This is a genomic window from Alistipes sp. UBA6068, from assembly GCF_949428155.1.
GTDB classification, from domain to species: domain Bacteria; phylum Bacteroidota; class Bacteroidia; order Bacteroidales; family Rikenellaceae; genus Alistipes; species Alistipes muris.
This window is the reverse complement of record NZ_CASQFS010000012.1, coordinates 1-56,642: the sequence shown is the minus strand read 5'-3', so window position 1 is coordinate 56,642 and position 56,642 is coordinate 1. Positions and strand designations below refer to the sequence as shown.

Here is a 56,642-nt window from a genome sequence, read left to right as displayed (position 1 = left end):
AACGTTGATAGTGCAAAGGTGAGGAATACGAATCCAAAACGTAAATAGCGGATAACCAAGTACTAAATGCCAATAAATGTAAACGGCATGCCCAGCAAAGCGAGATAAATACTGGGCAACACAATAGTTAAATGTAACCTAATGTAAATGGGCTGACCAGTAAAAACCTATTTTTACCGGTCAAAAAAATCATAATTTTTTACAAATTTCTTCAATTGTTGCTTCTATATCGATTTTTCTGGGCCCGATACCCGAATCAAACCGCACGATTAATCCTTTGCGCATCCAGTCTTCGACCGTTTTCCGATTACGTCCTGTAATCTTTGAAAACTGCCCAACGGTTACAGCACGTTCTTCATCCGGAAAAGACGACAAAGGAAAAGCTCTCTCATTACCATTCATATCGCACAATAGAACATCCGAAGTCATATAATTTTGAAGTTTTTCGAGAGTCTCCTTGAATCTATGCCGTTGTGCATGATCAGCCTTTTTTACTCGAATATCAATATTGCACCAATCATAATCGTCTCTATTGACTCCATGACATTCAACCAACTCTTTTGCAATTGCCTCACGAGTTTCTAATGAGAATTGCATTAAAAATTTATCGTATTTATACCGTCCCATAATGCTAAAATTGCGTGAGTAATTCCGCATTTTTCTGCCGCTCCTCGCGCTCGAAGCTGGCGAGATAGTTTTCGGTCGTTTTAAGGTCTTGATGCCCCAGCGATTCGGAGATATAGGCGATGTTGGCACCGGCCCGTTTCAAGACCGTAGCGAACGAATGCCGGGCCGTATAGGTCGAGATATTGCCTATTCCGAGGACACGGCCGATTTCCGCCATCCGTTTGTTGATGGCTTTAGTCAGATACATCGTTTTCATCTTTTGTTTCATCGCATCTTCCGACCCGTCGAGAATCGGGAAAATGAATCGCTCCGGCGCTGGCGCATTGCCTCGTCGGTCGATAATGGCCCGCATCTGTTCGGTGACAATAACTCGAATCTCTTTGCGGGTTTTGGTAGTGTGTTCTGTTTTTTGCCGGACGAAGCAGATTTCGCCGTTCACGATGTCCCGATATCTCAACTTCACGAAATCGGCTACATTGATGCCATTGCAGAGGTAGAGAAACAACCAATAATCGCGGTATTTAGCCGAGGTGTCGGTTCCGTCGTCGTAACGGGCGATTTGTCCGATCTGCTCTAATGTAAGCGCCAGCTTGCGTCCTTCACCAGCTTGTATTTCATAGCGACCGCGGCCGAACGGATATTGCGCCTCCTTGACTACGCCAAGACGTCGAGCTTCATTGAGGATGGCTCGCAGATGACGCAAGTGTATCGAAACAGTCGTCTGTGTTTTTCCCTCCTTGTGCAGAAATGCAGCATACTTGTCCAACCACGCGACCGTGATTACCTCGAACCGGATATGCTCACCAGAGAAACGCTCCAATCCTTTCAACACGTTATCGTAGACAAGCATACTGCCGATACGCTCAGCCTTTCGCAAACACTCTATCTTCGCCCGGAACATCGTATTTACCGTATCCGACGCTGCCCCTTTCAACCGACCGTTGAGAGCATCGAGTGAGAAGCTGCCCGCCGAAGCCAACTCTTCGACGGCAGACCGTACAATCTGATAGCTGTTTTCGATGTCCTTGCGGACTGCGACAGCCTGCCGGGCTTTCGAGGTAGGCAACACATTCCACTCCTCCGGTGTCATATCCTTACCGGTCGGATAATATCGGCGATCCCGCGCATAAGTTACCCGAATACGAACCGGATACAGTCCGTTTTTCTTCGGGTGACCGGTGTCGAGCATCGCGGCCACCGTAATGCCGTCTTTTGCGTAATTCATTTTGTGTATAAATTTCGAAATCGGGTACACAATTTATACACAAAACTACAAAATAAATAGAAATCGACAAAAACAAAATGAAAGAAAATAATTATATTTGCATCTGAAAAACAGCCAATTACAAACAGTCATAGAAATCGGACGAAATTTGCAAAAACAGCCGAATTATGCCTACGGATCAGAAGGTTACAGGTTTGAGTCCTGTCGGTGTCACTCTCAAAATCAACCTCTTACAGCAATGTAAGAGGTTTTTTCGTGTCGTATCCGAAAACTCCGGCCCTAAGAAGAGGTGTAGCACGCAATTTGCGAAAAGGGCGAACATGAACAAGAAAACAATTCTGATACTGCTGCTGGCGACGGCGGCATGGAGTGAACCGAGAGCGGAAATGTGCACGAGAGTAGTATACACGGGCCCGGAAGAAACAACGCTGACGGGCCGGACGATGGACTGGAAAGAAGACCCGCAGAGCAAACTCTGGGTATTCCCGCGGGGCATGCGCCGCGACGGAGCGGCGGGCGCGAACTCGCTGGAATGGACGTCGAAATACGGCAGTGTGGTGACCTCGGCCTACGACATCTGCACGACGGACGGGATGAACGAAAAAGGACTGGCCGCGAATCTGCTGTGGCTGGCGGAATCGGAATACCCCGCGAACGACGGCCGCAAACCGGCCCTCTCGGTCTCGGCATGGACGCAATACGTACTGGACAACTTCGCGACAGTGGACGAAGCCGTGGCCGCCTTTTCGGGCGGCGAATTCGACGTGGTTTCGGACATGATGCCCGACGGCACGAGGATGGCAGCGCTCCATCTGTCGGTGTCGGACGCCACGGGCGACAGCGCCATATTTGAATACATCGACGGCAAACTTGCCATCCACCACGACCGCGCCTACAAAGTCATGACCAACTCGCCCGCATTCGAGAAACAGCTGGCGCTCGACGACTATTGGAACAGCATCGGAGGGCTCGTTTTCCTGCCGGGCACCAACCGGGCGGCCGACCGTTTCGTACGGGCTTCGTTCTACATAGATGCGGTTCCCAAAACCGCCGAGCAGCGGCTGGCCGTGGCGTCAGTCTTCAGCGTCATCCGCAACGTCTCGGTGCCGCTGGGCATCAGCACGCCCGACGAACCGAACATCTCGTCGACGCGCTGGCGCACGGTCGCCGACCAGAAAAACCGCGTCTACTACTACGAATCGGTGCTCTATCCGTTCCTTATCTGGGTGGATTTCGACGAACTGGATTTCACGGCAGGCGCTCCCGTCGGGATGATCGACCCGGCCTCGGGCAAACGGTATGCCGGGAACACGAGCGCAGAGTTCAGCCCGGCCGAGCCGTTCGTCTTTCAAGCGGCGAAATAGCACAAGTCCCGGAAAACGAATGTTTCCGGGACTTTCTCATTCGAGGAAATGATTCTCCTGGTTGTTGGTGCGGGAGAACTCGCGGATGGACTTAAGGTGGCGTTGCAACATGGCGACGCACCCTTGCTCGTCGTGCTCGCGAACGCACCGCAGCAGCTCGCGATGCTCGAAACAAACCTCGTCCAACGACACGGAACAAACCCGGTAACGCTGATAGTAGCGCAGAACGTCGGGCGTAATAACCAACAGCAACGACACGATAACAGGATTGTGCGCCCCGCGCCGAAACTACGATTCTGCCGAAAATCGGCGCAATCGCTAACTTTTTGTTGCCGAAAGCGGTTTTTCTGCTAAAAGTTTTTAACTTTGTACGAAACAGCTAACCGACCGCAAACATGGCAAAACGGGAACTTTTACTCGGAGACGAAGCTCTCGCGCTGGGAGCCCTCCACGCAGGTCTGTCGGGCGTGTACGCCTACCCCGGCACCCCCTCGACCGAAATCACCGAATACATCCAGCTCCATCCGCTCACCGCGCAGCGCGGCATCCACTGCGCGTGGTCGGCCAACGAAAAAACCGCCATGGAGGAAGCCCTGGGGATGTCGTTCGCCGGAAAGCGGGCGCTGGTCTGCATGAAGCACGTAGGGATGAACGTCGCGGCCGACGCGTTCGTCAACGCGGCCATGACGGGAGCCAACGGCGGTCTGGTCGTCGTGGCGGCCGACGATCCCTCGATGCACTCGTCGCAGAACGAGCAGGATTCGCGCTTCTACGGCAAATTCGCCGGAGTGCCGGTCTTCGAGCCCTCGACCCAGCAGGAAGCCTACGACATGGTACAGGAGGCGTTCGGGCTGTCGGAACGCCACCGCATCCCGGTGCTGATGCGCCTGACGACCCGCATGGCCCATTCGCGCGCCGTGGTCGAAGTGGCCGACGTACGCGAACAGAACGCCCTGCACTGCCCCGAAGCGGAGCACAAGCGCCAATGGGTGCTGATGCCGGCCAATTCGCGCGTGCGCTACAAAGCACTGCTCGAAGAGAACGCCCGGCTGGAGCAGGAAGCCGAAACGAGCCGATTCAACACCTATACCGACGGGGCCGACAAGTCGCTGGGCATCATTGCCTGCGGCATCGCCCACAACTATGTCATGGAGAACTTCGCGCAGGGGGCGCCGTATCCCGTGCTGAAGATTTCGCAATATCCCCTGCCCGCGGCGCTGATTCGCCGCATGGCCGCCGAGTGCCGGGCGCTGCTCGTCGCCGAAGAGGGGCAGCCCGTGGTCGAAGAAGCCCTGCGGGGCATTCTGCCGACCCCCATAGCAATCCGCGGGCGGCTCACGGGCGAACTTCCCCGCACGGGCGAACTGACGCCCGACAGCGTGCGCGCCGCCTTGGGACTGGCGCCGCTGGAAGCCCACGCCCCGAGCGAAATCGTCGTACCGCGTCCGCCCGCCCTGTGCCAAGGCTGCGGCCACCGTGACATGTACGCGGCGCTGACCGAAGTGGTCCGCGAAGAATACCCCGCCGCCAAGGTCTTCAGCGACATCGGCTGCTACACGCTCGGGTGGCTGGCGCCGTTCCATGCCATCGACACGGTGGTGGACATGGGCGCGTCGATCACCATGGCCAAGGGAGCCGCCGACGCAGGACTGCGCCCGGCCATCGCCGTCATCGGCGACTCGACCTTCACCCACTCGGGCATGACGGGGCTGCTGGACGCCGTGAACGAACGGAGCCCCATCACGGTCATCATTTCGGACAACCTCACCACGGGCATGACGGGCGGCCAGGATTCGGCGGGCACCGGACGCCTGGAACAGATATGCGCCGGGCTGGGCGTCGACCCGGCCCACATCCGCGTGACGGTGCCGCTGCCCAAGAACCGCGAAGAGATGAAACGGCTTATCCGCGAAGAAATCGCCTACGACGGCGTGTCGGTCATCGTTCCCCGCCGCGAGTGCATCCAGACGGCCAAGCGCCACGCCGCCAAGAAATAGCCCCACCCAACCACCAGCGACAATGAAAAAGGACATCATACTTTCGGGCGTCGGAGGACAAGGCATCCTCTCGATAGCCACGGTCATCGGCCGCGCCGTGCTCGACGCAGGGCTCCGAATCAAGCAGGCCGAAGTGCACGGCATGAGCCAGCGCGGCGGCGACGTGCAGTCGAACCTGCGCATTTCGTCGGACGAGGTGCGCTCCGACCTGATTCCGCAGGGGGCCGCCGACATCGTTATTTCGCTCGAACCCATGGAGGCTCTGCGCTACCTGAAGTGGCTCGCGGCCGACGGATGGATCGTGACCAACACCGTCCCGTTCAAGAACATCGACAACTACCCGGCGGACGACGCCATCGCCCGCGAACTCGCGGCCCGGCCCCATGTCGTCCGAATCGACGCCGAAGCCATCGCCCGGGAAGCCGCCTCGCCCCGCTCGGCCAACATGGCGCTCTTAGGCGCCGCGGCACCCTTCCTGGAACTCCCGGTCGAGAAGCTGGAACAAGGCATCCGCGACATCTTCGCCCGCAAGGGAGAGCAGGTCGTCGAACAGAACCTCGCGGCGTTCCGCGCCGGATACGCCCACGCCCAAAAACAGATAGGATGACAAAGACCCTGCCGCTGCCCGCTTCGGCCCTCGGCGAGGTGCTGGAGCGGATGGAGATCGCCGACATCGCGCAGGCGACCATCCGTCAGTCGGGCGACATCGCCCGCACGCTGGAACAGGAATCGGGAACCGAATTCCTGCATCTGGAAATGGGGATTCCGGGACTGCCGCCCCACGAAGCCGGGGTCGAAGCCGAATGCGCGGCCCTGCGGCAGGGCGTCGCGTCGCTCTACCCCAACATGTTCGGCATCCCGGCGCTCAAGAACGCCGCGTCGCGGTTCGTCCGGGCGTTCCTCGACGTCGATATAGCCCCCAAAGGCTGCATCCCGACGGTGGGTTCGATGCAGGGCAGTTTCTGCGCGTTCCTGCTCTCGTCGCAGCTCGACCCGCAGAAAGACACCATTCTGTTCATCGACCCGGGGTTCCCGGTCCAGCGCAGTCAGGTCAGTCTGCTGAACATCCGCAGCGAATCGTTCGACATCTACGAACACCGGGCCGAAAAACTGGGCCCCAAAATCGAGAGCTACCTCTCGACGGGCCGCATCGCCGCCATCGTCTACTCCAACCCCAACAACCCGGCGTGGATATGCCTGACCGAAGACGAACTGCGCACCCTCGGCGAACTGGCCACGCGCTACGACACGGTGGTCATCGAAGACCTCGCCTACCTCTGCATGGACTTCCGCAAGCCGCTGGGGCGTCCGTTCGAGCCGCCCTACCAAGCCACCGTGGCGCGCTATACGGACAACTATATCCTGCTGATTTCGGGCTCGAAGATTTTCAGCTATGCCGGGCAGCGCATCGCCATTGCGGCCATCTCCGACGCCCTCTACCGCCGCGAATACCCCGCCCTGCGCCAGCGCTACGGCATCGGACGGCTGGGCGAAGCCTACGTGCTGGCGATTCTCTACGCCGCATCGTCGGGCACGAGCCACTCGGCGCAGTATGCGCTGGCCGCCATGTTCGACGCGGCGGCCGACGGTCGGCTGGACTTCGTGGGAGACACTTCCGAATATGCCCGCCGAGCCCGCCGGACCAAGGAAATCTTCCTGCGCCACGGTTTCCGCATCGTCTACGACAAGGACCGGGACGAGGAGGTCAGCGACGGATTTTTCTACACGGTCGGCTACCCCGGGCTGAGCGGCTCGGACCTGCTGCGCGACCTGCTGCTGCACGGCATCTGCGCCATTGCCCTTTCGCTCACGGGCAGCCGCCAGGAGGGCATCCGCGTCTGTGTCTCGCAGATGAACCGCCCCGAACAATTCGACATGCTCGAAGAACGTCTTGCACTCTTCGCACAAACCCACCCGCTTGAATAACCGCCCATGAAATACACTTCCGCCGCCGAAGCCGCAGGGCTCATCCGCTCCCACGACAGCGTCTACATCCAGGGCAGCACCTCGATTCCGGAGACGCTCGTGGCCGCCATGGCCGCCCGGGGCCCCGAACTCACCGGAGTGAAACTCTACTCGGGATTCGCCGTAGGCCGTGCCGACGCCCCCTACTGCCGCCCCGAATACAAGGACGCCTTTTTGGTCAACAGCCTGTTCGTGGCCAACAACATCCGCCGCTGGCTGGCCGAGGGCTACGGGCAGACGATACCTGCTTTCTTAGGCGAAATCCCGCGGCTGTTCCGCGACGGCACGCTGCCTGTGGACGTGGCGCTGCTCAACGTATCGCCGCCCAACGAGGAGGGCTACTGCTCCTACGGCGTTTCGGCCGACCTGGCCGTCTCGGCCGTGGAGTGCGCCAAGACGGTCATCGCGCAGGTCAACCCGCACATGCCTTTCTCCTACGGCGACGCACTGATTCACGTATCGCGCATAGCGGCGGCGGTCGAAGCCGACGAACCGCTGGTGGAGGTTCCCACGGCCACCCCGACCGAGACGGAAACCCGCATCGGCAGTTACATCGCCGAACTCATCCCCGACGGTGCGACGCTCCAGATCGGCGTGGGCGGCATACCCAACGCCGTACTGGCGGCGCTCAAAGGCCACAAACACCTCGGGCTGCACACCGAAGCGATGACCGACGGGGTGCTTCCGCTGCTGGAAAGCGGCGTGATCGACAACTCGCAGAAAAAGGTGCTGCCCGGTACGACGGTGGCGTCGCTGGCGCTGGGCTCGCGCAGGCTCTACGACTACATGGACTACCGCAAAGACCTGCTGATGAAAGACGTGGCGTGGACCAACGACCCGTTCCGCATCCGCGAAAATCCGCGCGTGATGGCCATCAACTCGGCCGTGGAGGTCGACCTGACGGGGCAGGTATGCGCCGATTCGGTCGGCGAACGCATCATCTCGGGCGTGGGCGGCCAGCACGACTTCATGTACGGCGGTGCGCTGTCGGAAGGCGGCAAGACCTTCATCGCCATCCCCTCGGCGACGCCCAAGGGCGAATCGAAAATCCGTGCGCGTCTGAGCCCCGGAGCGGGCGTCGTGACGACCCGCCACATGGTGCAGCACATCGTCACCGAATACGGCGTGGCGCATCTGCGGGGCAAGAACCTGGCCCAGCGGGCCCGGGCGCTGATTGCAATCGCCCACCCCTCGGTCCGCGAAGAACTCGAACGCGCCGCCTGCGAACGCTTCGGCTATTCGTTCGTCCACCTGCGCGGATAGGCCGCAAGCGCCCAGGATAGCCGAATTTCATTCCTGTCACTCCGAGGAAAGGCAAAGCCTTGACGAAGAATCCATCTCGCAAAACAGATTCTTCGCTGCGCTCAGAATGACATTTCACTTATCATTTACCGAAAAGAACGGCTCGGAGCCGTTCTTTTTTTGCTGCCTGCGAAGATGCGCCAACAAGGCATTGCCGGACGGATTATGGCGCTGTCGAGGACCGAAATCCGATAAAAGAGTAAAAATTTATTGATTTTCGATAAAAATAAATTGTTTTTCGAGCAATAAATCGTACATTTGTCCGTTGACATACGAGGAAACCGGCCACCGGTCCCGACCGCAAACAGGAAAAAACATGATAAGACTGCACCAAATCCACAAAACCTACAACAACGGTTCGCCGCTGCATGTGCTCAAGGGCATCGACCTCGAAGTGGCCCGCGGCGAACTGGTGTCGATCATGGGCGCTTCGGGCTCGGGCAAGTCGACGCTGCTGAACATCCTGGGCATTCTGGACAACTACGACAGCGGCGAATACTACCTGGCCGGGCGGCTGATCCGCCATCTGAGCGAGACACAGGCGGCCGAAGCGCGCAACAACATGATCGGCTACATCTTCCAGTCGTTCAACCTCATCGGCTACAAGAACGCGATGGAGAATGTCGCCCTGCCGCTCTATTACCAAGGCGTGCCGCGCCGCAGACGCAACGCCCTGGCGCTCGAATACCTCGACATGCTGGGGCTCCGGGAGTGGGCGGCCCACCTGCCCAACGAAATGTCGGGCGGGCAGAAACAGCGCGTAGCCATCGCGCGGGCCCTGATAAACGAACCGCAAATCATCCTGGCCGACGAACCGACGGGCGCCCTCGACAGCGCTACGTCGCAGGAGGTGATGAACCTGCTGCGGCGCGTCAACACCGACCTGGGCATGACGATCATCTGCGTGACCCACGAACAGTCCATCGCCGACCAGACCGACCGCATCATCCGCCTGCGCGACGGCGTGATAGACACCATCACCACAACGGACCCGGGACGATGAACGAACTGCTGCTCGAAATCTGGACCTCGGTCCGCCGCAACAAACTGCGCACGTTCCTGACGGGCTTTTCCGTAGCGTGGGGCATCTTCATGCTGGTCATCCTGCTGGGCTCGGGCAACGGACTGAAGAACGGCGTGCTCTCCAACCTGGGCAACTACGCCATCAACTCCATCGACCTCTACGGCGGGCGCACCTCCAAACCGTGGAAAGGCTACGAGAAAGGCCGCCGTATCCGGCTCAACATCAACGACCTGGAGATTCTGCAACGTGAATTCCCCGAAATAGACAAGATAGCCGCCAAAGGCTGGTACAGCGCCCAAGCAATCACCCGCAACGACAAGTTCGCCAACGCCTCCCTCTGCGGTGCGCTGCCCCAAACCGCCGAAATAGAAGGCATCGAACTCGCGGCAGGCCGCTACATCAACGAAGAGGACATCCGCCGTTTCCGCAAATCGATCATCATCGACGAACCCCTGCAACGCCTCCTTTTCAAGGACGAAGAGCCGTTAGGCAAGCAAATCAAACTCGACGGCCTGACATTCACGGTCGTGGGTGTCTACAAGGGTGATGCGCAGCGCACCAACTCCACGTGCTACATCCCGCTGACGACCGGACAACTTATCTACAAGGCCAACGACTTGGAGATAAACACCATAGCTATTACCGTACAGGGCATCGACACCGACAAGGCGATGGACGATTTCGAGCAGCGGCTGCTCCGGCGGCTGGCGGCCGAACACGACTTCGCCCCCGACGACAAAAGCGCCCTCTGGATCGACAACACCCTGGAACACTACAAAAGCATGATGATCGTCTTCGGCGGCATCAACCTGTTCGTGTGGATTATCGGCATGGGGACCCTGCTGACGGGCATCGTCGGGGTGAGCAACATCATGCTGGTGACCATCTCGGAGCGGACCGCCGAATTCGGCATCCGCAAGGCGCTGGGAGCCCGTCCGTCGTCGATCGTGCGGCTGATTCTGACCGAATCGGTCATGCTGACCGCCGCGTTCGGCTACATGGGCATGGTACTGGGCGTCGCCGTCATGGAAGCGGTGAATCGCTGTCTGGTCGCCTCGCAGCAGGTGTCGGACGGTCCCACGGTCTTTCTAAACCCGACGCTCGACATCGGGGTAGCCGCCAGCGCCACGCTGGTGCTGGTGCTCTCCGGACTGATCGCCGGCTACATCCCGGCCCGACGGGCCGCACAGCTCAAAACCATCGACGCACTCCACTACAACAAATAGGACAGCCATGCAATTCTTCGACCCCGACCGCTGGAACGAAATCTGGCAGACCATCAGCCGTAACCGCCGGCGCAGCGTCATGACGGCGCTGAGCGTCTTCTGGGGCATCTTCATGCTGACCGTGCTGCTGGGCGCCGGGGCCGGGCTGGAGCGGCTGCTCGCCCGCCAAATCGGAGCGATGAGCACCAACCTCGTATTGATGCAGAGCAACCGCACGTCGGTTCCCTACAAAGGGATGCCCTCGGACCGGCAATGGAACCTCGAAACCGAAGACGTGGCCGCCGTGAAGCAGCTTCCCGAAGTGCTTTATGCCACGGGGCTCAACTGGGGCGGGTCGCACCCGTGCAGCCGCCAGGGGCGCAAGGGCGACTACGGCGTCATGGGCCACACCCCCGACTACCAGCTCATCAACCCCGAAAAAATCATCTACGGCCGCTACATCAACGAAATCGACATCCAGCGCAAGCGCAAAGTCTGCGTCATCGGCACGCAGGTGTGGAAAGACCTCTTCCCGGGCGGCGAGGACCCCACGGGCCAGATGATCCGCATGGGCGGCGCCTATTTCACGGTCGTCGGGGTCCAGCAGCGGCAGAGCTCAATGGTTTCGTTCAGCAACGTCGAACGCACGGTCGTACTGCCCGCCACCCTCGTGCAGCAGCTTTTCGGCTTCGGCAACACGGTCCACATGCTTGCCGTCGCCGGACGCGACGACGTGGACAGCCGGACCTTGCAGGAAGTCTGCAAGAAGACGGTCTTCGCCCGGCACATCATCGCGCCCGACGACGAAAAAGCGGCCTGGATAATGGCCGTGGCCGAGTTCATCGAGAAGTTCCGCGGCGTCACGCGCGGCATCAGGCTGCTGACCTGGATCGTCGGACTGGGAACCCTGCTGGCGGGCATCGTCGGGGTGAGCAACATCATGCTGGTGACCATCAAGGAGCGGACGCAGGAAATCGGCATCCGCCGCGCCATCGGAGCCCCTCCGGGCGCCATCCTCTCGCAGATACTGAGCGAAAGTTTCGTGCTGACGTTCATTGCGGGCGTGCTGGGGCTGACCGCCGCCGTCGGACTGCTCTCGGTGGCCGATTCGGCCTACCACCAGGCGGTGGTCGTGGCGCAGGAGGGGGCCGACGTCTCGTGGCAGGTGTCGTTCGGCACCGCCCTGCTGGCGTTGGCCATCATCGGCGCCGGCAGTCTGCTGGCCGGCGTCATTCCGGCCTTTCGGGCACTGAAAATCAAGGCGGTGGACGCCATACGCGAAGAATAGAGACAACAACAAAACGGATACGGCTATGAAAAAATTCCTCAAAATCCTTTCGGGCGTGCTTTTCGCGGCGCTGCTGCTCGGCACGTTCTGGTTTCTGTGGCAGAAGACCCGCCCCGAGAAGACGGTCTACGCCATCGTGCAGCCCAAGCTCGACACCCTCCGGCAGTACGTCATCGCCACGGGCAAGGTACAGCCCCGCGACGAAGTGCTTATCAAGCCCCAGATTTCGGGCATCGTCTCCGCCGTCTGCAAGGAAGCGGGACAGAGCGTGCGCAAGGGAGACATCATCGCCACGGTCAAGGTTGTGCCCGAAATGGGACAGCTGTCGAGTGCCGAATCGCGCGTCTCGGTGGCCGAAATCGCCCTTGCCCAGACCCGCCGCGAGCACAACCGCACAGAGGTGCTCCACGAAAGAGGGGTCGTCTCCGACGAGGAGTACGAGCAGAGCCGCGCCACGCTGGCCAAGGCCGAGGAGGAACTGCGCAATGCCCGCGAAAACATGGAAATCGTCAAGAACGGCATCACCCAGCGCTATAAGGATTTGAGCAACACGCAAATACGTTCTACCATCGACGGCATGATCCTCGACGTGCCCATCAAGGTCGGCAACTCGGTCATCCAGGCCAACACCTTCAACGACGGCACCACCATCGCCACCGTGGCCGACATGACCAACATGCAGTTCCAGGGCAAAGTCGACGAGACCGACGTGGGCAAACTCCGCAGCGGCATGCCCGTGCGGCTGACCATCGGCGCCTTGCAGGATGTCGAACTCGATGCCGAACTGGAGTACGTGGCCCCCAAGGCGACCGAGGACAACGGCGTCATCATGTTCGAGGTCAAAGCCGCCGTGAGCATCCCCGAGGGGATTTTCGTGCGGGCCGGATACAGCGCCAACGCCAGCGTGATGATCGAGAACCGCGAAGGGGTACTCACCCTGCCCGAAAGCACCGTCGAATTCGACGGCGGCAAATCCTACGTACAGGTCCTCACCAGCCCCGAGGGGAGCGAGGAGCAGACTTTCGAGCGCCGCGAAGTGGGCGTCGGTCTCTCCGACGGCATCGACATGGAGATTACGGAGGGTGTCGGCGAGAACGACCGGGTCCGCGGCGCCAAACAGGCAGTCAAAGAGAAGTAGGCCATGAAAAAGTTCATTCTGACCGTCGCGCTGTGGGCCGCAGCCGCCGCACAAGCCCAGCAGCCCGGGCCCGGCGCCCCGTGGACGCTCGAAGAGTGCATCCGCCACGCCCAGCAGAACAACATCGAAGTGCAGCAGCAGGCTCTGACCGTCGAACGGCGCAGCGTGGAACTCTCCACGGCGCGCTTCAGCCGGCTGCCCGACCTGAACGCCGCCGTCGGCTACAATGCGTCGTTCGGACGCGGCACCTCGGCCGACAACGTCCGCCGGAACGAGACGCTGCAAACCGGTTCGTTCGACCTCTCGGCTTCGATGCCGCTGTTCGAGGGGCTGCGCATCAACCGCCGGATCAAGGGCGGCAAACTCGACCTGGCCGCCGCCACCGAAGACCTCGAACGCATCCGCGAAGACGTGGCGGTGCGGGTCATGACCCGTTATCTGGAAGTGCTCTACAACAAGGAACTTGTCGGCGTGGCCGAACGGCAGCTGGCGCTGAGCAGCCGGCAGGCGGCCCGCAGCCGCGAACTGGTGGACGCAGGCAGGCAGCCCGAATCGGCCCTCTACGAAAGCCAGGCGCTCGAAGCCAACGACTTCCTTGCGCTCACGCAGGCCCGCAACAACCTCAGTCTTGCCCTGCTCGACCTGAGCCAGACGCTCAACCGCGAGAGCGCCGCAGGCTTCGACATCGCGGTGCCCCGGCTCGACAGCATCGCGCTTGCGTCGCTGCGCCGCTTGGGCTCGGCCGATGCGGTCTACGACTACGCGGCGCAGAACCGCCCTCACATCCGCTCCGAAAGGCTGCGGCTCGAAAGCACCGAAAACGCCGTCCGCATCGCCCGCTCGGCCCTCTACCCCACGCTTTCGCTGCGCGGCGGCTTCGGCACAGGCATATACAGCACCATGGACATGGATTTCTCGCCCCAGTTCGCCAAAAACCGCAACGAATTCGTGGGGCTCTCCTTAGGCATACCGATTTTCAACCGCCGCGCCACGCGCAACAACGTCCGCACGGCCAAGATTTCGGTGCGCAGCCAGCAACTTGCGCTGCTGAATGCCGAACAGACCCTGCGCAGGGAAATCGAACAGGCGTGGGTCAACGCCGATGCGGCCTACGCCAAATATGGTGCGGCCGAGAAAGCCCTGGCAGCAGCGCGCGTGGCTTTCGCCTACGAAGAGCGCAAGGCCGAAGCGGGCCGCTCGACCCTCTTCGACTTCAACGACGCCAAGACCCGGATGCAGAAAGCCGAAGCCGAACTGGCGCAGGCCCGCTACGAATTCGTGTTCCGTCAGAAAATCCTCGACTACTACCGCGGCGAACCCCTGACGCTGGGAAAATAAAAAAATTGGGTTACTTTTGCAGCCATAAAACGCACCCGCGATGGACTGGCTCCGAACCATACTCGTCGAACACTCGGCCCTGCAAGCCGTGATGGTCATCTCGCTCATCTCGCTCGTCGGCATCGGGCTGGGCAAAATCCGCTTTTTCGGCATTTCGCTCGGAGCGGCGTTCATCTTCTTCGTGGGGATTCTGGCCGGACACTGCGGACTGACGATCGACCCGGCGATGCTGGCCTACGTCGAGAGTTTCGGCCTCGTGCTGTTCGTTTATGCCCTCGGGTTGCAGGTGGGACCCGGGTTCTTCAGCTCGATGCGCGCCGACGGCGTGCGCCTGCTGCTCCCCTCCATCGCGGTCATCGCGCTCGGCACCGGAGCCGCCGTAGGGCTGAGCTACGCTTTCGGCATCCCCATGCCCAGCATGTCGGGCATTCTGTGCGGCGCCACGACCAACACCCCTGCCTTAGGTGCCGCCCAGCAGACGCTCCAACTGCTCGGAGAGGAGACCAACGGCGCCGCCTTGGGCTGCGCCCTCACCTACCCGATGGGTGTGGTGGGAGTAATCCTGGCCCTACTTTTCGTCCGCAGGGCATTCGTCCGCCCCTCCGACCTGACGGGCCCCGACGCCGAACACCGCCGCAGCGTCTTCATCGCCAGCTACCGGCTGACCAATCCGGCCCTTTTCGGCAAGAGCCTGCACGACGTGGCGGCCGAGAGCCAGCGCCATTTCGTCGTCTCGCGGCTGTGGCGCGACGGGCGCGTTTCGATTCCCACCTCCGACAAGACCCTCGAAAAGGACGACATCGTGCTGGCCATCACCCGGCCCGACGAAGCCGACGCCCTGCGGCTCCTGTTCGGCGAGCAGGAACACAAGGACTGGAACAGCGAAAACATCGACTGGAACTCGGTCGACAACCAGCTCATCTCGCAGCGCATCCTCGTGACGCGGCCCGAAATCAACGGCAAACGGCTGGCGTCGCTGCGCCTGCGCAACAACTACGGCATCAACATCAGCCGTGTCTACCGCTCGGGCGTGCAGCTGCTCGCCACCCCCGACCTGCGGCTTCAGCTGGGCGACCGGCTGACGGTCGTGGGCGAAGCCGAAGCCATCCGCAGCGTCGAAAAGATACTGGGCAATGCGGTGAAAAGCCTCAACGAACCCAACCTCGCGGCGGTTTTCATCGGGCTGTTTCTCGGCCTTGCGCTCGGGAGCATCCCCGTGGCGATACCGGGCATTTCGGTACCCGTCAAGCTGGGGCTCGCGGGCGGTCCGATCATCGTCGGCATTCTGGTCGGCACGTTCGGCCCCCGGCTCCACATGATAACCTACACCACGCAGAGCGCTAACCTGATGCTGCGGGCGCTGGGACTTTCGATGTATTTGGCCTGCCTGGGGCTGGATGCCGGGGCGCACTTCTTCGAGACGGTCATGCGGCCCGAAGGGATGCTGTGGCTCGGCACGGGCGTACTGCTCACCTTCGTACCCGTAGTGCTGGTGGCGCCCCTCGCCCTGCGGCTGTTCCGGCTCGACTACGGTTCGGTGGCCGGACTGCTCTGCGGCAGTATGGCCAACCCGATGGCCCTGGACTACGCCAACGACACCATCGAGGGCGACAACCCGTCGGTCTCCTACGCCACGGTCTACCCCGTCTGCATGTTCCTGCGCGTAATCATCATTCAGATTGTGCTGATGCTGACGCTCTAAGGGCTTCCGCCGCCCGGGTCCATGCGCGGAGGTCGTCGCCCGAGGGCGACTGGAACGCCCGCAGCCCGAACTCGGGCAAAGCGCACAGCATGTGCTCGAAAACGGCCAGCTCCACCTGCACGTAATCGGCGAAATAAATCGACGTGGTATAGAAATAGAGTTCGAGCGGCACGCCCGTATCGGTCGGCGGAAGCATCCGCACGGTCAGCTTCATGTCGCGGCGCGCCGAAGTCTTCTCTTCCAGATAACGCATCATGTAGGCGCGGAAAACCGCCAGATTGGTCTGCCGCAGTCCGTTGACGGAAGGTTCCCCGGCCCCGACACCCTCCGATTCGTTGGCCTTGGCATACTCCTTTTCGGTCCGGTCGATGTAGTCGCCGAGCAGCCGGATCCGGCGGAAACGGTCGAGCATTTCGGGTGTGCAGAACCGGATGGTGGTCATGTCGACGAGCAGCGACAGCTCGATGCGCCGCCCGCCCGAAAGCTGCATCGCATGCCAGTTGACGAACGAATCGCTCACCAGCTGGTAAGGCGGCAGGGTCACTATCGTGTTGTCCCAGTTACGGATTTTGACCGTCGTGAGCGACACCTCCTCCACCGTGCCGTCGGCGCCGAACTTGGGCACCGAAATCCAGTCGCCGACCTTGAGCATGTCGTTGGCCGAGAGCTGGATGCCCGACACGAAGCCCAGGATACTGTCGCGGAATATCAGCATCAGCACCGCCGCCGAGGCGCCCAGGCTGGTCAGCAGCAGCGTCGGCGACTTGTCCATCAGAATCGAAATGACCAGAATGGCGCAGATAAGCAGCGCGATGCCCTGCGCCGTCTGCCGCAGCCCCTTGATGGGCTTGTTCTGCCACGCCGGACGCGTCGCGACGATATGGAACGAAGCATAGATCAGCGCGCTGGCAAACCGGAAGACCGAAACGAGGAGATAGACGTTGAGCAGGCGCATCATGACCGTCTGCGCGTGGGATTTCTCGTCGAAGACCACCGGCAGCACCACGTCCAGCAGCACGGCGCTGACGACATGGCAGCCGCATTTGAGCACCCGCGTGCTGAAAAGCGTATCGTCCCACTTGGTCCGCGTACGCTCCACCACCTTGCGCACACCCGGCACGACGGTCCACTGCAACAGGTAATCGACGAGCGTGACGATGAGAAGGACCAGCCCGCAGGCCACCCAGACGTCCCAGCTGTCATGGGCCGCCGATTCGACCCCCAGCCCGTCGAGCAGGGCGTCGGTCCATTTTTTCAGAAGATGGCGCATAAAGCGCCGTCGAGCAATTTCCGCGCCGCAAAGACCGCACGAAAAGAGCCGGAAAAGCCTGTGTTTCGGGAGAAGCGCTCAGCCCCCGGCAGGGCTCAGCGCGCCGGGAGTTCGGCCGGGCGGAATTCCGGCCGTTCGGGAATCCGTCTCAGAATTTCGGGCCGCCCGAGCGGGGCTGTCCCACCTCGAAGCCCAGCTCGTGCATCCATTCGACCGTAGCCGGATCGACCTGGTCCACGCGGTCGGCCCAACGCCGCTGTGCGACGAGCATCCTGCGGTGCTCCTCGATGCGCCGCTGCAACGGGAACTGCGGATGCCGCAGCGCCTGCCGCGCCTGCCGCTCGGAAGGACGGATGCGGCGGTCGAAGACGTCGGTCTGCGACGGACGCCGCGCCCCCTCCCACCTGAAACCTTTCAGATAGAGCTCCTGCCCGGGCGGCAGCTTGCCGATGGGCGTGATGGAATAATGGGGCTCGGTGTACCAGGCCATGCGGACCACCTGATTTTGGTCGATATAGAAATTGATGCTGCCGCTCTCGACGAAAAAGAGCTCGGTCACCTGCGGCGGCTGACCGTCCTGGTTGAAATAGAGGGTCTGGGCATTGCCGTTGACGCTGTTGAGCCAGATGGCGTTGTCGCGGAAATAGGCCGTCATCTCCTTGCCGGCGATCTGGTTGTAATAGACGCTGTCGAGCCGGCTGACCATCATCGGACTGCCGACGAACTCGGCCCGTTCGAGCTGCTGACTGCGGGTGAACACATCCATCACCTCGGAGGTAATCTGGTTGGTCTCGTTCCACAGCACGGGGTCGATGTAGAAATGCAGCGTCGAATCGGTGCTGACGGCGGTCATCGAATCGCAGACGCTCTGGAAATCGGAACGGTAGATGCGGACGTTGCGGTAGCCCTTGAGCAGGCGGTAGATGCTGTCGTGCGCCGGGGGCAGCGAATCGAGCGTGTCGGCCGGGGCAAACATGGCCGCGCTGTCGATCACCCATTCGTCGTAGAGCAGTCTGAAAAGCGAATCGCGCTCGGCCTGGCTGCGGGCCAGCTGCCGTTCGAGTTCGCGCAGGGCCGCCGAATCCACCGGAATGGGCTTTCCCCTGCGGGCGGCCCGGGCCTGCCGGGCGCGCAGCTTGGATTCGGCCTTGAGCCTGCGGGCCGCCAGCCGCGCCTCCTCGCGCTCTTTCTGCGCCAGCAGTTTGGCCGTAGCCTTGGCCTGCCGTTTGGCCGCGATTTCCTGCAACAACTTTTTCTTGCGGGCCGCGGCCTCTTTCTTACGCATCTCTTTGGCCTTGCGGGCTTCCTCCTTGAGCCGGGCTTTCCGCTCGGCAGACGTCAGCACCACGCTGTCGGCCACCAGCGAATCGACCGCAGGGGCCGCCGCCAGCGAATCGGCCAGAACCTCATGCCGCAGGGAATCGGTCGTCGGAACCGGCTGCGCCGGCTCCACGCTCGGGCGGCCGTTCCTTTCGTCCGCACCCGGACGGGCGGACAGCGAATCGCGCACTTCGGCTTTCGTGCCGGCTTCCTCCTTGGGCGCGTCGTCCACCCAAGGCAACGTATACAGGCAAATCGAATCGGCCCGCATGAAGAGCGAATCGCCCTGCGAAAGGTCGTAGCTGACGACCGCCGGACGCCGGGTCAGCAGGGCGTTGCCGGGCTGCTTCCAATATTCGCCGTAATCGCCGAACGCCAGCACCTTGTGCGTGGTGTCGTCGATTTGGATGTCGCGGCGCAGAATCGCGTGGTTCTGCGCCCGGTAGAAGTCGATGCTGTCGCTCCACAGCTCCTGCTCGGCGGTGAGCAGATAACCGTTGCGCGTCACGAGGTAGAGGGTGTCGGCCTTGCGGTATTCGCCGCGGTCGGCATAGAGGTAGTCGCCCCCGCTGCTCCAGATGTGGGTCCGGTCGAAGAAATAGGCGTTGTCGGTGGCCATGTTGTAAACCACCGAATCGCCCGTGAGCTCGTACTCGTCGCTGCGCATTTCGACCTCGTCGACCGCCACCAGCTCCTTGGTGTCGGCATAGTAATAGCCGCGCACCGATTCGAGGATGTTCTCGCGGTTGGTCAGCACTCCGCCGCCTGCGAAAAACCCGACATTGTCCTTGGTATTGAACCGGAACTCGTAGGTATAGAGCGTGGCGTCGCCGTCGACCACCTTGATGATGGGCGAATAGACACGGGCCTCGTTGACCTCGCCATTGTAGTCGGCCCGGTCGCCGTAGATGTAGGTGGTGTTCTTGTTGATTAGGACGTTGCCGAAGAACTCGATGCGCTTGTCCGAATAGCGCACGGCGCTGTCGCACGTAATGACCGCCCCGTTATGCTGCGCGGCGAAGTTGCCGACCAGGAAGATGACCGAATCGCCCGGAGCCACCGGACCCGAAAGGTCGGACTTGAGGTCGATGATTTTCGGAGCCGACCCCGCGGCCGGCCCCTGCGGCTGCGGCGCAGTCTGCATCCCGCCACCGGCAAAAACGGCCCCGCAGAACGCCGCCCCCCCAAGTATGGCAAACCAACGGCGCACCTACTTGACCCAGTGTTTGTTCTCGAACTCGCCGTCGCGGAATTCGGGAGCTATGAAGACATACATGGCGTCGATCTTCTTGGTGAGCCACTCGCGGAACACCCGGTCCTGCTTGGCCGCGATAGCCATCTCTTCGAGCCGCAGGTAATCCTCCTCGAGCGACGCCTGGTGCGTGGGGATGATTTCGACCAGCTTGACGATTTTGGCCATCTTGTTGCCGAGCATGTCCTCGGTGAGGAACGCGGGCGAGACGCCGCCGGGTTCGAGTTTCATCAGGGCGTTGTAGTCGTCCAGGCTTCTGAAATGGCCGAAATCCTCACGCAGGAACTTCGTGACCGTGAGCTTGGGATTCGACGCGTTGTAATAGCTCATGATGTCGCTGTTCGACACCACGCCGCCGTTCATCTTCGAGCCCTTGTCGTCGGAGTGGAGCAGCGCGGCCCGCTCGAAGGTAACCGAATCCGAACGTATCTGCCGGGCCAGGCTGTCGAGCTGGTCGAGCGACGCAGCCTGCTCCTCGACCGTGTAGATGGGTTTGAGCAGGATATGGCGGAAATGGTAGTAGTCGCCCTGCCTGTCGATCATCTGGATGATGTGGAACCCGAACTGCGATTCGACCACCTCGGAAATCTGCCCGGGGCGCATCTTCTCCAGCGCGGCGGCGAACGACGAATCCAGCTCGGCCAGCCGCGAGGGGGGCATCTCGCCGCCCCGCATCATGGTGCCGGGGTCGACCGAGTACATGCGGGCCAGGTTCTCGAACTTGGCGTTGCCCGTGATGACGCGGCCGCGCATGTCCAGAAGCCGTTCGCGCGTGCGCTGCTTGGCCTCGGTCATCGACTTGGGAAACTTGGTTATCTGTGCGTAGACGTACTGCTCGGCGATGGTCGGCAGGCTGTCGCGCGACAGCGACTTGTAGTAGCGCTCCACCTCGCCCGGCACGATGGTCACCTTGCTCACGACGGTGCGCTGCATTTCGTTGGCGTACTCCTGCTCCTCGTAGCGCTGCCGCATGATCTCGCGGATGGTGAAGACGGGCATGTGGTGCTTGGCTTCGAGCTGTGCAATCGACCCTTCCTCGTCGACCATGCGCTGCACCTGCTCCTCGACGGCCGACACGATGGCGGCGTCGTTGATTTTGACCGAGTCGATCAGCGCCTGGTTGTAGAGCAGCTTGCGGGTCATGAGCGCTTCGAGCGCCTCGCTGCGCGGGTCGCGGTCGGAGGTGTAGCCCTCCTGCCGCCGCTGGCGGACCAGCTGCGCGGCATAATCGTCGACCTCCGAAGCCAGCACCGACGAACCGCCCACCACGGCCACCACCTTGTCGAGCATCACCTGCCGTTTCTGCGCCGCGACGCTCCCTGCGACGAGCAACGCCAGCGCCGCAACCAAGATACCTTTTCTCAACATATTTTTCCGTTCCTAATTCATGCAGCTTTTCCCGCCTCGGCAAAACCCAAGCAAACTCGGCTCCGCACCCGGCTTATCGAAAAGGCCATATTCTCTATTCGTTCTCTGCCGCTTCGTCCTCGGGTTTCTGACGCCCGTAAATCTCCACCTCGCCGCTTTCAAGCGAACGGTTGTAGAGGTCCTCCTCCTGGCGGCGGATGGTCTCGCCCTGCCGCTGGTTGAACAGAATGCGGCGAATCGTGGGCCGCAGCCGCTCCAGCGGAATGGGGTCGCCCGGGCGCCGGACGTCGACGATGCGGAAATAATAGTGCGAATTGTTGTCGCGCATCTCCTGCACCGACGACGAGGAGAGCATCGAATTGTAGTTCTGCGACTTGAGCGTGGGCAGGTAGCTCAGAAACTCCGAAAAGTCGGTCCAGCGGTCGCGGAAGTCGTTGACCATAAGCCCGTTCTTACGGCAGAAAGCCGTGAAGTCGCGCTGGTCGGCATCGGACGGCGAAGCCATCGCCTCGCGCAGGCGGCGGGCCTGCCGGAAGTTCTCGGGGAAGCGGACGATGCGTCCCTTGACCACCGGGTGTTCCAGCTTGAAATCGCCCTTGTGCGAATTGTAATAGGCCGCGATTTCGTCGTCGGTGAAAGTCGTATCGACCCCGTTGTCGACGTAGTGCTGTTCCAGCTTGCGGATCAGCAGTGCCTGCCGGTATTCCTCGACCATCCGGTCGATGTCCTCGACCGAGGAGGAAAAGAGCACTTCGGCCTCCTTGATTTTGAGCTGCTTGCGCACCCACCGATCCACATAGACCTCCAGAAACGCCACGCTGTCGTCGCCCGTGACCCCCGCGGGAACCACCGACTGCACGTTGCTCTGCCGCAGTTCCTTGCCTCCGGCACGCGCGAGCAAGGTATCCTTGTTCAGGTAGGCAGGCAGTTCCTGACACGCCGCCAGCGCCAGCAGCCCGGCGGCAATCCCTATCTTCTTACGCCAATTCATCATAGTTTCAAGTTGCAAAAATAGGCTTTTTCCCAAACATTAACGCCGGAAAGTCCCGTTTATTACTCCAACACCGGATTTTCCGCCCGGTCCTTGAGCCGCCGCAGCGTCCGCCACACCATCCAGCCCGAAACGAGGGTGACGGCCGCCGCACCTATATAGATACTCCAGTAGAGGGTCCGGTTGCCGATCATGTCGGTCAGCAGCAGGTCGCCGCGCCCGCTCGTCATCATCAGATAGGCGATGCCGTTGTTGAGCGCATGGAGAATCATCGACGCCCACAGCGAATCGGTGACCATATAAATATAGCCGAGAATCAGCCCGATGATGAAGGCGTTGACCACCAGCATGGGCTGGAGGTGCAGCACCCCGAAAAAGAGCGACGACAGCAACCACGCCGCCACCACGCCGAAACGCGTACGCAGCGACTCCAGCACCAGCCCGCGGCACAGCAGCTCTTCGAGCACCGGAGCCGCCACGACCAGCGTCAGCACGGCCCAAAGACCCGTACCGTAATCGAGGTCGCCCGGAGCCGGCAGCCACGAAAGCAGCGGTTCGCAGACCACGCCTGCCGCCATCATGAAGACGAACGCCCACAGCAGCAACACGGGATTCAGCCCCCGGACCGCAAAACGCCCGAGCGGCCCGCCACCCCCGCGCATGCGCCGATACCAGATTACGGCCAGATAGGCCGGGAGCATCGACAGCACATAGGCGAGTGCGGTGAAAACACCCTGCTGTGCAGGATTCAGCCGGCCGGGAACCCAGCCTGCCAAGGTAAATCCGACGGTCAGCACGACCCCGGCAACGACCTGCATGCCCAGCACGATGCCCAGCATGGCGAACAAATCGCCCACACCGGGAAACCGTTTCTTGGGGGCGAGTACCGGAAAGGCTCCTCCGGCCTCCGGCTGTCGGTTTTGGTCAGTCATAAGCAATGCGTTACGAAATTTTGCGACTTCCTTGATTTCCTGCAAAGATAGTCGGGCCGGGAGCAGTCCCGAACCTGTTCGGTTTTTGCCGCGGCGCAGTTTATCTTCTACAAAGGTAATCAATTTTCGGCAACGGTTGCGGATTTCGATTTAATTTCATTAAATTTGTCCGCTTATAAACCCATTGCAACATGGCAAAAGTTATCGCACTGGCCAACCAGAAAGGCGGTGTGGGCAAGACCACCACGGCCATCAATCTGGCGGCTTCGCTGGCCCTCCTGGGGCAGAAAGTATTGCTGCTCGACGCCGATCCGCAGGCCAACGCCACTTCGGGCCTGGGCTTCGACATCAACCTCGAAGGCATCTACGAGTGTATTTCGGGGGCCCGGCAGGCTTCCGAGCTGCTGCTCGAAAGCCCCGACGTGAAGAACCTCTGGCTGCTGCCCTCGTCCATCGACCTGGTGGCCGCCGACGCCGAACTGCCCAAGATGGAGGATGCCCACCACGTGCTCAGGCGCATCGTCGATTCGGTCCGCGACCGCTTCGACTACATCTTCATCGACTGCTCGCCCTCGCTGGGCTACACGACGGTCAACATCCTCACCGCGGCCGACACGGTGCTCATCCCCGTGCAGTGCGAGTACCTGGCGCTCGAAGGGCTCTCCAAGCTGCTGGCCACCATCCGCAAGGTGCAGGGTTCGCTCAACCCCGCGCTCCGCATCGAGGGCTTCCTGCTGACCATGTACATGCGCAACCGGCTCAACAACCAGGTCGTCACCGAGGTCCGCGAGCACTTCGGCGAACTGGCCTACGACACCATCATCCAGCGCAACATCCGGTTGGGCGAGGCGCCCTCGCACGGCAAGCCCGTCATGCTGTACGACGCCACGGCCATCGGCTCGGAAAACTACCTCAGCCTGGCCCGCGAGTTCCTCAAACGCAACAAGAACAACGGCTAAAACGTTATAGCAACCCCATGAAACAGCAAAAAGGATTGGGCCGCGGCCTGGACGCCATCTTCGGCGCCGACGCCCTCGACGCCCGCGTCAAGCCCATGAGCCGGATGGCCGAAATCGACATCGCCGACATCATCCCCAACCCCACGCAGCCGCGCACGCAGTTCGACGAGGAGGCGCTCGACGAACTGGCCGATTCGATCCGCCAGTTGGGCGTCATCCAGCCCGTCACGGTCAAGAAGTCCGACAACGGCAAATATATCATTATCAGCGGCGAACGCCGCTGGCGCGCGGCCCAGCGTGCCGACCTCCGGACCCTGCCCGCCTACATCCGCGAGGTCGACGACGAAAATCTCCACGCCATGGCCCTCGTCGAGAACATCCAGCGGCAGGACCTCAACGCCATCGAAATCGCCCTCGGCATGCAGCGGCTCATCGACGAATGCCACCTCACGCAGGACGCCCTTTCGGAAAAGGTCGGCAAGAAGCGTTCGTCGGTCTCCAACTACCTGCGGCTGCTGAAGCTCCCCGACGAGGTGCAGCTGGCGCTCAAGGAAGGGCTGATTTCCATGGGCCACGCCAAGGCCATCGCCGGAGCCCCCGCCGAGGAGCAGGTGCGCATGCTGAAAAAGTGCGTCAAGAAAGCCCTTTCGGTACGGCAGGCCGAAGAACTCGTCCGCGCGCTCACCGAGCAGCCCGCCCCGGCCGCGGCCAATGCCGACGACGAGGAGTACCCCGAAACCTATTCGCGGCTCGTCGAGCAACTCGAAAAATTCTTCTCGCAGGAGATTTCCATCAAGCGCTCGAAGAACGGCGGCGGCAAGATTACCATCGGATTCGCCGACGACAAGGACATCGAGCGTTTCATCGAACGTTTTTCCGCCCGCTCCTGAGCCCATGGCCCGAATCCGGTTCCGACTGCTCCTCCTGCTGGCCGCACTGGCCCTGTGGACGCCCGCCGACGCCCAGCTGCGCCGCGGTGCCCGCACCGTCGTGCGCGGAGGAACGATGCCCCGGACCGATTCGCTGAAGCTCAGGGCCGATTCGCTCGCCGACGCGGCCTTTGCCGCCGAACTCGATTCGCTGTTCGATGCCGAGTTCCGGGCCGATTCGATCCGGCTGACCGAACTGCGCACCGACGACCTGTTCACGCTCGATTCCATCGCCGCCGCACGGATCGCATCGGGCGGTGCGTTCGCGGAAGCCGGCGCCGAAAAGACCGATACCGCCGGACTCCCGGCCCGTCCCTATCGCAAGGGGTGGTTCATGAGCGATTCCATGTCGCTCTCCAAGGTATGCTGGCTCTCGACCGTCCTGCCGGGCTACGGCCAGGTCTACAACAAACAATATTGGAAACTGCCCATCCTCTACGGCACCGTCGGCACGGGGCTGGCCCTTTTCTTCCACGAAAACAGCACCTATCGGCCGCTCAAACGCCAGTACGACGCGCTGACCGACCGGGGCCTGAGCCGCACGCCCGAGCTCAACACCCTGCAATCGAAGATGATTCGCAGCAACACCCGGCGGCAGGTGTACCTGGGTCTTACCATCGCCTCCTACGTCTATTTCATCGGCGACGCGGCGGTCAACTACTCCACCAACGACGTTTCGCACGTCAAGAAAGCCACGACGCTGGCCTGCATCTTCCCCGGCGCCGGACAAATCTACAACAAAAGCTACTGGAAGGTGCCTTTCGTCGTGGGCGGCTTCGCCTCGCTGATTTACTGCATCGACTGGAACAACCGCGGCTACCAGCGTTTCAAGAAGGCCTACAACCTCATCAGCGACTACGACGCCCACCCCGAGAACTATCCCGACGGCCCGACCGACGAGTTCCACGGCCGCTACTCGGCGTCGTTCATCCTCAACCTGCGCAACAACTACCGGCGCAACCGCGACCTCTGCATCATCATCACGGGGGCGCTCTATGCGCTTCAGATCATCGACGCCCACGTCGACGCCCATCTGAAGGACTACGATATTTCGGACGACCTCTCCATGAACCTCGAACCGCTCGTGGACTACGCCTACGTGCCCGGGGCCGGAGGCAACCGACCCGTTTTCGGATTCAACATGAGCCTTAAATTCTGACCATGAAAAGACTGACCGTACTGCTGCTGTTCTGCCTGTGTGCCGCACAGGCCGCCGCCCTCGACCGCAAGCCGCGCAACCTCCGCCCTGCCGCGCAGGCCGCCGAGACCGAGACCGGAGCCGAGGAATGGCAGCTCGAAGAACCCGTACAGCCCCAAAGCGCCCCCCAGGCCGCCGAAACCGCGGCCGACAGCACCCCGGAGCCCGAACCCGCCTGCGTGATTCCGGAGCTCTCCGCCGAGCAGGTCGATTCGCTCGTGGCCGAATGGCGCGAACGGCAACGCAGCGAGGCGTTCCGCGAATTCTTCAACACCTATGTGCTGGTCGATTCGCTCCCCGCCGAAAGCAGCGTCCCCGATTCGGTCTACACCGGACGCCTGCGGGCCCTCGCATCGCCCATCCAGCTCCCCTACAACAGCATCGTGAGGAGCTACATCAACCGCTACGTCGCATCCGGAGGTTCGACCATCGGCCGCATCCTCGGCATGTCGCAATACTATTTCCCGCTCATCGAGGACGAACTCATCAAGGAAGGGCTGCCCGTCGAACTGCGCGCCCTGCCCATCATCGAATCGGGACTTTCGTCCACGGCCATTTCCCACGCCGGAGCCGCCGGGCTGTGGCAGTTCATGCCCTCCACCGGACGCAGCTACGGGCTCGAAGTCAATTCGCTGGTCGACGAACGCTGCGACCCCATCCTTTCGACCAAGGCCGCCTGCCGCTATCTGAAAGACCTCTATCGCATCTATAAGGAGTGGTCGCTGGCCATCGCGGCCTACAACTGCGGTCCCGGCAACGTCAACAAGGCGCTGGCCCGTGCGGGCGGAGAGAGCCGTTCGTTCTGGGACATCTACGACTTTCTGCCGCGCGAGACCCGCGGCTACGTTCCGGCGTTCATCGGCGCCTCCTATGCCTATTCCTACCACCGCAACCACGGCATCGAGCCCGAAGCGGCCCCCATTCCGCTGTCGGTCGACACGATTCGCATCAACCGCCTGATGCACCTCGAACAGATCGCGTCGACAATCGACATCCCGATGGAAACCCTGCGCCAGCTCAATCCGCAATACAAGCTCGACATCATCCCCGCCACGACCAAGACCTACACGCTCGTCCTGCCGCAGCGCAAGGTGGCCCAGTATATCGCCCACGAGCAGGAAATCATGGCCAAGGACTCCACCTATCTCAAGGAGTACATCAACCCGGCCAACATCGACAAGAAGCGCGCGGAGATGGGCAACACCATCCACACGGTCCGCAGCGGCGAAACCCTCAGCGGCATCGCCCACAAATACCACATTTCCACGGCCCAAATCATGCGTTCCAACAAGCTCAAGAACGCCAATAGGCTGCGCATCGGCCAGAAACTCATCATCGAGCGGCGCTGACCATGACCCGCGGGGAGCCCACCATCGTCGCCCCGGCCACCGCGGCGGGCGGAGCCATCGCCGTCGTCCGGTTCAGCGGCCCCGATGCGCCGGCGCTCTGCGACCGGCTGTTCCGGGGGGCTGCTCCCCTTTCCCAAGCCCAGGGCTACACCGTCCACTACGGACGCATCATGGACGGCGAACGGACCATCGACGACGTGCTCGCTACCGTCTTCCGCGCGCCGCATTCCTACACCGGGGAGGATTCGGTCGAGATTTCCTGCCACGGCTCCGCCTACATCGTCTCCGAAATCCTGCGGCTTGCACAAGCTGCCGGAGCCCGCATGGCCGAGCCCGGCGAGTTCACCATCCGCGCCTACCTGGCCGGGAAACTCGATTTGTCGCAGGCCGAAGCGGTCGCCGACCTCATCGCCTCCTCGTCGCGTGCAGCCCATGCACTCGCCACCGGACAGATGCGCGGCGGCTACTCCGCAGCCCTCGAAGGCCTGCGCCAAAAATTGCTCGACCTCGCGTCGCTGTTGGAGCTGGAGCTGGATTTTTCGGAAGAAGACGTCGAATTCGCCGACCGCGAAGAACTGCGCCGAACGATGGAAAGCATCCGCCGCGAAACCGACACGCTGCGCAATTCGTTCTCGCTCGGCAACGCCCTCAAAGAGGGTGTCGCCGTGGCCATCGCCGGAGCGCCCAACGCAGGCAAATCCACCCTGCTGAACCGACTGCTGCACGACGACCGGGCGCTGGTCTCCGACATCGCAGGCACCACGCGCGACGTCATCGAGGAACAGGCCAGCATCGACGGCGTGCTGTTCCGGTTCCTCGACACGGCAGGCATCCGCACCACCGACGACCAGCTCGAACGGATGGGCATCGAACGCACCCTCGCAAGCATCGCCCGAGCCCGTATCGTCATCCATCTGATCGACGCAACTACCCTTAAAGAAGCGATCCCCGCCCCCGATTTCCCGCTCCGCGAAGACCAGACCCTCCTCACCGTCATCAACAAAACCGACGCCGCTCCGACGCTCGTTCTGCCCGACAACGTTATCGGCATTTCCGCCCTCAGCGGCTCCGGGGTCGACATGTTATGCCGCGCGCTCCGCAGCGCCGTCGACACCGAGGGGCTTTTCCACGGCGATACCGTCGTTTCCAACAGCCGCCATTTCCAAGCTCTCAGCGAGGCTTCAGCCGCTCTCGACCGCGCCCTCCTCGGGCTCCAATCCGCTCTCCCTTCCGACCTCCTCGCCGAGGAAATCCGGTCCGTCATCCGCGCCCTCTCGTCCATCACCGGCATCGGCGCCATCATCCCCGACAACATCCTCTCCAACATCTTCTCTAAGTTCTGCATCGGCAAATAAGTCTGATTTTAATATATATCAGCCCAATCATCAAATTTTTCCGTAACTTTGTATATCAAACAAAAAAAATCATTCATTATGAAAAAACTTACTCTGGCTCTATTTGCTGCTTTCTCACTGGTCGCCTGCAGCAACAACTGGGAATACAAAATCGTGAAAGTAGAAGGCACGAAATCGACAGACTACCATCCCCGAACCTACGAAATAACCAACGACGATCTGAACATATTCGGCAAAGACGGATGGGAACTTGTAGATGTTTACGTGATTACAGAAACCGTACATCCCAACTTCGGGAACTCCGAATATGTAACCGGCATCAGAGAAAACACCCGGACCCAATGTATAAATTATGTTTTTAAGCGTAAAATCTGACAACGATGAAATCGCGTTTTACTCTGATAGCAGCAATCGGATTGTTCATATGTTCGTGCAATAATATTCCCAATACATCCATTTTTGAACCCCTCGATACAAAAACGCTTGCAGGCATCATAAAACAAGATTCCCTGTTTACGTCCTTTTACGAAGAATTGCAGGAAAAAACCAGCCAATTCAACGAAATCGAGAAAGCGAAATTCGACGACATTACTTACCGGAAATTATATTCCATGGTCGAATTCTCACGAGATACATCCGAACTGAATCCCAAATACAGGCAGTGGCAACAAGAATGGGACGACCGATTCGGGATGCATGCGGCAAAAGCGGATTCCGTTATCCGTTATTGGGAACAATACAAGAAAGACAATGCGCTCGATCGGTTCGTAAAAATCGAATTTTCGGCAATAGACAAAGAATATTATTCTTATAGCTACGATGTCAAAAATGTAAATTTCGCATTCAAGCTCACCCCGTTGAAAGGGAAAGTCGACCAGATACGATTCAACTATCGTTACTCTGCAAAAATCAACGATGTCCAATACGCCGAAAGCCATAGCTGTATTTCGACCGCTCCTTTCAGCACCACCGTAATACGATATTGGGAAGCAGACTATCGCGACGAACGAAGATTGAAATACACAACATCTTCAGAATTCAAACGAGACTATAACATCGTATTTGAAATAACGGAAATCCGCAAAGACGGAATCAATTACGACATAGGCGATCTGGATATCCCGGAATCCGTAGAATCCGTATTCAAAACGGATTCCGTCCAATATCCGGCTCTCTATCAAATGCGGAAAGATGCTGTCATTGCAGATATTTTGTACCCCGATTATAAAAGTAGATACGAATTTATATACGGGCAGTTCGAGTCGCTGCTGCACAAGAATTTTCCAAAAGAAGCCTTGTTCATGGATTATGCGGATAATAAATAATCAGGAACACTTCACAGAAAATCGTTTCGCAAGCACAAGTCCCGGTCATAAGGCCGGGGTTTTTGCATCTTGTAAGGAGTGACTGAACAGGCTGCTCCGTGGTGCTTTTCCCGAATTCCTCTTTGCGGGATTACACGATCCGGTGCGATCCGCTCCGCAGGACTTTTCATTGCGGACACGCTGCATACGAACCGATTCTCTTCGCGCATGGCAACAAAAAAGTCTCTGCCATAAGGCAGAGACTTCACATTCGATCTTGTCGGGGTGACTGGATTCGAACCAGCGACCACACGCCCCCCAGACGTGTACTCTAACCGGACTGAGCTACGCCCCGATTACCCGAAACCTTTCGGTTTGGGACTGCAAATATAGCATATTTTTGAGAAAACAACAATTTATGCGGAATTTTTTCTACTTTTGAAGTCGATGAAAGCACAGAAGATATTCCTGGCAGTCCTCGTAGCCCTCGCAGCCGCCGCATGCAGCGGCCGCAAAAACTATTCCGCCGCCGATTTCTGCCGCGAAGTCTATACCCCCGCCTACGCCACGGGGTTCGACATCCGCGGTACCGCCCATGACAGCACCACGTTGGTCACCGTCCGCAATCCGTGGCAGGGCGCCGAGCAGGAGGAACAGCATTTGCTCGTTCTGCATGACGACAGCCCCGTGCCCGCCGGGTTCGACGGGCAGGCAGTCAAGGCTCCCGTCCAGCGCGTCGTCTGCTTATCTTCCAGCCACGTGGCGTTGTTCGACGCCCTCGGCGAGGTCCGGCGCATCAAGGGCGTTTCGGGCATCGACTACATCGCCAACCCCTACATCCGCGAGCATCGTCTGTGCGGCGAAGTCCGCGACATCGGCTACGATACCAACCTCGATTTCGAGTTGCTGGCCGCCATGCGTCCCCATGTCGTTCTGCTCTACGGCGTCTACGGCGAAAACAGCGTGTTGACCGGCAAGCTCCGCGAGCTGAAGATTCCCTATATATATATAGGTGATTACCTCGAACCCTCGCCTTTGGGCAAGGCCGAATGGTTGATGGTCGCCGCCGAGCTGTGCGGTTGCCACGACCGCGGCAAGGAGGTTTTCGACGGCATCGCCGCGCGTTACAACGCCGTCGCACAGCGTGTCCGCGCGCATGTCGGCGAAGCGCACCCCGACGTCGTCACGCTCCCCAAAGTGCTGCTCAACACTCCCTACCGCGACACGTGGTTCATGCCGCCCGCCCGCAATTACATGGTGCAGCTCATCCGCGATGCAGGGGGCGACACCTTCACCGTCTCCGACGACGGCAACACCTCGCGGCCCGTCGACATGGAGCAGGCTTATCTGTTCGCAGCCGACGCCGATGTGTGGCTCAACGTCGGCGGGTGCAATTCGCTCGCCGAGCTCAAGGCGCAGAATCCGAAGTTCGCCGACCTGCCCGTCGTGCGCAACAGACAGGTTTTCAACAACAACCGTCGGCAGACCTTCGCCGGAGGGTCCGATTTCTGGGAATCGGGCGCCACCCACCCCGACCTCATTCTCCGCGACCTCGCCGCCATTTTCCACCCCGCGCTCGGTTGCGATACACTCACCTATTACAAGCAGCTCCGGTAGCATGTCCCGTTCGGCCTTGGTCTTCGTCCTGCTCGCCCTCGCCACCGCGGCACTCTTCGCCGCCGACCTCGCCGTGGGGTCGGTCGCTCTGTCGCCCGGCGAGGTGTGGGGTGCGCTTACAGGTGCCGAATCCGACCCTACCGTTCGCAATATCGTGCTAAACATCAGGCTCTTGAAAGCCGCCACCGCCTTGCTGGCCGGGGCCGCCCTCGCCGCGGCCGGGCTCCAGATGCAGACCCTGTTCCGCAACCCGCTCGCCGGGCCCTACGTCCTCGGGGTCAGCGCCGGGGCCAGTCTCGGCGTCGCGCTGTTCCTCCTGGGCGCTCCTTTGCTGGGCATTGCGGGCCATTCGGCCGTCCGCTCGCTCGGCGTCGCCGGGGCGGCCTGGCTCGGGTCGGCGGCCGTGCTGGCCGTCGTCATGGCCGTCAGCCGCCGCATCCACGACATCATGGTGATTCTGATTCTCGGCATCATGTTCGGTTCGGGCATCGGCGCCGTGGTCGAAATCATGCAGTACCTCTCCAACGAGGCCGCGCTCAAGTCGTTCGTCGTCTGGACCATGGGCTCGCTCGGCGACGTCACGGGGCCGCAGCTCGCCCTGCTCGCACCCGTCGTCTGTGTCGGGCTCGTGCTCGCGGTCCTCGTCATCAAGCCCCTCGACCTCCTGCTCTTAGGCGAAAATTACGCACGCACCATGGGGCTCCATATCCCGCGCGCACGGGCCTTGATTTTCCTCTCCACCATCCTGCTCGCCGGCACCGTCACCGCGTTCTGCGGTCCCGTCGGCTTCGTCGGGCTGGCCGTTCCCCACATCGCGCGCATGCTGTTCCGCCGCGCCGACCACCGCACACTGATGCCCGCCTCGATGCTCGCAGGCGCATCGTTGCTGCTCGGCTGCGACCTGCTGGCCAAAACGCTGGCCCTGCCCATCAACAGCATCACCGCGCTGATGGGCATTCCGGTCGTCATCCTCGTCGTCGTTCGCAACCGCAGTTTCTTCGGATGAGTATTTCCTTGCATCATATCCGGCTGGCCTACGGGCCGCGCGTGCTGCTCGAAGAGGTTTCGGCCGAGATTCCGCGCGCATCGCTCACCGCTTTCATCGGCCGCAACGGCACCGGAAAAAGTTCGCTGCTGCGGGTCATCGCCGGGCTGCGGCCCGCTGAGGGCGGAGAGGTCCGGCTCTGCGGCACGCCGGTTTCCGCGCTCAATCCCAGGCAATTGGCATCCACCGTTTCGTTCGTCGCCACCGACAAGGTCCGCATCGCCAACCTCGCCTGCGAGGATATGGTCGCCCTCGGCCGCGCCCCCTACACCAATTGGTTCGGGCGCATGCAGGAGACCGACCGGGCCGCCGTCCGGCGCGCGCTGGAAACGGTCGGCATCGCCGACCTCGCCCGCAAGCCGATGGAGACCCTTTCCGACGGCGAGTGCCAGCGGGCCATGATCGCCCGGGCGCTGGCCCAGGACACCCCTGTCATCCTCCTCGACGAGCCCACGGCGTTTCTCGACCTGCCCAACCGCTACGCGCTGGCGTCGCTGCTCCGGCGGCTCGCCCACGACGAGGGCAGGTGCATTCTCTTTTCGACCCACGACCTCGACATCGCCCTTTCGCTGTGCGATTCGGTCCTGCTCATCGACACCCCCGCCCTACACCATCTGCCCGCCGCCGAAATGGCCGCCAGCGGGTTGATCGAGCGGCTTTTCGCAGGCGCCGGGCTCTCTTTCGACCCCCTCTGCGGACGGATTCGCACCGACGAACCATAGTTTTCGCAACATTTTTCGTCGTTTTCTTTGGTCGATTCACTTTTTTAGTTACCTTTGCACCGCTAAAGTACTTCCGACACGGCGGGAAATAGCGGTAAAGGCCCATTCGTCTATCGGTTAGGACGCAAGATTTTCATTCTTGAAAGAGCAGTTCGATTCTGCTATGGGCTACTCAAGAAGTCAAAAAAATAAAACTATACGGATTATGGCAAACCATAAGTCATCGAAGAAACGGATTCGTCAGACCGCAACCAAGCGGGCCCACAACCGTCTGTTCCACAAGACGGCCCGCAACGCCGTGAAGGCCCTGCGTACGACGTCCGAGAAGAGCGCTGCCGAGGCCCTGCTTCCGAAGGTCACCTCGATGCTCGACAAGCTCGCCAAGCACAACATCATGCACAAGAACAAGGCCGCCAACCTCAAGAGCGCCTTGCAGCTGCATGTGAACGCCTTGTAGCAGTAGCCGTTCAGTTCCACAGGAGCCGTTCTCTCGCAGAGCGGCTCTTTTCGTATCGTCCCTCAACCCCAACCGAAACACCCCGACCCTATGAAACAACAATTGCTATTGCTTCTTTCGCTCCTCTGCCTGCCGCTCGGATTGCAGGCCGAGAATTATCCCTACCGCAGCGACGTGCTGTGGGTCGCACAACCCGACCATGCCGACTGGCTCTACCGCACGGGCGAAAAGGCTGTCATCGAGGTACAGCTCTATCGCTACGGCATTCCGCAGGACGGCATCACCGTCCATTACGAACTGGGCGGCGACCTGATGCCCGCCGACACAAAAGGCAGCGTCGTGCTCAAAAACGGCCGGGCGGCCATCCCCGTCGGCACCATGAAGCGCCCCGGGTTCCGCGACTGCCGCCTTTCGGCCACCGTCGGCGGGCAGACTACCCGGCACCATGTCAAGGTCGGGTTCTCGCCCGAGAAAATCGAACCCTATACCGCCATGCCCGCCGATTTCCGTGAGTTCTGGGAACACAACAAGGAGGAAGCCGCCGCTTTCCCCCTGCGCTATACGAAAGAGCGGGCGGAAAAATACTGCACCGACAAAATCGACTGCTACCTCGTCAAATTGCAGCTCAACAAGCAGGGACAGAGCATCTACGGTTATCTGTTCATGCCCAAGGACGCCCGGCCCGGGAGCTGCCCTGCCGTGCTCGTGCCGCCGGGCGCCGGCATCAAGACCATCAAGGAACCCCTGCGCCACAAGTACTACGCCGAGCAGGGCTGCATCCGGTTCGAGTTCGAGATCCACGGCCTGCACCCCGACCTGCCCGAGGAGCGTTTCCGCGAAATCAGCGCCGCTTTCAACGGCCGCAGCAACGGCTATCTGACCAACGGGCTCGACAACCGCGACAACTACTACATGAAGCGCGTCTACCTCGCCTGCGTGCGTGCGGCCGACCTGCTCGCTTCGCTGCCCGAATGGGACGGCCGGAACATGATTGCCCAGGGCGGCAGTCAGGGCGGTGCACTGGCGCTCATCGCCACCGCGCTCGACCCGCGCATCACGGCCTGCGTGGCCAACCATCCGGCCCTGAGCGACATGGCCCGCTTCAAACTCGGCGAGGGCGACGGCTACCCCCATTTCTCCAAAATCCCGGGGATGGACACGCCCGACAAGCTGCGCACGATGGCTTATTACGACGTCGTCAATTTCGCCCGGCTGATTCGGGTGCCCGTCTACATGACCTGGGGCTACAACGACGACACCTGCCCGCCGACCACCAGCTACGCGGTCTACAACGTGCTGTCGTGCCCCAAAGAGGCCCTGCTCACTCCTGTCAACGAGCACTGGACTTCGGAAGCCACCGGCCGCAACCAGCTGGAGTGGATCAAACGGCACTTAACAAAGTGAAAGGTGGAAAGTGAAAGGTGACCTTTGCGGTTCAGCGAGGGCAGAGACTGCTTGCAGGCTATGCCGAGCACAAGCAAAGTCAAACACTTTGCGGTTCAGCGAGGCCAGAGACTGCCGCTTGCGTTGCCATCTGCGGCGGCCCGCATCGAAGATGCGTCGGCCCCAGCCGCCGCAGATGAAAATAACCCAACGCCCCCGCCAGCCAACAAAACCAGCCGACAAAAAAAGGTCCCGAAAATTCGGGACCTTTATCTTCGCGGACAAATTCTATCTATTTCTCCAGCCCGTCGATGACGGTCGCCACGCGGCCGAACACCTCGTCCATCGTGCCTGTGCCGTTGACCGACGCATATTTGCCCTGCGCCGCATAGTAGTCCGACACCACGGCGGTCTGCTGGTGGTAGACCTCCAGCCGTCCCCGGACCACTTCTTCCGACGCGTCGTCGGCACGGCCCGAATCCTTGCCGCGCAGCAAGATACGGCGTATCAGCTCCTCCTCCGGCACATGGATATCCACCATGATGTCGACCTTCAGTCCATGCTTCTCCAGAATCCGGTCGAACGCCTCGGCCTGCACCGTCGTGCGCGGGAATCCGTCAAAAATACAGCCTTTCGCTTCCTTGTGCGAAGCCACATATTCCTCGATCATTCCGATCACCAGTTCATCGGGCGCCAGCTTGCCCTGGGCGATACACGATTCCATGCTGCGGCCCAGCTCCGTGCCGCGGCGGATGTGTTCGCGGATGACCTCGCCGGTCGAAACATGGTCGATGCCGTAGTGCGCTTTGAGCCGTTGAGCCTGCGTCCCCTTGCCGCAGCCCGGAGCGCCGAACAAGACGATATTTATCATAGCCAATACCTTTTTTGACCCGACAAAAGTACGTCAAATTTTTGGGAAAATGGAAAGATTCGTTAGTTTTGTAAAAATTTTAAGGAATGGCAGCGCAGAAAAAACGCACCGAAATCGCCGAATTGGGCGAATTCGGACTGATCGACCGGCTCACCGCCCGCTTCGCACCCTCCAACGCTTCGACCCTGCGCGGTGCGGGCGACGACAGCGCGGTGCTCGCTCCGCCGTCCGGCGAGCGGACGGTTCTTTCGACCGATTCGTTTTTCGAGGGGATCGACTTCGACCTCACCTATTTCCCGCTCAAGCACTTGGGTTACAAGGTTGTAACGGCCGCCGTGAGCGATATTCTCGCCATGAACGCCACCCCGTCGCAGCTGCTCGTCTCGCTCGGCATCTCGGCCAAGCTGCCCGTCGAGGCGCTGGACGACCTCTACGAGGGCATCGGTTTCGCCTGCAAGGAGTTGGGCGTCGACGTGGTCGGCGGCGATACGCGGGCTTCGATGACGGGGCTGGTCATCAGCGTCACAGCCGTGGGCCACGCACCCGAGGAACGAATCGTCGGGCGCGGCGGTGCACAGCAGAACGACCTTATCTGTCTGACGGGCAACGTCGGAGCGGCTTATATGGGGTTGCAGCTCCTCGAACGCGAAAAGCGGGTTCTTGCCGGCGTGGACAACCCCGAGCCCCAATTCGCAGGCTACGAATGTCTGTTGGAAAAATACCTCAAGCCCCGCCCGCGCACCGACATCCTGGCCGCCCTGGCCGAGGAGAAATTCGTGCCCACGGCGATGATCGACCTTTCGGACGGGCTTTCGAGCGATCTGCTACAGCTCTGCCGCTCCTCGAAATGCGGTGCCCGCATCTACCTGGAGCGGATTCCCATCGCCAAACAGACCACGGCCCTGGCCGAGGAGATGCACTCCGACCCGGTCGTCGCGGCGCTCCACGGCGGCGAGGACTACGAACTGCTCTTCACCGTGCCGCTCTCCATGCAGGAGCAGGTCATGCGGCTGGGGCTGGTCGACGTCATCGGCCACATCACACCCGAATCCACCGGGTGCTTCCTCGTCACGCCCGACGGGCAGGACATCCGGCTCAAGGCGCAGGGATTTCCCGAGCAACGGAATTAAAAATGAAAAATTAAGAATTAAAAATGCGATTCCGGGGAAGCCGGAGACCTGCCGAAGGCAGAAAGCACCTGCACTTGCTTGCTTTCTCCTCGCAGGGAATCCCTGTCCCCGCACATGATCCGTCCGTCGCTTCGCATTGTCCGACCGACATTTTTAATTCTTAATTTTTCATTTTTAATTTATTTATTCCTATCTTTGCCAGCCCGAAAAGGGGATAACTTTTTAATTCAACGTATTATGAACAATTACGAAACCGTTTTCATTGTCACGCCGGTTCTGTCCGAACAGCAGGTGCAGGAGGTGGCCGACAAATTCCAGGGTGTCATCACCGAGAACGGCGGTCAGATTGTGAACAAGGAGTCGTGGGGCCTCAAGAAGCTGGCCTACCCCATTCAGAAGAAGACCACCGGTTTCTACTTCCTCGTGGAGTTCACGGGCGAGGGCACGCTCATCAACACCCTCGAAACGCAGTATCGCCGCGACGAGCGGGTGATCCGTTTTCTGACTTTCAAGCAGGACAAGTACGCCGTCGAGTACTCGGAGAAACGTCGTGCTAAAACCACTAACAAACAGGAGTAAGCCATGGCACAGGAGAATAAAGCACAGTCCGAAATCCGCTACCTGAACCCCGTTTCGGTAGACGTCAAGAAGAAGAAATACTGCCGTTTCAAGAAGCTCGGCATCAAGTACGTCGATTACAAGGACGGCGAGTTCCTCAAGAAGTTCCTCAACGAGCAGGGCAAGATTCTGCCCCGCCGTCTGACCGGTACTTCGCAGAAGTTCCAGAAGAAGGTGGCCCAGGCCGTCAAGCGCGCCCGTCACCTCGCCATTCTGCCCTTCGTAACCGATTGCATGAAATAATTTAAGGAGGACAAGCACATGGAAGTCATTCTGAAGAAGGATATGGAGAATCTGGGCTACGCCAACGACATCGTCAACGTCAAGCCCGGTTACGCAAATAATTACCTCATTCCGCAGGGTCTGGCCACCGCCGCTACGGCTTCGGCCAAGAAGGTGCTCGCCGAGAACCTGCGCCAGCGCGCTCACAAGGACGCCAAGATTCTGGCCGACGCACAGGCTTTGGCCCAGACCATCGGCAACCTCTCGCTGTCGCTGAGCGTCAAGGCCGAGGAGGGCAAGCTCTTCGGTACCGTCACGGCCGCCGACCTGGCCGAGGCGCTCGCCGCCAAGGGCATCGAGCTCGACCGCAAGGTCATCAGCGTCGAGACCATCAAGACCGTCGGCGAGTACGAGGCTTCGGCCCGACTGCACAAGGAGGTCAAGGCCGTCATCAAATTCTCGGTTTCGGCCGCTGAATAGGTTTCGCGCCTGATTCGCAAGTGAAAAGCGCTCCGGATTCGTCCGGGGCGTTTTTTCGTTGGCCACGAAAAGCACGCGCAGGCGGCTCCGAACTTTCATTCTTCGTTTTTAATTACTACCTTTGCCTGCAAGTATGAAAACACTCCGAATATACCTCGCGGCTCTGCTGGCCCTGACGGCCGGAGCCTGCGGCCGCACTGCCTCGGATGCGGAGACCCAACGCAACATCGTCTACGGCATCGACGCCGACGCCTACCGTCTCGAAACGGGCGAAATCGGCAAGGGAGAGACCCTCAGCAAAATCCTCAACAACTACGGCATCACGGTGCGCCAGATCGACCGGCTCGACCGCTCGGCGAAAGAGATTTTCCCGCTGCGCAACATCCGGGCGGGCCACAGGTACACGGTCTTCATCCACGAAGATTCGCTCTACGCCCCGCACCTCGATTACCTCGTCTACGAAACCGACCGGACCAATTACGTGGTCTTCGGATTCCACGACGGCGACTCCGTTTCGATCCGCAAGGACACCAAGCCCACGACCCTGCGCCGCACGCAGCGTTCGGCCGTCATTTCGTCGTCGCTGTGGGGTTCCATCATGGAGCAGAACCTCCCCTATTCGCTCGCCGCCGAGATGGAGAACATCTACCAGTGGACCGTCGATTTCTTCGGCATCCAGAAGGGCGACAGCTTCACAGTCATCTACGACGAGCGGTTCATCGACGACACCGTGTCGGCTGGCGTCGACCGCATCTGGGGCGCCAAGTTCACGCAGGGCGGCAAGGAGTATTACGCCATTCCGTTCCGCCAGGGCGGTAAAATCCAGTATTGGGAGTTGGACGGCACCAGCCTGCGCAAGCAGCTGCTCAAGGCGCCGCTCAAATACACGCGCATCAGTTCCAAGTTCTCCTACGCCCGCAAGCACCCGGTTTACAAGGTCTACCGTCCCCACACGGGCGTCGACTACGCCGCACCCAAGGGTACGCCCGTCCATGCGGTGGCCGACGGCGTGGTGACGTTCAAAGGCTGGGGCGGCGGCGGTGGCAACACCCTCAAAATCAAGCATGCAGGCAACCTCGTCACGGGTTATCTCCATCTGAGCGGTTACGCCAAGGGTATTTCGCAGGGCAAGCGCGTGTCGCAGGGCCAGCTCATCGGTTACGTCGGTTCCACAGGCACCTCGACCGGCCCCCACCTCGACTACCGCATCTGGCGCAACGGCACCCCCATCGACCCGCTGAAGATTCCGCAGAAGCCCGCCGAGCCCATCGCCAAGAAAAACCGCGCAGCGTTCGAGTTCGTCCGCGACCGGATTCTCGCCGAGTTGAACGGCGAACTTCCCGAGGAGGAGCGCATCACACAGCTCGATTCCATCGTCATTCCGGCTCCCGTGCCGCCTGCACAGCCCGCCGGAGCGGCCGCAGAGCCCAAGAAATAGCGCCATGGAGCGGGTCGGGGTCATCATCGTGGCGGGAGGTGCCGGAACGCGTTTCGGCGGCCGCATCCCCAAGCAGTTCGCGCTGCTCGGCGGTGAGCCCGTGTTGGCCCGCACGATAGGCAGCTTCGCCAAGGCGTTGCCGGGAGCTCCCATCGTCGTGGTGCTTCCTGCCGCCCATATCGAGTTTTGGCACAACCTGTGCGCGCGTTTCGACGTGGCGCCCCACACCGTCGCCGAGGGCGGAGAGGAGCGGTTTTTCTCCGTTCGCAACGGGCTCGCGGCGCTCCCGGACGACGTCGGGCTGATTGCCGTGCAGGACGGGGTGCGGCCCCTCGCTTCGTCCAAGCTCATCCGCCGCACGGCCGCCGCGGCCGCCGAGCACGGCACCGCCGTTCCGGTCGTCGAGCCTGCCGATTCTTACCGCCAGACGGACGGCACCGTCTCGCACGCCGTCGACCGCCGCCGCCTGCGCATCGTCCAGACGCCGCAGATTTTCCGCGCGGGACTCCTGCGCGAAGCCTACGGCGCCGACTACCGCCCGGAGTTCACCGACGACGCATCGGTGGTCGAAACGGCGGGGCACAGCATCTGTCTGTGCGACGGGGAGCGGCAGAACCTCAAGATTACGACCCCCGAAGATTTCGCCGTGGCCGAAACCCTGCTGGCGGCCCGCGAAGAGAACGCCTACGAACGACTGCCCGAAAAATAGCACCATGCAAAGCACCTACAAATACCGTTTCGACCGCAACACGCTCTATTGGACGCTCGTCTACTGGATCGTCTTCGCCCTGCTGGGCGGCGGTCTGTTCTATCTCTACGAGGGAGGGTACCTCTCGGCGTGGTTCACGTCGTTCATCGTGGCACTGATTGCGTTGATGGCCCTTTCGATTCCGCGCAAAATCGTCGTCACCGACCAATCGGTCCAGGTGCGCTGCCTGCTGGACATCACCGAAATAAACCGCAGCGAAATCGCGGCTGTGCGCAAGGTCAGCACAGCTCACATGAAGTGGATAGTGCCCGTGTTCGGCGGTTTCGGCTTCTTCGGCTACTACGGCCATTTCATCGACCTGCGGCGCTTCGAGCGGGTGCGGGTCTACGCCACGGAATGGCGCAATTTCGTGGAAATCGTCGACATCTACGAAGACAAGCTCTACGTGTCGTGCAGCGACGCCGACCGCCTGGTGGCCGAGCTGACCCCTCCCGGCGGCAACCGCCCCGTAGACGACGATGAGGACGAATAGGCGTCCCGGCTTTCCATCCGATAAAAAACAGCCTCCGACCCGGAATGGCATGGGCTACGGTTCATTCAAGCCCCTTTTCCTGCCCCGGCAGGTCCGAACGGCTTCGGTCTGCCGGCGGCTCGCCGAAAAGGTGCGCGCCAGCGTGGTCCGGCAGATTCAGCAATCCGCTGGCAGTGTTGTTGTTGAAACGTTTTAGCACCGTTGCTAAAACGTTACGTATGCCGTCAGTTATTCATTCCTGTCTGACAGGAAACTTGGGTTAATGAATAATTAACAATGAATAGTGAATAATTGCTTTTTCATGTCTTTGCCAATTATTCCCTATTAACTATTCATTATTCATTTTTTCTGTCATTCATCCGAGCGATTGCTTCAGCGCCTGCTGCGGGCTACCGCTTCGAGACGACGGGTGCCCTGACACACGTCGGCGAGTGGGGCCTCTGCTGGTCCTCGTCGTCCTATGCCGCAGGCCAGCTCGGCTCGGGCTATCTGAACCTGAACGCGGACAACGTGAACCCGCTCAACCATGGCCGCCGGGCATCGACCCTCTCCGTGCGCTGCGTCCAGCATCTGCGGGCTGTTTTTTATCTTTTTCAGCGTCCGAAGCAAAAAAAATCGGGGGGGGGAACAACATTGCAAAATATCGCTTAACTTTGTGGATGTGCAGGTTGCACGAAACCAAAACCCAAATCCTATGAAAAAACTTTTCTTCCTGATGGCTTTCGCGGCCATGGCGTGGGGGGGGGAGATTTCCGCGGTTAAGGCGCAGTCCCTCGAACCCGAATTCGAGGGCGAAGTGGTCGCCGTATTCCCCGACGGCACGTCCGGCAAACTCGAAAAACACACCGTCCGCATCAAGACCGGCGCCGGAGTCTACATCGCCGGATTCGCCGCGGCCAAGCAAAAGACCAAGGTCGTCATCGACGGCGGCACCGCAAGCGTACGCATGGACGGCAGCCAGCCCGTCGAACTGATCGTCCGGGCCAAGGACAACAAGGCCGACCCGATGTCGATCGTGCGCGTGTTCCGCATGAAAGCCACGCCCAAGAACCGTTCGGCCGTCATTTCGGCCGTCGGCACTTTCAACGTGCAGAGCAACACGCTCGACTTCCTGCCTTTCACGGCCAAGAAATACGGCGAAAGCAGCTATCGTCTTTCGTTCGCGACCCGTCCCACGGGCGAGTACGGCGTCATCGTCTCGAACCCCAACAACGTGGACGAGAAGATGGTCATCGTCTCGACGTTCGCCATCGACAACGGTTCGGACCCCAAGAAGAAATAGCGGTTCCGCTGCGACGCAAGAAAGGCGTACCTCCATTGTGGGAGGTACGCCTTTGTCATTGTAAAAAGCAGCCGCACAGATGCTGGACGCAGCGCACGGAGAAGCCGTAAGCACGGTTATTGTTGTTCAGCGGGTTGACGACGCTGGAATTGAAGCCCAGGTTGCCCGCGCTGGCGCTGCCTGCGAGGTAGGACGACGAAGACCAGTAGTCACCGTTCGCGCCGACATTCATATTCATGCAAGTTTTCTCGCCTCGGCACAGCTCGTGCAAGCACAGCTCTGCCCTCGGCTTATCGAAAACATTCGTCAAGGCTCCCGACTCACGGTGGCGGTAGCCCGCAGCAGGCGTATGCCAGCAATCGCTGGAATGAATGACAGAAAAAATGAATAATGAATAGTTAATAGGGAACAACTGGCAAAGACATAAGAAAGCCAATTATTCACTATTCATTAACCCAAGTTTTCTGCCAGACTGGAATGAATAACTGGCAGCGTATCCGGAACGTTTTCGATAAGCCGAGTACAAAGCCAAGTTTACCTGAGCTATGCCGAGGCGAGAAAACCTGCCCGAAAAGGAACGTTTCAACTGTTTGCTAAAACGTTTCAACAACAACACTGCCAGCGGATTGCTGAATCTGCGGCCGCGCTGGCGGGAGCCGTAACCCACCGCCATTCCGGGCGCAGGCTGCTTTTTAGTTTTTCAGCGGCAGGAACGAATAATTCGTCGAATAGTCCATCATCTGGGCGGCGTAGTCGGTCGGGTAAACAATCTTCACGTCGACCACCTTGCCGTCGCGCTCGACCAATTCGTAGTCGGGATTGAGGAACCCGCCGTAGGGTTCGATGCCCAGCCCGTAGTAGCGTTCGCGGACCTCTGCATGCAGTTCGGGGTCGACCGCCACGGCATATCGCTCGACCAGCGCGCGCCCGGCTTCATAGTCGCCCTCGGACTTGATGCGCTGGATTTCGCGGAGCATCTCGCCGAAAAGCGCGCGCAGTTTCACGAAGTCGTTGACCACAACGTAGCGCTTGCCGTTTTCCTCGACCCATTCGATCACGTTGTCGGCCTTGCCACGCTCGTAGCACCACTCGCAAATCAGCTTGCGGTTGCGCATGTGCGCCTCCTCGACGTTCTTGCCCGGCTCGATGCGCGCCAGCTGGGTCATCATGCCGTTCATGATATACTTGGCATAGCCTGCCCACGCCACGTCGAGCGAGGGAATCAGTCCGAGTTCCACCATCTTGGGGTCGCCTAAGTAGTAGAGCCCGAACAGGTCGGCGCGGGTCTCTTCGAGGGTCGAACCGTAGCTTTTGAGCTCGCCGCCCGAAACGCCCGGCGCCAGCTGACCCGAACCGTGGCCCAGACACTCGTGGAGGTCGGTGTGGAGGTCATCGGCCAGCTTGCCGTAGCGCTCCATGCGGTCGCGGTCGTCGGCACGCAGCACGAATTCTTCGTTGAAGCCGTTGCCGTGGGCCGCCATGTCGTAGGCATAGGTGATGTTGTCGATGGTCACCGACTTCGAGCCGTACTCCTTGCGTATCCAGTCGGCGTTGGGCAGGTTGATGCCGATGGGGGTGGCCGGGTAGCAGTCGCCGCCGAGCATCGCCACGGTGATGACCTTGGCCGAGACGCCGCGGACCTCCTTCTTCTTATACTCGGGTGCGGCGGGCGAATGGTCCTCGAACCACTGGGCGTTCTCCGAGATGATTTCGGTGCGGCGGCACGCCTCGGTGTCCATGAAGTTCACATTGGCCTCCCACGAAGCCTTGCGGCCCAGCGGATCGCCGTAGTCCTCGATGAAGCCGTTGACGAAATCGACGTGCGAAAGCGTGTCGCGGACCCAGCGGATGTTGTACTCGTCGAACTTCTTCAGGTCGCCCGTGCGGTAATACTCCACCAGCGCCGCGATGGTCGATTTCTGCGGTTCGGCAGCCACGGCCTGCGCCTTTTCGAGCCAGCCGACAATGCGTTCGATGGCGGGCGAATACATGCCGCCGACTTTCCACACCCGTTCGTAAAGGCGTCCGGACGCGTCCTTGGCCAACTGCGAATTGAGCCCGTAGGAAACCGGCTCCGGATTGCCCGCGTCGGCGGCCGCCATTGCGGCGTAGAACTTCTCGGCCTCGGCCTGCGAAACCCCGCAGTAATAGTTGCTCGACGAAGTGAGCAGCAGATCGTCGCCCGCCCGCTGGTTGAGCCGCGTCGGGTAGGCCGCAGGGTCGAAAATGGCCGTGCAGACCTCGCCGCGCAGGGCGTTCAGTTCGTCGCCGAACCGCTCCTCGGGGATGGTCTCGATGACCGACAGCAGATACTCCTCGGTGAACTCCGGGGTGAACTTGTCGTTGGAATAGTGGTGGTGGATGCCGTTGGCGAACCACACCTTTTTGAGGTATTTTTCGAGCGCCTGCCACTCGGCCGTCGAACGGTCGCCCTCGAAGTGCTCATAGACGGTCTCCAAGGTCCGGCGCACGGGCAGGTTGGCCGGGCAGTTCTGGTCGAAAAGGATGTCGCGGCCGCACTTGGCAGCTTCGGCAAGATAGAAGACCAACTCCTTCTGTTCGAGCGGAAGTTCCTCGAATCCGGGGACCTCGTAGCGGATCACCTTCACGTCGTCGAAACGGTCGACGATCCACGGCTTGTCGCCCTGCTGCGTGCCGCACGAAGCGAACATAATGGCGGAAAATGACATAAGTGCGATTTTTTTCATGTCGGTTCGGGTTTGTTAACGTGCGAAGATAGCAAAAATCCGGCAAAAGCAGCCCCGACCCGCCGCACAAAAACACCCGCCCGGCGACGGCGAAGCACGGATTTTTAATTCTTAATTTTTCATTTTTAATTATCTTTCCTACCTTTGCCCCGCAACCCGCTTCAAAAGCAGAAAAATGAAGATCCATACGAGCGTCGAAGCATTCCGCGCAGAGCTGGACAAGGCCGGAGCCGCAGGCATCGGATTCGTCCCGACGATGGGCGCCCTGCATGCCGGGCACCGTTCGCTGGTGGAACGTGCGCGCCGCGAAAACGACACGGTGGCGGTGAGCGTATTCGTCAACCCCACGCAGTTCAACGACAAGAACGACCTGCGGCGCTACCCCCGCACTCCCGAAGCCGATGCGCGGCTCCTGGAAGAAGCGGGCGCCGACCTGGTGCTGATGCCGTCGGTCGAGGAGATATACCCCGAACCCGACACGCGGCAGTTCGACTTCGGACAAATCGACAAGGTCATGGAGGGCGCCACGCGTCCGGGCCATTTCAACGGCGTGGCGCAGGTGGTCAGCCGCCTGTTCGACATCGTGCGGCCCGCCCGCGCCTACTTCGGCGAAAAGGATTTCCAGCAGATAGCCGTCATCCGGGCCATGGTCGCGCAGCTGAAACTCCCGGTCGAGATCGTCGAATGCCCCATTGTCCGGGACGCCGACGGACTGGCCCTCTCCTCGCGCAACCAGTTGCTCGATCCTGCGCACCGCGCCGCAGCGCCGCATATCTACGCCACGCTCCGGGCCGCCGCCGAACAATCGCACTCGCTGCCGCCCGCCGAGCTGAAAGCGTGGGTCACGGCCGAAATCGAGCGCAATCCGCTGCTCGAAGTCATCTACTACCAGTCGGTCGACGCCCTGACGATGCAGGAAGTCGCCGCATGGGACGACGCGCCCCGCATCCAGGGCTGCATAGCCGTGCAGGCCGGCCCGATCCGTCTGATAGACAACATCCGAATCCGATAATGAAATTCCAGATCGAAGTCATCAAATCGAAAATCCACCGGGTGCGGGTCACGCAGGCCGACCTCAACTACGTGGGAAGCATCACCATCGACGAGGCGCTCCTCGAAGCGGCCAACATCATCGAGGGCGAAAAGGTCCAGATCATGGACATCGACAACGGCGAACGCTTCGAGACCTACGTCATCAAGGGCGAACGCGACAGCGGCTGCATCTGTCTGAACGGCGCCGCGGCCCGCAAGGTGCAGGTGGGCGACGTGGTCATCATCGCCTCCTATGCGCAGATGGATTTCGAGGACGCCAAGCAGTTCCGGCCGTGGATCGTCTTCCCCGACACGGCGACCAACCGACTGATCGGATAGCGGCATGGACATCCTGCTCTCATTCCTCGCCCTGCTGCTCTCGGTGGTCGGCATCGTCGGGTGCATCGTCCCGGCCATCCCGGGCGTCATCGTCAGCTACGTCGGTCTGCTCTGCGCATGGGGCGCCTCCTACTCGCAGTTCTCGGGCTCGGCCATGCTCATCTGGCTGGCCGTCACGCTGGCCGTCACCCTCTCCGACTATTTTCTGCCCGGCTGGATGACCCGCCGCTTCGGCGGTTCGCGCGCGGGCTCCATCGGCGCCACGGTGGGCGTCTTCGCAGGGCTTTTCTTCGGGCCCGTGGGCATCATCGCCGGACCGTTCGTCGGTGCCGTAGCGGGCGAACTGCTCAACGACCGCAGCGATTCGGCCAAGGCGTTCCGCGTGGGCATCGGTTCGTTCCTGGCGTTCATCGTCGGGACGGGGCTCAAGCTCGTCGCCTGCATCGCCATGCTGGCCCTTGTCGTCGCCGACATCTGGGCGCCGTTCAAGGAATGGGCGGCCGGGTTGTTCTGAATCCGGCAAGCACTGAAAACACCGGATTTCCCCAACAGAAAGACCTTTTTAGCGATAAAAGAGCTATATTTGTAGGACAAACTTCTTTTAATCCTAAAAAGATGAAAAACGTAAAATTGCTCATCGCAATGCTCGCCACCGCAGCGGTAGCGGCTTGCACCGACGCTCCCGACGCGGGGGGGGGAATTCAGTCCTAATCGACGCCTCGCAGCTCAATCCTACATTCACGGCCGCACCCGGCTCCCGGACCATCGGCTTCACGGCGCTCGAACCGTGGACGGCGACCCTCGAAGAGACCACCCGCACCGCACCCGACTGGGTCGAACTGGACAAATACGCAGGCGACGCGGGCGAAGTCTCGATTACCATTTCGATCCTCCAGGAAAACACCTCCGACCAGGCGCGTCATGCGCAGCTCACCATCCTCAGCGGCGACAGCCGGGTGACTGTCCGAATCGAACAGCAGGGCGCCGGCGATCCGGAGAATCCGGACGACCCCGACAAACCGGAAAATCCCGACAAACCAACTCCTGCCGACATCAAGTATGTCGACCGCATCGCCTATCTGCTGGTCGACAACCGCGAAGAACCGGAGATGCGGCTAAGCTCCTCGCAGGCATTCAAGTACGACGACCGCAACCGGGTGGTCGAAATCGTCGAAGACTACGACTTATCGGAGAAAGACAAGGGCACGCACCGCTACCGTCTGGACTACACCACAGCAGGCCAACTCACCGTGACTGAAAGCGATGTCATGGAGAGCGGCGACGAAATTCTGAACAAAATCGCCGCCACGCTCGACGAAAAGGGCCGCATCACCGAAGCGACCACGACCTGCTACTACGACACACCCTTTCTTTCGGCCAAGGAGATCTGCACCTACGACAGCGAGGGACGCATCGGCGGCTGGCTCACCCAATATTCCCGCCTGAGCGACGGCAATCTCGACACCCACAGCGAAAACAAGTTCTTCTACAACGCCGAGGGGATGCTGACCCGCTACACCTACTACGACAGCTATGACAACGAGAGCTGGGAAGAAGAGTTCCCGGCCGCCCAATTCTACCCCAACCGCATCGCCAATGACAAGTCGAACCTCGACTTCACGTTCTATGCGTTAGCGGGTGCCATCGACGAACTCGAAGACCCGCAGGTGCTGTTCACGCTGCTGCGTCTGACAGGCGGCGGCTTCGGCAAATACCTGCCCGAAAAAATGCAGAATCCCGACGATGACAAGGAAATGGCGGGTAATCCCGAGGGCTGGGATACGCCCAACGTGACGGTCCACAAATCCCGCACTTACACCGAATCCACGCTCGGAGAAGACGCCCGCCCGGCCCTTGACGTCGCGACCGACACCGACGGCTGCATCACGCAGATAGCCTGCAAAATGCCCTATGCGGAATACCGCCACGAATACGACATCGTAGTGGGCAGCGAACTGCTTCGCGAGGAGATGAACGACCCCGATTTCCCGGAATGGCAGAAACGCTACAAATACGAAATCCGGAACGAAACAACGACCAAGCTGCGTGACATCGTCAACCCGGTGACCATCGACATCACCTACCGCTAAACGGCCTGCCGCCGAACGCATTCGGGGCGCTCTTGCTATAAGAGCGCCCCGATTCTTTGCCCACCTTTCACCGTAGCTCAATACCGGTAGTGGTCGGCCTTGAAAGGTCCCTCCTCGGGCACGCCGATATAGTCGGCCTGCTTCTTGGTCAGGTGCGTGAGCTCGACCCCGAGGTTGTCCAGGTGGAGCCGCGCCACCTCCTCGTCGAGGTGCTTGGGCAGCCGGTAGACGCCCACCTCCAGCTTCTTCTGCCACAGCTCCATCTGTGCCAAGCACTGGTTCGTGAAGGAGTTCGACATGACGAACGACGGGTGGCCCGTAGCGCATCCGAGGTTGACCAGCCGCCCCTCGGCAAGGATGAAAATCGAATGGCCGTCGGCAAAGGTGTATTTGTCGACCTGCGGCTTGATATTGGTCTTGCGGGCGCCCGACTTTTCGAGCCGCGCCATCTGTATCTCGTTGTCGAAGTGGCCGATGTTGCAGACAATGGCCTGGTCGCGCATCCGCTCCATATGCTCCAGCGTGATGATGTCGCAGTTGCCCGTGCAGGTGACGAAGATGTTGCCCTCGGCCAGCGCGCTCTCGACGGTCTTGACCTCGAAACCCTCCATGGCCGCCTGCAAGGCGCAGATGGGGTCGATTTCCGTGACGATGACCCGCGCGCCGTACGAACGCATCGACCGCGCACAACCCTTGCCGACGTCGCCGTAGCCGCACACCACAACCACCTTGCCCGCTATCATGACGTCCGTAGCGCGCTTGATGCCGTCGGCCAACGATTCGCGGCAGCCGTAGAGGTTGTCGAACTTCGACTTGGTGCACGAATCGTTGACGTTGATGGCCGGAACGAGCAGTTCGCCCGCTTCCTGCATCTGATAGAGCCGATGCACGCCCGTGGTGGTCTCCTCGCTCACGCCGCGCCACTCGGCCACGGTGCGGTGCCATTTCCGGGAGTCCTCGGCCAGCAGCTGCCGGAGCGTGTCGAGGATGACCTCCTCCTCGTAGGACGAGGGAGCGTAATCGAGCGTCGAAGCGTCCTTTTCGGCCTTGTAACCCTTGTGAATCAGCAAGGTAGCATCCCCGCCGTCATCGACGATCAGCTGCGGCCCCTTGCCGTCCGGGAACGACAGCGCCATGGCAGTGCACCACCAATATTCGGGCAGCGTCTCCCCTTTCCACGCGAAGACCGGAACCCCCGCAGCGGCGATGGCGGCGGCGGCATGGTCCTGGGTCGAGAAGATGTTGCACGAACACCAGCGCACCTCGGCGCCCAGCTCGACGAGCGTCTCGATCAGCACGGCGGTCTGGATGGTCATGTGGAGCGAACCCATGATGCGCACCCCCTTGAGCGGTTTCTGCGGGCCGTACTTGCGGCGCACGGCCATCAGACCGGGCATCTCGTATTCGGAAATCGCGATCTCCTTGCGTCCCCATTCGGCCAGCGACATGTCGGCGACCTTGTAGGGCAATGTAGTATCCAAAAACATGGTTTATCGTAGTTTTAATATGTATTCCTTGTCCTTTGCGATTTGTGCGCGCAGTTCTTCGACCGAGGCGAAACGCCGCTCGTCGCGGATTTTCCGCCACAGCACCACGGTCATCCGCCTGCCGTAGAGCGAGCCCCCGAAACCGAACAGATGGGTTTCGAGCCGCCGTTCGCATCCGCCGACCGAGGGGTTGCACCCCAAATTCGACATGGCGCGGTAACGCACCCCGTCGACCTCGGCCCACGAAGCATAGACCCCGTCTTCGGCCGCCACCTCCCCTTGGGCGGAGAGGTTGGCCGTGGGGAATCCCAGCTCGCGGCCGAGCCTGCGTCCGGGCACGACAATTCCCTCGATCCGCACCGGCTCCATGTCAGATATTCTCGGTGAGTTTGCGCACCAGCGCGAACTGCGAAAAGAACTCCTTGGCGAAGACGCGCAGCACGGTATAGGAGGGGATGGCCAACAGCATGCCCAGAATTCCGGCCAGCGACCCGGCGACGAGGATGACCAGAAAGACCTCCAGCGGATGGGCCTTGACGCGCTCCGAATAGAGCGTCGGCTGAAGCACGAAATCGTCCATACCCTTGATCACCAGCAGCGTGGCGGCGATGACGAACGCCGTATGGCCCACGCTCGTCCCGGCAATGGGAGTGACGATGCCGACGAAGACCGAAATCACGCCGCCGATGAGCGGCCCGGCATAGGGCACGACGTTCATGACCCCCATGACCAGCCCGATGAAAAAGGCGTCGGCGGCGGCCATTCCGAAGGCCATCATCGCCAGCGACACGGCGAACATCAGGAGCAGGCTTTCGGCCAGAATCCCGGTGAAGTAGCGCCCCAGCAAGAGAGTGACGGAATCGAGCGCGCGGGTGATGTTCAGGCGGTAACGCTCGGGAAAAATGGCGGTGACCATCCTGTAAAACAAGTCGTCTTCCTTGAGAAAGAAGAACGTGATGAACGAAATCGAGAAGACGGCGATGACCGACGAGAAGACCATGCCGAGCACCGACGAAAAGAAATCGTTGAGCGAATCGAGGTCGACCAGCCTGCGCAGCATGGCGGTAAGCTCCTCGGAGAGCGAAAACGAACTTTCGGGCAGGGCGAACAGCTCCTGCAAGTTGTGCTGTGCCCGGGCGACGGGCTCGCCGATGCTGTTGATGACCATGCCGAAATCGACGTCGGCCAACTGATTTATCTTATTGAAAACCAGCGGTACGAAGAGCGAACACAGCACGGCGGCCACCGTCCAGATGACCAGGAGCGTCACCAGCGCCGCCAACGCACGCGGCACTTTCCACTGCCGCACGTGCAGCGCCGCCAGCCGCTTGACCAACGGGCGCCCCATGACCGCCAGCACCGCCGACACGAGGATATAAACCACTATCGACGAGAAGTACCACACCAGAAAGAGCACCGCCGCCGCAATGGCCGCCCCGGCCAGGAACTTCAGAAAGGTCTGCGGAGTAGCCGTCATGCCTCGGACTTTTTGGGCAGCCGCGCGATGGGGGTCTGCGAACCGACGGTCGGGTCGCCTATCCCGACGAGCAGCTCGCTGTTCTTGGGAACCAGCACGTCGACCCGCGAACCGAATTTGATGAAACCGCAGACGCTGTTCTGCTCGACCTTGTGGCCCACCTCCATGTAGGAGACGATGCGCCGCGCGATAAGCCCCGCAATCTGCCGGAACAGCACCCGCTGGCCCGAAGCCATGCGCACCACGGTGGTGGTCCGCTCGTTCTCGGTCGACGACTTGGGATGCCACGCCACGAGGAAACGGCCGGGATGGTACTTGTAGTACTCCACCTCGCCGCCCACGGGCACCCAGTTCATGTGGACGTTGGTAATCGACATGAAGATCGAAATCTGCAGCATCTCCTCGCGGAGGTATTCATTTTCGCGGACCACCTCGGTCACCACCACGCGGCCGTCGCAGGGAGCGAACACCAGGTCGGCATCGTGGATGCGCACGCGCCGCGGTTCGCGGAAGAACGCCACGATGAAAAACCAGAACAACAGCAGGAATATCGTGCTGCACCACAGAAGCGTAGTTGCCGCGTCGCTGACCAGCAACCGGTAGAACAGCCACCAAATCAAGAGGCAGACCAGCCCCGAGACGAAGATGATTTTGTAACCTTCCTTATTGATTTTCATGGGATACGAGAGGGTTTAGCAGACAAGTAACTCGATGCCGAGCGCCCAGCGGCAGAACAGCAGGTATATCAGTGCGAAAGGAGCCGACAGCAGCACCGCGTCGAAACGGTCGAGCACCCCGCCGTGGCCGGGAATCGAACGGCCGGAATCCTTGACCCCGGCGGCGCGCTTGAACATCGACTCGGTCAGGTCGCCCAACACACCCGTCGCGGCGACGACCAGCGCCAGACCTCCCCAGGCCCACAGGTTGCCGCCGAACAGCCAACCCGCCGCAATGCCCACGGCGACCGCTCCGGCCAGCCCGCCGAAGAATCCTTCCCACGACTTTTTGGGCGACAGCCGCTCGAAAAGCCGGTGACGGCCCAGCGCCATCCCCACCAGATAGGCGAATACGTCGTTGGCCCAAATGATGCACAGATAGGCCACCGCAATCCACGGGCTCCATCCGGCGGCCGCGGAGACCGCCAGCGACGAAACCAGCCAGCCGAAGCAGACCAGCGGCACGGCCACGTAGCAGATGCCCAGCAAGGTCGTTCCCACCGAAGCCACCGGGTCGGCGTTCTTGCGGTAGAGTTCGCAAATCAGCATGGCAGGCACCGACAGCAGGAGCGGCGCTCCGACAGCGGCGAGCCACCAGTCGCCGAACGCTTTCGGAGCGTCGGGGATGACAGGCAGATAAAACAGGCAGAAAAGGAGCAGACCCAGTACGGTACCCAAAGCACGCTGCGGCCGGGCCCCCTTGGCCGCGGCCAGCGCATAGAATTCGAGCATTCCGCCCACAAGCAGCACCGCCAGCAGGAGGCCGAAACTGATCGGCGACCAAACGACGGCACCCAGCATCACAGCGACCAGCACAAGGCCGCTGAGCGTTCGCACCGCAAGGTTTTTCATTTTATCGTTCATAGGTTCGGTCGGGTTGAAAGGCTGTTGCGACTATTCGGAATCGGAGGTCCCGGCACCCTTGGTGTTCGTGGCGCTCTTGGTGCTCTTGGGACGCCGCCCCCGCTTGGGCTTGCCGTCCGTTGTTGGGGCAGAGGTCCGGGCCGTTCCGGACGCCTCGGAGGCTTTGGACGCGCGCCGCCTGCGGGCAGGCTTCGGCGCTTCGGCCGTCGGTTTCCCCGCTGTTTCTCCGGTCGATTTCGCAAACGCCGGAGCCGCCGAAACCTTGGATTCGGCTCTCTTGGCGGCGGCTTCCGCTTCGCGGCGCTCGCGCTCGATATCCTTCTTGCGTTTGCCGAAAATCCGCTCGACGTCCTCGGTGAAGACCACTTCGCGGTCCAACAGCAGTTCGGCCAGCTGTTTCAGCCCGTCGGCGTGTTCGCGCAGCACCTTTTCGGCCATCTTGTAGGCGCGGTCGATGAGCAGCCGCGCTTCGACGTCTATCTGCTGGGCGGTCAGGTCGGAATAGGGCTTGGTCAGCGCCATGTCGCTCTGGCCCGTCGAATCGTAGAACGACAGGTTGCCGACCGCCTCGCTCATGCCGTAGTAGGCCACCATCGCATAGGCCTGCTTGGTCACCCGCTCCAGGTCGTTGAGCGCCCCGGTCGACACATGGCCGAACGTCAGCTGCTCGGAGACGCGCCCGCCCAGCGTGGCGGCCAGCTCGTCCATCAGTTGCTCGCGCGTGGTAATCTGCCGCTCCTCGGGCAGGTACCAGGCGGCGCCCAGCGCCTTGCCGCGCGGGATGATCGTCACCTTGATAAGGGGGCTGGCATTTTCCAGAATCCAGCTCACCGTGGCGTGGCCGGCTTCGTGGTAGGCGATGGTCCGCTTCTCCTCGTCGGTGATTATCTTGTTCTTGCGCTCCAGCCCGCCGATGATGCGGTCGATGGCGGCCAGGAAATCCTCCTTGCCGATGAATTTCTTGTTGTGCCGCGCGGCTATCAGCGCCGCTTCGTTGCAGACGTTGGCGATGTCGGCGCCCGAGAATCCGGGGGTCTGCCGCGCCAGGAAACCGCGGTCGAGCGCCGGATCGAGCTTGAGCGGCCGCAGGTGGACCTCGAAAATCTCCTCGCGCTCGCGCACGTCGGGCAGCCCGACCTCTATCTGACGGTCGAAACGCCCGGCACGCATCAGCGCCTTGTCCAGGATGTCGGCACGGTTCGTCGCCGCGAGGACGATCACCCCGGTGTTAGTCTGGAAGCCGTCCATCTCGGTGAGCAGCTGGTTGAGCGTGTTCTCGCGCTCGTCGTTGCCCGAGAACCCGGCGTTCTTGCCGCGGGCCCGGCCGATGGCGTCGATTTCGTCGATGAAGACGATGCAGGGGGCTTTCTGCTTGGCCTGCTCGAAAAGGTCGCGGACACGCGACGCCCCCACCCCGACGAACATTTCGACGAAGTCGGAGCCCGAAATCGAGAGGAACGGCACATTGGCCTCCCCGGCCACGGCTTTGGCCAGCAGGGTCTTACCCGTTCCCGGAGGGCCCACAAGCAACGCCCCTTTGGGTATCTTGGCACCCAACTCCTTGTATTTGTCGGCTTTCTTGAGGAAGTCGACGATTTCCATGATTTCGACCTTGGCTTCCTCCAGCCCGGCCACGTCCTTGAAAGTAATGGGCCGCGCATTGTTCTTGTCGAAAACCTGCGCCCGGGCCTTGCCCACGTTCATGATGCCGCCGCCCGCACCGCCTCCGGCACCGCGCGACATGGAACGCATCAGGAAGAACCACACGGCGATAATGAGCACCCACGGCAGCAGGTTGACCAGAATGCCGGTCCACTCGCCCGAACGGGTTTCGTAGACCACCGGAACGGAGTGTCCCGACGTCTGTTCGACGGCGCGCAGGTCCTCGCGGAACGAATCGACCGACGGAATGGTGAAGGTCAGATGCGGCCCCTCCACGGGCAGCCGACGGTACAACTTGGCCGAATCGGTCCGGTAACGGTCGGCGGCTGTTTCCGCCAGGAAGACCTCGGCCTTGTCGCGGTTGATGACCCGGATTTTCTCGACCTCGCCCTGGCCGACCATCCGTTCGACGGCCGTCCACTCCGACGGCAGCGGCGTGTCGCTGCTCTCGCCGAAAAGGTACCACCCGAAGATGGCCGCCCCGATCACTCCGTAGACCCACCAGATCGTCGGACGCGGCAGCCCCGCAGGTCTCTTTTTATGCTGATTGTTCTTCTGTGCCATAACCTATTCTTCGTACTCGTGACGGGTCAGCGGAGCGTCGGCCCACAGCTCTTCCAACCGATAGAATTCGCGCAGCTCGGTCTGGAAGATGTGCACCACCACGTCCACATAGTCCATGGCAATCCACACGGCCGACTGCTGCCCCTCGACGCGCCAGACCTTTTCGCCCAGCTCCTGCTGCACCTTCTCCTCGATGCCGTCGGCGATGGCCGCGACCTGCGTCGTAGAATCGGCGTTGCAGACCACGAACGCCGAACAGATGGCCCCGTCGAAACCCGAGAGGTCCAACGATACAATATTCTTACCCTTTTTATCTTCAATCGCGCTGACGATCGTCCCGATGAGTTTCTCCATAAAATTATGCGGAATATCAATTTTGCAAAGATACGAATAAGTGAGAGCAAAAGCAAACGATAGTTTGATTATGCCGAGACAGAGTATCTTCGGCGAAGCCAAAGACAGGAAGAAGAATCCCCGATCCGGCATCTAAGGCGGTTCGCAGCGGCATAAGGCGCCGCACTTCGCTTTTCGCCTTTCACCTCTCGCTTTTTAATTTTCACTTTTCACCTCTCACCTTTCACTTTGATAAAGGGGCAGCCGCAGATGCTGGACGCAGCGCACGGAGAGACCGTTCGCACGGTTGGTGTTGTTCAGCGGGTTCACGAGGTCCGATTTGAAGATCAGACGACCCGCGTTGAGACTGCCCGCGCAGTAGGACGACGAAGACCAGGAACTGCCCTCGACGCCGATGCCGCCCAAGGCTCCCGTCTCACGGTTGCGGAAGCCCGCAGCAGG

53 protein-coding genes, 2 tRNA genes and 2 pseudogenes are annotated in these 56,642 nt (G+C 60.7%); 37 read left to right on the top strand and 20 right to left on the bottom strand.

Going from position 1 to position 56,642, the window contains the following annotated elements:
- Positions 1-189: 189 nt before the first annotated feature.
- Both QVG21_RS07920 and QVG21_RS07915 read right to left on the bottom strand, forming a co-directional pair.
- Positions 190-627, bottom strand: coding sequence for a hypothetical protein (locus tag QVG21_RS07920; protein WP_251214307.1), 438 nt, complete (start codon positions 625-627; stop codon positions 190-192).
- A 4-nt stretch (positions 628-631) separates the two neighbouring features.
- Positions 632-1,852, bottom strand: coding sequence for a site-specific integrase (locus QVG21_RS07915; protein WP_287923823.1), 1,221 nt, complete (start codon positions 1,850-1,852; stop codon positions 632-634).
- A gap of 320 nt (positions 1,853-2,172) precedes the next feature.
- Here QVG21_RS07915 and QVG21_RS07910 point away from each other — a divergent pair, with 320 nt between their 5' ends.
- Positions 2,173-3,216 (top strand): linear amide C-N hydrolase, encoded by a 1,044-nt coding sequence (locus tag QVG21_RS07910; protein ID WP_502871767.1) that lies wholly within the window; start codon positions 2,173-2,175, stop codon positions 3,214-3,216.
- Positions 3,217-3,252: 36 nt separating this feature from the next.
- Here the strand turns inward: QVG21_RS07910 and QVG21_RS07905 are convergent.
- A pseudogene (locus QVG21_RS07905) lies at positions 3,253-3,483 on the bottom strand (FCD domain-containing protein); the annotation flags it as partial.
- A 128-nt stretch (positions 3,484-3,611) separates the two neighbouring features.
- Between QVG21_RS07905 and QVG21_RS07900 the strand changes: the two are divergent.
- The 10 genes from QVG21_RS07900 (at position 3,612) to QVG21_RS07855 (ending at position 16,175) form a co-directional block, all read left to right on the top strand.
- Positions 3,612-5,213, top strand: a complete 1,602-nt coding sequence (locus QVG21_RS07900) for a thiamine pyrophosphate-dependent enzyme (protein WP_287923821.1) — start codon at positions 3,612-3,614, stop codon at positions 5,211-5,213.
- A 22-nt stretch (positions 5,214-5,235) separates the two neighbouring features.
- On the top strand, positions 5,236-5,820 hold the full coding sequence (locus tag QVG21_RS07895; RefSeq protein ID WP_251214303.1) for an indolepyruvate oxidoreductase subunit beta: 585 nt from the start codon (positions 5,236-5,238) through the stop codon (positions 5,818-5,820).
- On the top strand, positions 5,817-7,139 hold the full coding sequence (locus tag QVG21_RS07890) for an aminotransferase class I/II-fold pyridoxal phosphate-dependent enzyme (RefSeq protein ID WP_287923820.1): 1,323 nt from the start codon (positions 5,817-5,819) through the stop codon (positions 7,137-7,139). Before QVG21_RS07895 ends, QVG21_RS07890 begins: the two co-directional genes overlap by 4 nt.
- Before the next feature lie 6 nt (positions 7,140-7,145).
- Positions 7,146-8,441, top strand: a complete 1,296-nt coding sequence (locus tag QVG21_RS07885; protein WP_287923818.1) for an acetyl-CoA hydrolase/transferase family protein — start codon at positions 7,146-7,148, stop codon at positions 8,439-8,441.
- A gap of 355 nt (positions 8,442-8,796) precedes the next feature.
- On the top strand, positions 8,797-9,483 hold the full coding sequence (locus QVG21_RS07880; protein WP_287923816.1) for an ABC transporter ATP-binding protein: 687 nt from the start codon (positions 8,797-8,799) through the stop codon (positions 9,481-9,483).
- Positions 9,480-10,730 carry an ABC transporter permease gene (locus QVG21_RS07875; protein ID WP_287923814.1) on the top strand — a complete coding sequence of 417 codons (1,251 nt, stop codon included), beginning with the start codon at positions 9,480-9,482 and terminating at the stop codon, positions 10,728-10,730. The genes QVG21_RS07880 and QVG21_RS07875 overlap by 4 nt, the downstream gene beginning before the upstream one ends.
- A gap of 7 nt (positions 10,731-10,737) precedes the next feature.
- Entirely contained in the window at positions 10,738-11,997 is a 1,260-nt protein-coding gene (locus QVG21_RS07870) for an ABC transporter permease (protein WP_287923812.1), read from the top strand.
- A 25-nt stretch (positions 11,998-12,022) separates the two neighbouring features.
- Positions 12,023-13,135 (top strand): efflux RND transporter periplasmic adaptor subunit, encoded by a 1,113-nt coding sequence (locus QVG21_RS07865; RefSeq protein ID WP_251214297.1) that lies wholly within the window; start codon positions 12,023-12,025, stop codon positions 13,133-13,135.
- Positions 13,136-13,138: 3 nt separating this feature from the next.
- Positions 13,139-14,473, top strand: a complete 1,335-nt coding sequence (locus QVG21_RS07860; protein WP_287923810.1) for a TolC family protein — start codon at positions 13,139-13,141, stop codon at positions 14,471-14,473.
- 40 nt (positions 14,474-14,513) lie between these two features.
- Positions 14,514-16,175, top strand: a complete 1,662-nt coding sequence (locus tag QVG21_RS07855) for a putative transporter (protein WP_287923808.1) — start codon at positions 14,514-14,516, stop codon at positions 16,173-16,175.
- On the opposite strand, the gene QVG21_RS07850 is transcribed toward QVG21_RS07855, so the two are convergent.
- From QVG21_RS07850 to QVG21_RS07830, 5 genes are all read right to left on the bottom strand, one after another.
- A complete protein-coding gene (locus QVG21_RS07850; RefSeq protein ID WP_251214294.1) occupies positions 16,144-17,445 on the bottom strand; it encodes a mechanosensitive ion channel family protein in 1,302 nt (433 codons plus the stop codon). The two genes, QVG21_RS07855 and QVG21_RS07850, sit on opposite strands and share 32 nt — an antisense overlap.
- A 148-nt stretch (positions 17,446-17,593) precedes the next feature.
- Positions 17,594-19,975, bottom strand: a complete 2,382-nt coding sequence (locus tag QVG21_RS07845; RefSeq protein ID WP_287923806.1) for an OstA-like protein — start codon at positions 19,973-19,975, stop codon at positions 17,594-17,596.
- Positions 19,976-21,385 (bottom strand): peptidylprolyl isomerase, encoded by a 1,410-nt coding sequence (locus tag QVG21_RS07840; RefSeq protein ID WP_287923804.1) that lies wholly within the window; start codon positions 21,383-21,385, stop codon positions 19,976-19,978. It abuts the gene before it with no gap.
- A gap of 94 nt (positions 21,386-21,479) precedes the next feature.
- On the bottom strand, positions 21,480-22,379 hold the full coding sequence (locus QVG21_RS07835) for a hypothetical protein (RefSeq protein ID WP_321571061.1): 900 nt from the start codon (positions 22,377-22,379) through the stop codon (positions 21,480-21,482).
- A gap of 59 nt (positions 22,380-22,438) precedes the next feature.
- Positions 22,439-23,308, bottom strand: a complete 870-nt coding sequence (locus tag QVG21_RS07830; RefSeq protein ID WP_287923802.1) for a CPBP family intramembrane glutamic endopeptidase — start codon at positions 23,306-23,308, stop codon at positions 22,439-22,441.
- Positions 23,309-23,499: 191 nt separating this feature from the next.
- On the opposite strand from QVG21_RS07830, the gene QVG21_RS07825 reads away from it, so the two are divergent.
- From QVG21_RS07825 to QVG21_RS07795, 7 genes are all read left to right on the top strand, one after another.
- Positions 23,500-24,267: a ParA family protein gene (locus QVG21_RS07825; protein ID WP_251214290.1), complete on the top strand. Its 768-nt coding sequence runs from the start codon at positions 23,500-23,502 to the stop codon at positions 24,265-24,267.
- 17 nt (positions 24,268-24,284) lie between these two features.
- Positions 24,285-25,157: a ParB/RepB/Spo0J family partition protein gene (locus QVG21_RS07820; protein WP_287923800.1), complete on the top strand. Its 873-nt coding sequence runs from the start codon at positions 24,285-24,287 to the stop codon at positions 25,155-25,157.
- Between the two features lie 4 nt (positions 25,158-25,161).
- Positions 25,162-26,355 carry a DUF5683 domain-containing protein gene (locus QVG21_RS07815; protein WP_287923799.1) on the top strand — a complete coding sequence of 398 codons (1,194 nt, stop codon included), beginning with the start codon at positions 25,162-25,164 and terminating at the stop codon, positions 26,353-26,355.
- Between the two features lie 2 nt (positions 26,356-26,357).
- Positions 26,358-27,743, top strand: a complete 1,386-nt coding sequence (locus QVG21_RS07810; protein ID WP_287923797.1) for a lytic transglycosylase domain-containing protein — start codon at positions 26,358-26,360, stop codon at positions 27,741-27,743.
- Positions 27,744-27,745: 2 nt separating this feature from the next.
- Entirely contained in the window at positions 27,746-29,098 is a 1,353-nt protein-coding gene (gene mnmE / locus QVG21_RS07805) for a tRNA uridine-5-carboxymethylaminomethyl(34) synthesis GTPase MnmE (protein WP_287923795.1), read from the top strand.
- A 78-nt stretch (positions 29,099-29,176) separates the two neighbouring features.
- On the top strand, positions 29,177-29,473 hold the full coding sequence (locus QVG21_RS07800; RefSeq protein ID WP_287923793.1) for a DUF4177 domain-containing protein: 297 nt from the start codon (positions 29,177-29,179) through the stop codon (positions 29,471-29,473).
- 5 nt (positions 29,474-29,478) lie between these two features.
- Positions 29,479-30,423: a hypothetical protein gene (locus tag QVG21_RS07795; protein ID WP_287923791.1), complete on the top strand. Its 945-nt coding sequence runs from the start codon at positions 29,479-29,481 to the stop codon at positions 30,421-30,423.
- Positions 30,424-30,682: 259 nt separating this feature from the next.
- On the opposite strand, the gene QVG21_RS07790 is transcribed toward QVG21_RS07795, so the two are convergent.
- Positions 30,683-30,757, bottom strand: a tRNA-Pro gene (locus QVG21_RS07790).
- A 92-nt stretch (positions 30,758-30,849) separates the two neighbouring features.
- Between QVG21_RS07790 and QVG21_RS07785 the strand changes: the two genes are divergently transcribed.
- From QVG21_RS07785 to QVG21_RS07760, 6 genes are all read left to right on the top strand, one after another.
- On the top strand, positions 30,850-32,019 hold the full coding sequence (locus tag QVG21_RS07785; RefSeq protein ID WP_287923789.1) for an ABC transporter substrate-binding protein: 1,170 nt from the start codon (positions 30,850-30,852) through the stop codon (positions 32,017-32,019).
- Between the two features lies 1 nt (position 32,020).
- A complete protein-coding gene (locus QVG21_RS07780; RefSeq protein WP_287923787.1) occupies positions 32,021-33,025 on the top strand; it encodes a FecCD family ABC transporter permease in 1,005 nt (334 codons plus the stop codon).
- A complete protein-coding gene (locus tag QVG21_RS07775; protein WP_287923785.1) occupies positions 33,022-33,786 on the top strand; it encodes an ABC transporter ATP-binding protein in 765 nt (254 codons plus the stop codon). The genes QVG21_RS07780 and QVG21_RS07775 overlap by 4 nt, the downstream gene beginning before the upstream one ends.
- Before the next feature lie 99 nt (positions 33,787-33,885).
- Positions 33,886-33,957 (top strand) — tRNA-Glu (locus QVG21_RS07770).
- Positions 33,958-33,991: 34 nt separating this feature from the next.
- Positions 33,992-34,243, top strand: a complete 252-nt coding sequence (gene rpsT / locus QVG21_RS07765) for a 30S ribosomal protein S20 (protein ID WP_251214276.1) — start codon at positions 33,992-33,994, stop codon at positions 34,241-34,243.
- Between the two features lie 90 nt (positions 34,244-34,333).
- Complete coding sequence (locus QVG21_RS07760; protein WP_287923783.1) at positions 34,334-35,647, top strand: acetylxylan esterase; 1,314 nt, start codon at positions 34,334-34,336, stop codon at positions 35,645-35,647.
- A 271-nt stretch (positions 35,648-35,918) separates the two neighbouring features.
- Here the strand turns inward: QVG21_RS07760 and QVG21_RS07755 are convergent, their stop codons facing one another.
- Positions 35,919-36,497 carry an adenylate kinase gene (locus QVG21_RS07755; protein WP_287923782.1) on the bottom strand — a complete coding sequence of 193 codons (579 nt, stop codon included), beginning with the start codon at positions 36,495-36,497 and terminating at the stop codon, positions 35,919-35,921.
- Between the two features lie 86 nt (positions 36,498-36,583).
- On the opposite strand from QVG21_RS07755, the gene thiL reads away from it, so the two are divergent.
- From thiL to QVG21_RS07710, 9 genes are all read left to right on the top strand, one after another.
- Entirely contained in the window at positions 36,584-37,627 is a 1,044-nt protein-coding gene (gene thiL, locus QVG21_RS07750; RefSeq protein WP_287923781.1) for a thiamine-phosphate kinase, read from the top strand.
- A gap of 237 nt (positions 37,628-37,864) precedes the next feature.
- Complete coding sequence (gene rpsF, locus QVG21_RS07745; RefSeq protein WP_251214272.1) at positions 37,865-38,206, top strand: 30S ribosomal protein S6; 342 nt, start codon at positions 37,865-37,867, stop codon at positions 38,204-38,206.
- A 3-nt stretch (positions 38,207-38,209) separates the two neighbouring features.
- Positions 38,210-38,488, top strand: a complete 279-nt coding sequence (gene rpsR / locus QVG21_RS07740; RefSeq protein WP_018694586.1) for a 30S ribosomal protein S18 — start codon at positions 38,210-38,212, stop codon at positions 38,486-38,488.
- Between the two features lie 18 nt (positions 38,489-38,506).
- Positions 38,507-38,947, top strand: coding sequence for a 50S ribosomal protein L9 (rplI, locus tag QVG21_RS07735; protein ID WP_251214271.1), 441 nt, complete (start codon positions 38,507-38,509; stop codon positions 38,945-38,947).
- A 133-nt stretch (positions 38,948-39,080) separates the two neighbouring features.
- On the top strand, positions 39,081-40,385 hold the full coding sequence (locus QVG21_RS07730) for a M23 family metallopeptidase (RefSeq protein ID WP_287923747.1): 1,305 nt from the start codon (positions 39,081-39,083) through the stop codon (positions 40,383-40,385).
- Positions 40,386-40,389: 4 nt separating this feature from the next.
- Positions 40,390-41,094, top strand: a complete 705-nt coding sequence (locus tag QVG21_RS07725; RefSeq protein ID WP_287923744.1) for a 2-C-methyl-D-erythritol 4-phosphate cytidylyltransferase — start codon at positions 40,390-40,392, stop codon at positions 41,092-41,094.
- 4 nt (positions 41,095-41,098) lie between these two features.
- Positions 41,099-41,626 carry a PH domain-containing protein gene (locus QVG21_RS07720; protein ID WP_287923741.1) on the top strand — a complete coding sequence of 176 codons (528 nt, stop codon included), beginning with the start codon at positions 41,099-41,101 and terminating at the stop codon, positions 41,624-41,626.
- A gap of 291 nt (positions 41,627-41,917) precedes the next feature.
- Positions 41,918-42,277, top strand: coding sequence for a fibrobacter succinogenes major paralogous domain-containing protein (locus tag QVG21_RS07715; protein WP_287923738.1), 360 nt, complete (start codon positions 41,918-41,920; stop codon positions 42,275-42,277).
- Between the two features lie 43 nt (positions 42,278-42,320).
- Positions 42,321-42,908, top strand: coding sequence for a hypothetical protein (locus tag QVG21_RS07710; protein WP_251215150.1), 588 nt, complete (start codon positions 42,321-42,323; stop codon positions 42,906-42,908).
- A 55-nt stretch (positions 42,909-42,963) separates the two neighbouring features.
- On the opposite strand, the gene QVG21_RS07705 is transcribed toward QVG21_RS07710, so the two are convergent.
- Both QVG21_RS07705 and QVG21_RS07700 read right to left on the bottom strand, forming a co-directional pair.
- Complete coding sequence (locus QVG21_RS07705) at positions 42,964-43,146, bottom strand: fibrobacter succinogenes major paralogous domain-containing protein (RefSeq protein ID WP_287923736.1); 183 nt, start codon at positions 43,144-43,146, stop codon at positions 42,964-42,966.
- A gap of 454 nt (positions 43,147-43,600) precedes the next feature.
- Positions 43,601-45,616 (bottom strand): dipeptidyl-peptidase 3 family protein, encoded by a 2,016-nt coding sequence (locus tag QVG21_RS07700; RefSeq protein ID WP_502871766.1) that lies wholly within the window; start codon positions 45,614-45,616, stop codon positions 43,601-43,603.
- A gap of 175 nt (positions 45,617-45,791) precedes the next feature.
- Between QVG21_RS07700 and panC the strand changes: the two genes are divergently transcribed.
- The 4 genes from panC (at position 45,792) to QVG21_RS07680 (ending at position 49,077) form a co-directional block, all read left to right on the top strand.
- Positions 45,792-46,628: a pantoate--beta-alanine ligase gene (gene panC, locus QVG21_RS07695; RefSeq protein WP_251214146.1), complete on the top strand. Its 837-nt coding sequence runs from the start codon at positions 45,792-45,794 to the stop codon at positions 46,626-46,628.
- Positions 46,628-46,987, top strand: coding sequence for an aspartate 1-decarboxylase (gene panD / locus QVG21_RS07690; protein ID WP_251214147.1), 360 nt, complete (start codon positions 46,628-46,630; stop codon positions 46,985-46,987). Before panC ends, panD begins: the two co-directional genes overlap by 1 nt.
- A 4-nt stretch (positions 46,988-46,991) precedes the next feature.
- On the top strand, positions 46,992-47,501 hold the full coding sequence (locus tag QVG21_RS07685; protein WP_287923733.1) for a DUF456 domain-containing protein: 510 nt from the start codon (positions 46,992-46,994) through the stop codon (positions 47,499-47,501).
- 154 nt (positions 47,502-47,655) lie between these two features.
- The gene (locus tag QVG21_RS07680) at positions 47,656-49,077 is read left to right on the top strand and encodes a BACON domain-containing protein (protein ID WP_287923731.1); all 1,422 of its coding nucleotides are present in this window, start codon (positions 47,656-47,658) and stop codon (positions 49,075-49,077) included.
- A gap of 77 nt (positions 49,078-49,154) precedes the next feature.
- On the opposite strand, the gene ahcY is transcribed toward QVG21_RS07680, so the two are convergent.
- From ahcY to QVG21_RS07640, 8 genes and pseudogenes are all read right to left on the bottom strand, one after another.
- Positions 49,155-50,564, bottom strand: coding sequence for an adenosylhomocysteinase (gene ahcY / locus QVG21_RS07675; protein ID WP_251214149.1), 1,410 nt, complete (start codon positions 50,562-50,564; stop codon positions 49,155-49,157).
- 3 nt (positions 50,565-50,567) lie between these two features.
- A complete protein-coding gene (locus tag QVG21_RS07670) occupies positions 50,568-50,933 on the bottom strand; it encodes a riboflavin kinase (RefSeq protein ID WP_287923728.1) in 366 nt (121 codons plus the stop codon).
- Between the two features lies 1 nt (position 50,934).
- Positions 50,935-52,041 carry an AI-2E family transporter gene (locus tag QVG21_RS07665; protein ID WP_251214151.1) on the bottom strand — a complete coding sequence of 369 codons (1,107 nt, stop codon included), beginning with the start codon at positions 52,039-52,041 and terminating at the stop codon, positions 50,935-50,937.
- On the bottom strand, positions 52,038-52,718 hold the full coding sequence (locus QVG21_RS07660) for a phosphatidylserine decarboxylase family protein (RefSeq protein WP_251214152.1): 681 nt from the start codon (positions 52,716-52,718) through the stop codon (positions 52,038-52,040). The genes QVG21_RS07665 and QVG21_RS07660 overlap by 4 nt, the downstream gene beginning before the upstream one ends.
- Before the next feature lie 15 nt (positions 52,719-52,733).
- A complete protein-coding gene (locus QVG21_RS07655; protein WP_251214153.1) occupies positions 52,734-53,609 on the bottom strand; it encodes a phosphatidate cytidylyltransferase in 876 nt (291 codons plus the stop codon).
- A gap of 42 nt (positions 53,610-53,651) precedes the next feature.
- Positions 53,652-55,847 carry an ATP-dependent zinc metalloprotease FtsH gene (gene ftsH, locus QVG21_RS07650; RefSeq protein ID WP_287923724.1) on the bottom strand — a complete coding sequence of 732 codons (2,196 nt, stop codon included), beginning with the start codon at positions 55,845-55,847 and terminating at the stop codon, positions 53,652-53,654.
- A 3-nt stretch (positions 55,848-55,850) separates the two neighbouring features.
- Complete coding sequence (rsfS, locus tag QVG21_RS07645; RefSeq protein ID WP_251214155.1) at positions 55,851-56,201, bottom strand: ribosome silencing factor; 351 nt, start codon at positions 56,199-56,201, stop codon at positions 55,851-55,853.
- Between the two features lie 216 nt (positions 56,202-56,417).
- Positions 56,418-56,642 (bottom strand): annotated as a pseudogene (locus QVG21_RS07640) (hypothetical protein); the annotation flags it as partial.

Excerpts from the sequence above, each read along its gene's own strand:
- thiL (WP_287923781.1), top strand. The coding sequence starts at position 36,584 with ATGGCAGCGCAGAAAAAACGCACCGAAATCGCCGAATTGGGCGAATTC.
- QVG21_RS07670 (WP_287923728.1), bottom strand. The coding sequence starts at position 50,933 with ATGGAGCCGGTGCGGATCGAGGGAATTGTCGTGCCCGGACGCAGGCTC.
- QVG21_RS07895 (WP_251214303.1), top strand. The coding sequence starts at position 5,236 with ATGAAAAAGGACATCATACTTTCGGGCGTCGGAGGACAAGGCATCCTC.
- QVG21_RS07785 (WP_287923789.1), top strand. The coding sequence starts at position 30,850 with ATGAAAGCACAGAAGATATTCCTGGCAGTCCTCGTAGCCCTCGCAGCC.
- QVG21_RS07870 (WP_287923812.1), top strand. The coding sequence starts at position 10,738 with ATGCAATTCTTCGACCCCGACCGCTGGAACGAAATCTGGCAGACCATC.
- QVG21_RS07820 (WP_287923800.1), top strand. The coding sequence starts at position 24,285 with ATGAAACAGCAAAAAGGATTGGGCCGCGGCCTGGACGCCATCTTCGGC.
- QVG21_RS07665 (WP_251214151.1), bottom strand. The coding sequence starts at position 52,041 with ATGACGGCTACTCCGCAGACCTTTCTGAAGTTCCTGGCCGGGGCGGCC.
- QVG21_RS07725 (WP_287923744.1), top strand. The coding sequence starts at position 40,390 with ATGGAGCGGGTCGGGGTCATCATCGTGGCGGGAGGTGCCGGAACGCGT.
- QVG21_RS07685 (WP_287923733.1), top strand. The coding sequence starts at position 46,992 with ATGGACATCCTGCTCTCATTCCTCGCCCTGCTGCTCTCGGTGGTCGGC.
- QVG21_RS07890 (WP_287923820.1), top strand. The coding sequence starts at position 5,817 with ATGACAAAGACCCTGCCGCTGCCCGCTTCGGCCCTCGGCGAGGTGCTG.
- QVG21_RS07795 (WP_287923791.1), top strand. The coding sequence starts at position 29,479 with ATGAAATCGCGTTTTACTCTGATAGCAGCAATCGGATTGTTCATATGT.
- QVG21_RS07865 (WP_251214297.1), top strand. The coding sequence starts at position 12,023 with ATGAAAAAATTCCTCAAAATCCTTTCGGGCGTGCTTTTCGCGGCGCTG.
- QVG21_RS07730 (WP_287923747.1), top strand. The coding sequence starts at position 39,081 with ATGAAAACACTCCGAATATACCTCGCGGCTCTGCTGGCCCTGACGGCC.
- QVG21_RS07855 (WP_287923808.1), top strand. The coding sequence starts at position 14,514 with ATGGACTGGCTCCGAACCATACTCGTCGAACACTCGGCCCTGCAAGCC.
- QVG21_RS07860 (WP_287923810.1), top strand. The coding sequence starts at position 13,139 with ATGAAAAAGTTCATTCTGACCGTCGCGCTGTGGGCCGCAGCCGCCGCA.
- rplI (WP_251214271.1), top strand. The coding sequence starts at position 38,507 with ATGGAAGTCATTCTGAAGAAGGATATGGAGAATCTGGGCTACGCCAAC.
- QVG21_RS07920 (WP_251214307.1), bottom strand. The coding sequence starts at position 627 with ATGGGACGGTATAAATACGATAAATTTTTAATGCAATTCTCATTAGAA.
- QVG21_RS07720 (WP_287923741.1), top strand. The coding sequence starts at position 41,099 with ATGCAAAGCACCTACAAATACCGTTTCGACCGCAACACGCTCTATTGG.
- rpsR (WP_018694586.1), top strand. The coding sequence starts at position 38,210 with ATGGCACAGGAGAATAAAGCACAGTCCGAAATCCGCTACCTGAACCCC.
- ftsH (WP_287923724.1), bottom strand. The coding sequence starts at position 55,847 with ATGGCACAGAAGAACAATCAGCATAAAAAGAGACCTGCGGGGCTGCCG.
- QVG21_RS07780 (WP_287923787.1), top strand. The coding sequence starts at position 32,021 with ATGTCCCGTTCGGCCTTGGTCTTCGTCCTGCTCGCCCTCGCCACCGCG.
- mnmE (WP_287923795.1), top strand. The coding sequence starts at position 27,746 with ATGACCCGCGGGGAGCCCACCATCGTCGCCCCGGCCACCGCGGCGGGC.
- QVG21_RS07900 (WP_287923821.1), top strand. The coding sequence starts at position 3,612 with ATGGCAAAACGGGAACTTTTACTCGGAGACGAAGCTCTCGCGCTGGGA.
- QVG21_RS07910 (WP_502871767.1), top strand. The coding sequence starts at position 2,173 with ATGAACAAGAAAACAATTCTGATACTGCTGCTGGCGACGGCGGCATGG.
- QVG21_RS07775 (WP_287923785.1), top strand. The coding sequence starts at position 33,022 with ATGAGTATTTCCTTGCATCATATCCGGCTGGCCTACGGGCCGCGCGTG.
- QVG21_RS07660 (WP_251214152.1), bottom strand. The coding sequence starts at position 52,718 with ATGAAAATCAATAAGGAAGGTTACAAAATCATCTTCGTCTCGGGGCTG.
- QVG21_RS07880 (WP_287923816.1), top strand. The coding sequence starts at position 8,797 with ATGATAAGACTGCACCAAATCCACAAAACCTACAACAACGGTTCGCCG.
- rpsF (WP_251214272.1), top strand. The coding sequence starts at position 37,865 with ATGAACAATTACGAAACCGTTTTCATTGTCACGCCGGTTCTGTCCGAA.
- QVG21_RS07800 (WP_287923793.1), top strand. The coding sequence starts at position 29,177 with ATGAAAAAACTTACTCTGGCTCTATTTGCTGCTTTCTCACTGGTCGCC.
- QVG21_RS07710 (WP_251215150.1), top strand. The coding sequence starts at position 42,321 with ATGAAAAAACTTTTCTTCCTGATGGCTTTCGCGGCCATGGCGTGGGGG.
- QVG21_RS07850 (WP_251214294.1), bottom strand. The coding sequence starts at position 17,445 with ATGCGCCATCTTCTGAAAAAATGGACCGACGCCCTGCTCGACGGGCTG.
- QVG21_RS07825 (WP_251214290.1), top strand. The coding sequence starts at position 23,500 with ATGGCAAAAGTTATCGCACTGGCCAACCAGAAAGGCGGTGTGGGCAAG.
- rpsT (WP_251214276.1), top strand. The coding sequence starts at position 33,992 with ATGGCAAACCATAAGTCATCGAAGAAACGGATTCGTCAGACCGCAACC.
- QVG21_RS07885 (WP_287923818.1), top strand. The coding sequence starts at position 7,146 with ATGAAATACACTTCCGCCGCCGAAGCCGCAGGGCTCATCCGCTCCCAC.
- QVG21_RS07840 (WP_287923804.1), bottom strand. The coding sequence starts at position 21,385 with ATGTTGAGAAAAGGTATCTTGGTTGCGGCGCTGGCGTTGCTCGTCGCA.
- QVG21_RS07830 (WP_287923802.1), bottom strand. The coding sequence starts at position 23,308 with ATGACTGACCAAAACCGACAGCCGGAGGCCGGAGGAGCCTTTCCGGTA.
- QVG21_RS07760 (WP_287923783.1), top strand. The coding sequence starts at position 34,334 with ATGAAACAACAATTGCTATTGCTTCTTTCGCTCCTCTGCCTGCCGCTC.
- QVG21_RS07815 (WP_287923799.1), top strand. The coding sequence starts at position 25,162 with ATGGCCCGAATCCGGTTCCGACTGCTCCTCCTGCTGGCCGCACTGGCC.
- QVG21_RS07700 (WP_502871766.1), bottom strand. The coding sequence starts at position 45,616 with ATGAAAAAAATCGCACTTATGTCATTTTCCGCCATTATGTTCGCTTCG.
- ahcY (WP_251214149.1), bottom strand. The coding sequence starts at position 50,564 with ATGTTTTTGGATACTACATTGCCCTACAAGGTCGCCGACATGTCGCTG.
- QVG21_RS07705 (WP_287923736.1), bottom strand. The coding sequence starts at position 43,146 with ATGAATATGAATGTCGGCGCGAACGGTGACTACTGGTCTTCGTCGTCC.
- panC (WP_251214146.1), top strand. The coding sequence starts at position 45,792 with ATGAAGATCCATACGAGCGTCGAAGCATTCCGCGCAGAGCTGGACAAG.
- QVG21_RS07810 (WP_287923797.1), top strand. The coding sequence starts at position 26,358 with ATGAAAAGACTGACCGTACTGCTGCTGTTCTGCCTGTGTGCCGCACAG.
- QVG21_RS07875 (WP_287923814.1), top strand. The coding sequence starts at position 9,480 with ATGAACGAACTGCTGCTCGAAATCTGGACCTCGGTCCGCCGCAACAAA.
- panD (WP_251214147.1), top strand. The coding sequence starts at position 46,628 with ATGAAATTCCAGATCGAAGTCATCAAATCGAAAATCCACCGGGTGCGG.
- QVG21_RS07915 (WP_287923823.1), bottom strand. The coding sequence starts at position 1,852 with ATGAATTACGCAAAAGACGGCATTACGGTGGCCGCGATGCTCGACACC.
- rsfS (WP_251214155.1), bottom strand. The coding sequence starts at position 56,201 with ATGGAGAAACTCATCGGGACGATCGTCAGCGCGATTGAAGATAAAAAG.
- QVG21_RS07755 (WP_287923782.1), bottom strand. The coding sequence starts at position 36,497 with ATGATAAATATCGTCTTGTTCGGCGCTCCGGGCTGCGGCAAGGGGACG.
- QVG21_RS07835 (WP_321571061.1), bottom strand. The coding sequence starts at position 22,379 with ATGATGAATTGGCGTAAGAAGATAGGGATTGCCGCCGGGCTGCTGGCG.
- QVG21_RS07655 (WP_251214153.1), bottom strand. The coding sequence starts at position 53,609 with ATGAAAAACCTTGCGGTGCGAACGCTCAGCGGCCTTGTGCTGGTCGCT.